Source organism: Streptomyces sp. NPDC013157, assembly GCF_042899865.1.
Taxonomy (GTDB): domain Bacteria; phylum Actinomycetota; class Actinomycetes; order Streptomycetales; family Streptomycetaceae; genus Streptomyces.
The window spans coordinates 1-57,671 of record NZ_JBIBAK010000001.1; the positions used below are offsets into that span (position 1 = coordinate 1).

General features: G+C 68.5%; 48 protein-coding genes (1 of these 48 running past the window's edge). 17 read left to right on the forward strand and 31 right to left on the reverse strand.

Annotation, left to right across the window (positions count from 1 at the left end):
• Together ACFY6U_RS00005 and ACFY6U_RS00010 are read right to left on the reverse strand one after the other, a co-directional pair.
• A partial coding sequence (locus tag ACFY6U_RS00005) for an FAD-dependent monooxygenase (protein WP_390034268.1) occupies nt 1–833 on the reverse strand: 833 nt, incomplete at its 3' end.
• A 203-nt stretch (nt 834–1,036) separates the two neighbouring features.
• The gene (locus ACFY6U_RS00010; RefSeq protein ID WP_390034269.1) at nt 1,037–1,198 is read right to left on the reverse strand and encodes an FAD-dependent monooxygenase; all 162 of its coding nucleotides are present in this window, start codon (nt 1,196–1,198) and stop codon (nt 1,037–1,039) included.
• A gap of 111 nt (nt 1,199–1,309) precedes the next feature.
• Here ACFY6U_RS00010 and ACFY6U_RS00015 point away from each other — a divergent pair, with 111 nt between their 5' ends.
• The gene (locus ACFY6U_RS00015) at nt 1,310–1,585 is read left to right on the forward strand and encodes a hypothetical protein (protein WP_390034270.1); all 276 of its coding nucleotides are present in this window, start codon (nt 1,310–1,312) and stop codon (nt 1,583–1,585) included.
• A gap of 41 nt (nt 1,586–1,626) precedes the next feature.
• A complete protein-coding gene (locus ACFY6U_RS00020) occupies nt 1,627–2,544 on the forward strand; it encodes an LLM class flavin-dependent oxidoreductase (protein WP_390034271.1) in 918 nt (305 codons plus the stop codon).
• 31 nt (nt 2,545–2,575) lie between these two features.
• Here the strand turns inward: ACFY6U_RS00020 and ACFY6U_RS00025 are convergent, their stop codons facing one another.
• The 6 genes from ACFY6U_RS00025 to ACFY6U_RS00050 all read right to left on the reverse strand — a co-directional run bounded on the left by ACFY6U_RS00025 (nt 2,576) and on the right by ACFY6U_RS00050 (nt 8,652).
• Nucleotides 2,576–3,208, reverse strand: coding sequence for a CoA transferase subunit B (locus ACFY6U_RS00025; protein WP_390034272.1), 633 nt, complete (start codon nt 3,206–3,208; stop codon nt 2,576–2,578).
• Between the two features lie 132 nt (nt 3,209–3,340).
• A complete protein-coding gene (locus ACFY6U_RS00030) occupies nt 3,341–4,111 on the reverse strand; it encodes a CoA transferase subunit A (protein WP_390035163.1) in 771 nt (256 codons plus the stop codon).
• 158 nt (nt 4,112–4,269) lie between these two features.
• Nucleotides 4,270–5,034 carry an enoyl-CoA hydratase/isomerase family protein gene (locus tag ACFY6U_RS00035; protein WP_390034273.1) on the reverse strand — a complete coding sequence of 255 codons (765 nt, stop codon included), beginning with the start codon at nt 5,032–5,034 and terminating at the stop codon, nt 4,270–4,272.
• 56 nt (nt 5,035–5,090) lie between these two features.
• A complete protein-coding gene (locus tag ACFY6U_RS00040) occupies nt 5,091–6,377 on the reverse strand; it encodes a DUF3500 domain-containing protein (RefSeq protein ID WP_390034274.1) in 1,287 nt (428 codons plus the stop codon).
• A 29-nt stretch (nt 6,378–6,406) separates the two neighbouring features.
• Entirely contained in the window at nt 6,407–7,693 is a 1,287-nt protein-coding gene (locus tag ACFY6U_RS00045) for an aldolase/citrate lyase family protein (RefSeq protein WP_390034275.1), read from the reverse strand.
• A complete protein-coding gene (locus tag ACFY6U_RS00050; protein ID WP_390034276.1) occupies nt 7,690–8,652 on the reverse strand; it encodes a hypothetical protein in 963 nt (320 codons plus the stop codon). Before ACFY6U_RS00050 ends, ACFY6U_RS00045 begins: the two co-directional genes overlap by 4 nt.
• 395 nt (nt 8,653–9,047) lie before the next feature.
• On the opposite strand from ACFY6U_RS00050, the gene ACFY6U_RS00055 reads away from it, so the two are divergent.
• Entirely contained in the window at nt 9,048–10,997 is a 1,950-nt protein-coding gene (locus ACFY6U_RS00055; protein WP_390034277.1) for a CocE/NonD family hydrolase, read from the forward strand.
• 197 nt (nt 10,998–11,194) lie between these two features.
• Complete coding sequence (locus ACFY6U_RS00060; RefSeq protein ID WP_390034278.1) at nt 11,195–11,737, forward strand: cupin domain-containing protein; 543 nt, start codon at nt 11,195–11,197, stop codon at nt 11,735–11,737.
• A 193-nt stretch (nt 11,738–11,930) separates the two neighbouring features.
• Here the strand turns inward: ACFY6U_RS00060 and ACFY6U_RS00065 are convergent, their stop codons facing one another.
• The gene (locus tag ACFY6U_RS00065; RefSeq protein ID WP_390034279.1) at nt 11,931–12,680 is read right to left on the reverse strand and encodes a helix-turn-helix transcriptional regulator; all 750 of its coding nucleotides are present in this window, start codon (nt 12,678–12,680) and stop codon (nt 11,931–11,933) included.
• A gap of 627 nt (nt 12,681–13,307) precedes the next feature.
• Nucleotides 13,308–14,222, reverse strand: a complete 915-nt coding sequence (locus ACFY6U_RS00070) for a LysR substrate-binding domain-containing protein (RefSeq protein WP_390034280.1) — start codon at nt 14,220–14,222, stop codon at nt 13,308–13,310.
• 151 nt (nt 14,223–14,373) lie between these two features.
• Here ACFY6U_RS00070 and ACFY6U_RS00075 point away from each other — a divergent pair, with 151 nt between their 5' ends.
• From ACFY6U_RS00075 to ACFY6U_RS00085, 3 genes are all read left to right on the forward strand, one after another.
• Nucleotides 14,374–15,315, forward strand: coding sequence for a VOC family protein (locus ACFY6U_RS00075; protein WP_390034281.1), 942 nt, complete (start codon nt 14,374–14,376; stop codon nt 15,313–15,315).
• Between the two features lie 203 nt (nt 15,316–15,518).
• The gene (locus tag ACFY6U_RS00080) at nt 15,519–16,667 is read left to right on the forward strand and encodes an alpha/beta hydrolase family protein (RefSeq protein ID WP_390034282.1); all 1,149 of its coding nucleotides are present in this window, start codon (nt 15,519–15,521) and stop codon (nt 16,665–16,667) included.
• A gap of 174 nt (nt 16,668–16,841) precedes the next feature.
• Nucleotides 16,842–18,146 (forward strand): FAD-dependent oxidoreductase, encoded by a 1,305-nt coding sequence (locus tag ACFY6U_RS00085; RefSeq protein WP_390034283.1) that lies wholly within the window; start codon nt 16,842–16,844, stop codon nt 18,144–18,146.
• Between the two features lie 324 nt (nt 18,147–18,470).
• Here the strand turns inward: ACFY6U_RS00085 and ACFY6U_RS00090 are convergent, their stop codons facing one another.
• Nucleotides 18,471–19,100 carry a PadR family transcriptional regulator gene (locus tag ACFY6U_RS00090; protein WP_390034284.1) on the reverse strand — a complete coding sequence of 210 codons (630 nt, stop codon included), beginning with the start codon at nt 19,098–19,100 and terminating at the stop codon, nt 18,471–18,473.
• Between the two features lie 687 nt (nt 19,101–19,787).
• Between ACFY6U_RS00090 and ACFY6U_RS00095 the strand changes: the two genes are divergently transcribed.
• Nucleotides 19,788–22,157, forward strand: coding sequence for an Ig domain-containing protein (locus ACFY6U_RS00095; protein ID WP_390034285.1), 2,370 nt, complete (start codon nt 19,788–19,790; stop codon nt 22,155–22,157).
• Between the two features lie 382 nt (nt 22,158–22,539).
• Here the strand turns inward: ACFY6U_RS00095 and ACFY6U_RS00100 are convergent, their stop codons facing one another.
• The 5 genes from ACFY6U_RS00100 to ACFY6U_RS00120 form a co-directional block, all read right to left on the reverse strand.
• Entirely contained in the window at nt 22,540–23,562 is a 1,023-nt protein-coding gene (locus ACFY6U_RS00100) for a branched-chain amino acid ABC transporter permease (RefSeq protein ID WP_390034286.1), read from the reverse strand.
• On the reverse strand, nt 23,559–24,422 hold the full coding sequence (locus ACFY6U_RS00105; protein WP_390034287.1) for a branched-chain amino acid ABC transporter permease: 864 nt from the start codon (nt 24,420–24,422) through the stop codon (nt 23,559–23,561). The genes ACFY6U_RS00100 and ACFY6U_RS00105 overlap by 4 nt, the downstream gene beginning before the upstream one ends.
• Nucleotides 24,423–24,477: 55 nt before the next feature.
• Nucleotides 24,478–25,680, reverse strand: coding sequence for an ABC transporter substrate-binding protein (locus ACFY6U_RS00110; RefSeq protein ID WP_390034288.1), 1,203 nt, complete (start codon nt 25,678–25,680; stop codon nt 24,478–24,480).
• Nucleotides 25,677–27,224 (reverse strand): ATP-binding cassette domain-containing protein, encoded by a 1,548-nt coding sequence (locus ACFY6U_RS00115; protein WP_390034289.1) that lies wholly within the window; start codon nt 27,222–27,224, stop codon nt 25,677–25,679. The genes ACFY6U_RS00110 and ACFY6U_RS00115 overlap by 4 nt, the downstream gene beginning before the upstream one ends.
• A 600-nt stretch (nt 27,225–27,824) precedes the next feature.
• Nucleotides 27,825–28,325, reverse strand: coding sequence for a MarR family winged helix-turn-helix transcriptional regulator (locus tag ACFY6U_RS00120; RefSeq protein WP_390034290.1), 501 nt, complete (start codon nt 28,323–28,325; stop codon nt 27,825–27,827).
• Nucleotides 28,326–28,470: 145 nt separating this feature from the next.
• Between ACFY6U_RS00120 and ACFY6U_RS00125 the strand changes: the two genes are divergently transcribed.
• The gene (locus ACFY6U_RS00125) at nt 28,471–29,379 is read left to right on the forward strand and encodes an ester cyclase (protein ID WP_390034291.1); all 909 of its coding nucleotides are present in this window, start codon (nt 28,471–28,473) and stop codon (nt 29,377–29,379) included.
• 54 nt (nt 29,380–29,433) lie between these two features.
• Here the strand turns inward: ACFY6U_RS00125 and ACFY6U_RS00130 are convergent, their stop codons facing one another.
• Nucleotides 29,434–30,303, reverse strand: a complete 870-nt coding sequence (locus ACFY6U_RS00130) for a MarR family winged helix-turn-helix transcriptional regulator (protein ID WP_390034292.1) — start codon at nt 30,301–30,303, stop codon at nt 29,434–29,436.
• Between the two features lie 183 nt (nt 30,304–30,486).
• Between ACFY6U_RS00130 and ACFY6U_RS00135 the strand changes: the two genes are divergently transcribed.
• On the forward strand, nt 30,487–31,644 hold the full coding sequence (locus ACFY6U_RS00135; RefSeq protein ID WP_390034293.1) for an ABC transporter substrate-binding protein: 1,158 nt from the start codon (nt 30,487–30,489) through the stop codon (nt 31,642–31,644).
• Between the two features lie 315 nt (nt 31,645–31,959).
• Here ACFY6U_RS00135 and ACFY6U_RS00140 read toward each other — a convergent pair whose 3' ends face one another.
• The 6 genes from ACFY6U_RS00140 to ACFY6U_RS00165 all read right to left on the reverse strand — a co-directional run bounded on the left by ACFY6U_RS00140 (nt 31,960) and on the right by ACFY6U_RS00165 (nt 38,985).
• On the reverse strand, nt 31,960–32,457 hold the full coding sequence (locus ACFY6U_RS00140) for a VOC family protein (RefSeq protein ID WP_390034294.1): 498 nt from the start codon (nt 32,455–32,457) through the stop codon (nt 31,960–31,962).
• A gap of 70 nt (nt 32,458–32,527) precedes the next feature.
• A complete protein-coding gene (locus ACFY6U_RS00145; protein WP_390034295.1) occupies nt 32,528–34,210 on the reverse strand; it encodes a thiamine pyrophosphate-binding protein in 1,683 nt (560 codons plus the stop codon).
• A gap of 38 nt (nt 34,211–34,248) precedes the next feature.
• Nucleotides 34,249–35,013, reverse strand: coding sequence for an SDR family NAD(P)-dependent oxidoreductase (locus ACFY6U_RS00150; protein WP_390034296.1), 765 nt, complete (start codon nt 35,011–35,013; stop codon nt 34,249–34,251).
• On the reverse strand, nt 35,010–35,891 hold the full coding sequence (locus ACFY6U_RS00155; protein ID WP_390034297.1) for an SDR family oxidoreductase: 882 nt from the start codon (nt 35,889–35,891) through the stop codon (nt 35,010–35,012). The genes ACFY6U_RS00150 and ACFY6U_RS00155 overlap by 4 nt, the downstream gene beginning before the upstream one ends.
• A gap of 55 nt (nt 35,892–35,946) precedes the next feature.
• Entirely contained in the window at nt 35,947–37,452 is a 1,506-nt protein-coding gene (locus ACFY6U_RS00160) for a carotenoid oxygenase family protein (protein ID WP_390034298.1), read from the reverse strand.
• Nucleotides 37,453–37,515: 63 nt separating this feature from the next.
• Nucleotides 37,516–38,985 (reverse strand): benzaldehyde dehydrogenase, encoded by a 1,470-nt coding sequence (locus ACFY6U_RS00165; RefSeq protein ID WP_390034299.1) that lies wholly within the window; start codon nt 38,983–38,985, stop codon nt 37,516–37,518.
• A 560-nt stretch (nt 38,986–39,545) separates the two neighbouring features.
• On the opposite strand from ACFY6U_RS00165, the gene ACFY6U_RS00170 reads away from it, so the two are divergent.
• The 4 genes from ACFY6U_RS00170 (at nt 39,546) to ACFY6U_RS00185 (ending at nt 43,466) form a co-directional block, all read left to right on the forward strand.
• Nucleotides 39,546–40,040 (forward strand): VOC family protein, encoded by a 495-nt coding sequence (locus ACFY6U_RS00170; RefSeq protein WP_390034300.1) that lies wholly within the window; start codon nt 39,546–39,548, stop codon nt 40,038–40,040.
• 50 nt (nt 40,041–40,090) lie between these two features.
• The gene (locus ACFY6U_RS00175) at nt 40,091–41,779 is read left to right on the forward strand and encodes a bifunctional 3-(3-hydroxy-phenyl)propionate/3-hydroxycinnamic acid hydroxylase (protein ID WP_390034301.1); all 1,689 of its coding nucleotides are present in this window, start codon (nt 40,091–40,093) and stop codon (nt 41,777–41,779) included.
• Complete coding sequence (locus tag ACFY6U_RS00180; RefSeq protein ID WP_390034302.1) at nt 41,776–42,615, forward strand: fumarylacetoacetate hydrolase family protein; 840 nt, start codon at nt 41,776–41,778, stop codon at nt 42,613–42,615. The genes ACFY6U_RS00175 and ACFY6U_RS00180 overlap by 4 nt, the downstream gene beginning before the upstream one ends.
• 65 nt (nt 42,616–42,680) lie before the next feature.
• The gene (locus ACFY6U_RS00185; protein ID WP_390034303.1) at nt 42,681–43,466 is read left to right on the forward strand and encodes an IclR family transcriptional regulator; all 786 of its coding nucleotides are present in this window, start codon (nt 42,681–42,683) and stop codon (nt 43,464–43,466) included.
• 706 nt (nt 43,467–44,172) lie between these two features.
• Here ACFY6U_RS00185 and ACFY6U_RS00190 read toward each other — a convergent pair.
• The gene (locus tag ACFY6U_RS00190; protein ID WP_390034304.1) at nt 44,173–44,622 is read right to left on the reverse strand and encodes a DUF6069 family protein; all 450 of its coding nucleotides are present in this window, start codon (nt 44,620–44,622) and stop codon (nt 44,173–44,175) included.
• Nucleotides 44,623–44,927: 305 nt separating this feature from the next.
• Between ACFY6U_RS00190 and ACFY6U_RS00195 the strand changes: the two genes are divergently transcribed.
• The 3 genes from ACFY6U_RS00195 (at nt 44,928) to ACFY6U_RS00205 (ending at nt 50,164) form a co-directional block, all read left to right on the forward strand.
• On the forward strand, nt 44,928–46,145 hold the full coding sequence (locus ACFY6U_RS00195) for a sensor histidine kinase (protein WP_390034305.1): 1,218 nt from the start codon (nt 44,928–44,930) through the stop codon (nt 46,143–46,145).
• Nucleotides 46,142–46,816 (forward strand): response regulator, encoded by a 675-nt coding sequence (locus ACFY6U_RS00200; RefSeq protein WP_390034306.1) that lies wholly within the window; start codon nt 46,142–46,144, stop codon nt 46,814–46,816. The genes ACFY6U_RS00195 and ACFY6U_RS00200 overlap by 4 nt, the downstream gene beginning before the upstream one ends.
• Before the next feature lie 144 nt (nt 46,817–46,960).
• Nucleotides 46,961–50,164, forward strand: coding sequence for an efflux RND transporter permease subunit (locus ACFY6U_RS00205; RefSeq protein WP_390034307.1), 3,204 nt, complete (start codon nt 46,961–46,963; stop codon nt 50,162–50,164).
• Between the two features lie 360 nt (nt 50,165–50,524).
• On the opposite strand, the gene ACFY6U_RS00210 is transcribed toward ACFY6U_RS00205, so the two are convergent.
• The 7 genes from ACFY6U_RS00210 to ACFY6U_RS00240 all read right to left on the reverse strand — a co-directional run.
• Nucleotides 50,525–51,301, reverse strand: a complete 777-nt coding sequence (locus ACFY6U_RS00210) for an HAD-IA family hydrolase (protein ID WP_390034308.1) — start codon at nt 51,299–51,301, stop codon at nt 50,525–50,527.
• Complete coding sequence (locus ACFY6U_RS00215; RefSeq protein ID WP_390034309.1) at nt 51,298–52,176, reverse strand: ketose-bisphosphate aldolase; 879 nt, start codon at nt 52,174–52,176, stop codon at nt 51,298–51,300. Before ACFY6U_RS00215 ends, ACFY6U_RS00210 begins: the two co-directional genes overlap by 4 nt.
• A 49-nt stretch (nt 52,177–52,225) precedes the next feature.
• The gene (locus ACFY6U_RS00220; protein ID WP_390034310.1) at nt 52,226–54,112 is read right to left on the reverse strand and encodes a propionyl-CoA synthetase; all 1,887 of its coding nucleotides are present in this window, start codon (nt 54,110–54,112) and stop codon (nt 52,226–52,228) included.
• Nucleotides 54,113–54,160: 48 nt separating this feature from the next.
• Complete coding sequence (locus ACFY6U_RS00225; RefSeq protein ID WP_390034311.1) at nt 54,161–54,535, reverse strand: DUF779 domain-containing protein; 375 nt, start codon at nt 54,533–54,535, stop codon at nt 54,161–54,163.
• 2 nt (nt 54,536–54,537) lie between these two features.
• Nucleotides 54,538–56,061, reverse strand: coding sequence for an aldehyde dehydrogenase family protein (locus tag ACFY6U_RS00230; protein ID WP_390034312.1), 1,524 nt, complete (start codon nt 56,059–56,061; stop codon nt 54,538–54,540).
• An 87-nt stretch (nt 56,062–56,148) separates the two neighbouring features.
• Complete coding sequence (locus tag ACFY6U_RS00235) at nt 56,149–57,237, reverse strand: hypothetical protein (RefSeq protein ID WP_390034313.1); 1,089 nt, start codon at nt 57,235–57,237, stop codon at nt 56,149–56,151.
• Nucleotides 57,238–57,286: 49 nt separating this feature from the next.
• Nucleotides 57,287–57,671, reverse strand: the end of a protein-coding gene (locus tag ACFY6U_RS00240; protein WP_390034314.1) for an FGGY-family carbohydrate kinase. Its footprint extends 1,178 nt past the window's final position; 385 of the gene's 1,563 nt are visible here — the last part of the coding sequence; its start codon lies off the right edge, out of view — the gene reads right to left on this strand; its stop codon occupies nt 57,287–57,289.

Below are 57,671 nucleotides of genomic sequence, written 5' to 3' on the forward strand. Positions count from 1 at the left end.
GGCCCGTCGACGAGCAGGCCCAGCACCGGTCGGCGGACAATCGCGTCCGGGTCCTCGACGGCGTCGCGGGCACCTGCCATCCATCCCTCGAGCGGTGCCAGGACCTCCCTGAACTCGGCCACCAGGGCCTCCCCGCTCAGATGCGAAACCTGGGCGACGTTCTGCGTGGAGAAGATGTAGGCGTGCTCGGGCGAGATCGGCGTGAGGCCCGAGGCGTGCCTGGGCGCGTTGAACGTGTGGGTACAGGTCGCCCAGTCAGGGCGCTCGACCATCGTCCGCCACACGTACTGACCCAGGAACGAGGGTTTGCCGTCGATCCCCATGAGACTTCGCGTCCGAGACCCGACGCCGTCGGCGCCGACCACCAGATCGACGATCCGTTCGCTCCCGTCGCCGAGCACGGCTCGGACGTCGTCGGCTCTGAAGGTGAGGTCGACCAGCTCGGCGCCGGTGGACAGCAACGCCCCAGCCGACTCGGCCGCGGTCCGCAGAACACGGGACAACGCCGGCCTGCCCAGGCCCACTATGACCGGCTGCCCCGGCCCGAGCAGCGAAGGGGGCTCGATCTCGTGCAGGACCTTGCCGGCGGTATCGCAGTTGCGAATACCCCGCATGGGATAGCCGGCGTCTATGCATGGCTGCGCCAGGCCGATCGTGTCCAGCGCCCGCAGCGCCGGACCCGTCAGGCTCAGCCCCCAGCCGACGGCTGGCCAGCCATGCTGCTGTTCGACGACCTCGACCGCATGCCCTCGCCGACACAGCGCGACAGCCGCGGTGAGCCCACCGATACCACCGCCGACGATCAGGACGCTGCGCCGTTGCTGCTTCATCATCTGCTTCCTCGGTAGGTCAGAGGGCCTGAAGCTGCTCGCCGACGTGAGAAGCCCATTCCCCTAGCAGCCGGAACGCGCCGTCCCCCCGGGCGCTTTCCCGTGTTTCGGTGACGAGTTCCTCGGTCGGCCGGGGTGCTTCTGGCGCAAGGCCGGCAGATCCACGGATCGTCGAGGTCGTAGTCCAGCGGCGTGTTCGCACGTGTCTACGGACCGATCCGGGCGTCGAAGTGCACCGCTCGCGGCAGCGGACAGACGTCCGTCGCGTTCTCCACGACGAGCGTTCGCACCCCGACCCGGCCCGCGGTGTTCACGACCATCGCACCGACCGGTCCCAAGCCGACAACAAGAACGTCGTGGGTCTGCATGACTCGAAGAATGCTCCTGCTGAACCACAGACGTCAAGGTTGACATGTTATTTATGACACCATAGGTTCGGCCCTACGCCGCCATCCATGTGCGGCCGAGGGAGCCTGAGCGTGAAGCTCGCCAGTCACATCCGCGACGACGGGGCCACTGTCGCGGTCGTGACCGATTCCGGCCTCGTCCCCCTGACGGATCTGAGCGCCGACGCGCCGACACCCCTGGCCGAGGTCGAATTTCTTCCGGTCGTCCCGGGTCCCCACGCGATCTGGTGCGCGGCGCTGACCTACCCGGTCCGGGTGTCTCTCGCGACTCTCGGGCGTGCGAGCACCGGCCCATTCGGCCCCACCTTCACTGAAACCACCTGCGCGGGAGTACCTCCACTGACATGAACACACGGATATCGCGTCCCACAGAGCCCAGGCTGGTCGTCATGCTCAGCGAGTCGTGGACCTTGGCGCAACCGCGCGACCTACGTTCCCTGGTCGACCTGAGTGTCGTGATCGAGCGGGCAGGAGCTCACGGGGTACTTGTCGGCGAGCACGTGGTCATGGGTCCCGATGCCGGACGCAACGGTGTGCCGGCCAACCCTCGAGACTTCTTTCGCAACGGCAACCAGCGCCCCGCCGATGCACACCCGAGCAGCCTTGAGCTGCTCAGCGCCATGGCCGCTGTGACGACCCACCTGGTTCTGCATGCGGTTGCCCTGCTCAGCCCACTGCGCCATCCGCTCGTCCTCGGCAAGCAGTTGGCCACGCTCGACTTGATCTCCCAAGGGCGTCTCGTCTTCATGCCCTCAACGAGCTGGCAGCAGGAGGAGTACGCGGCGCTGGCCGTCGACTTCGACAAGCGCGGTGAGATCCTCGACGAGCAGCTTGAGGTCTGGCGCGGTGCCTGGCGCGACGACGTCCTCAGTCACCGCGGCACCCACTACGAATTCCGCGACGTCTACTTCGAACCCAAGCCCTGGCGACCTGACGGCCCACTGCTCTGGATCGGAGGGTCGCGACTGCACCGGCGAGCGATACGGCGAGCCGTCCGCTACGCCGACGGCGTCTTCCCCGGCAAAGTTCCCACAGACGAAGAACTCGACCTCCTCTCGTGGGCGCTTGCCCAAGAGGGGCGACGTCTCGAGGACACTGATCTGTGCATGTGGTTGGGAGCGGAAACGCCGTTCCCCGACGACCGCGGCCCGAAACCGTTGGGCCCCGCGCTTGATGCGGCCGCTCCGCATTTCAGCCGGGGCATAGCCACGTTCGTGATGAAGGCATCTCAGTACATAGATCACGTCGATCAGCTCGGGGACCTGGTGGCCGAGGCCCAGACAGGGTTGCGTGAACGTCTCCGGTGACCGACACCGTGCCCGCCGCTGGTGAAGCGGGTCAGCGGCGGAGCAGGTCGGGCTCAGTCTTCTTCCGGAGCTCGTCCTCGGTGACGTCCGGCGCCAGCTCGACGAGTTCCAGGCCGTCCGGGGTGACATCGAGGACGCAGAGGTCCGTGATGACGCGCTGCACGACGCGGCGGCCGGTGTACGGCAACGAGCATTGACGGACGATCTTCTGGGAGCCGTCCTTGGCAAGGTGTGTCATCAGCACGACGACTCGGTCGGCACCATGTACCAGGTCCATCGCCCCACCCATGCCCTTGATCATCTTCCCGGGAATCATCCAGTTCGCGATGTCACCGGACGCCGAGACCTGCATCGCACCCAGGATCGCGACGTCAACCTTGCCTCCGCGGATCATCGCGAACGACGTCGCGGAGTCGAAGAACGACGCTCCGCGGCGTACGGTCACCGTCTCCTTGCTCGCGTTGATCAGGTCGGGGTCCTCGTCGCCCTCGAACGGGTACGTACCGAACCCGAGGATTCCGTTCTCCGACTGCAGCACCACCTCGACGTCATCCGGAATGTGGTTCGGTACCAGCGTCGGCAGGCCGACGCCCAGGTTCACATACGATCCGTCGCGTAGCTCCGCGGCTGCCCGCGCTGCCATCTGTTCATGCGTCCACGCCACCCGTACAGCTCCTCGTAGTAGTCAGGTTCGGGGCCCAGCCTCGCTCCACGCGCCCACAGGGTGAGGCCGCGCTGCAGGACACCGGCAGATGAAAGGCCGGCAGGGAGGTCCCGTCCCACCTCGGTGAGTCCGTCAACGAACCAGTACGGTCCTCTTCTCGATCCGCTTGTCGGCGGCCTGCTCCGGCGTCAGCGGCACCACCCGCTGCACGAAAATCCCGGGGGTGTGCACGTGGTCGGGGTCGATCTCGCCGGGCTCCACGAGCTCCTCGACCTCAGCGATGGTGACGTGTCCGCACATCGCGGCGGGCGGGTTGAAATTCCGTGCGGAGCTTCGGTAGACGAGGTTGCCATGCCGGTCGCCTTTCCAGGCCCGTACCAGCGCGAAGTCCGCGACAATGGCCTTCTCCAGAACGAACTCGACGTCTCCGTCGCGGGTCTCGAAGACGCTCACCGCCTTCCTCGGCGACTGCTTGACCACGTTGCCGCTCGCGTCATAGCGCCATGGCAAACCGCCGTCCGCGACCTGCGTCCCCACGCCCGTGCGCGTGTAGAACGCAGCGATGCCCGACCCTCCCGCACGCATGCGCTCCGCCAGCGTGCCCTGCGGAGTCAGTTCGACCTCGAGCTCCCCGGCGAGATACTGCCGGGCGAACTCCTTGTTCTCGCCGATGTAGGAGGCGATCACCCGGCGCACCCGGCGCGCCGACAGCAGCCTGCCCAGGCCCCAGTCGTCGACGCCGCCGTTGTTCGACACCAACTCAAGGCCCCTGGTACCCGCATCCAGCACCGCCTGGATCAGCACCGAGGGGATCCCGCACAGTCCGAACCCGCCCACGGCCAGTGTCGCCCCGTCCGGGATGTCCGCCACGGCATCGTCAGCCGACCCCACAACCTTGTTCATCATCTCCTCCTCTTGACTTCGCTCTTCACGCCGGCTCCGCGGTCCGGCCGCGCCACGCTCCGCACAAGCGGACCAGGTGGGCCTGATCCCGAAGGCGGAGAATCCCGTCCCACAGGTTCATCTCGAGGCCGATCCAGGCTGCACAGGCACGCGAGTCGTCACGTCGGCCGCCGGCTCAAGAGGAAGTCGCGAATCGCCTCGACGAAGTCGTTGTAGGCCACCGTGGGTCCGGCAGTCGTCGCCGCATCAGCTCCAGCGGCCACACGTGCCGGCTCGACCTGACTCAGCGCGCTCTTCGCCGCCGAGATCGCACCCGCTGGTGCGGCGGCGATCTGGGTGGCGATCGCCGTCGCCGTCGCGAACGCCGTCCCGGCCGGCACGACACGCGTCACGAGCCCAACGTTGACCGCCTCTTCGGCGGTCAGCAGACGGCCGGTCAGGTAGAGGTCCGCCGCCATCGCCTTCCCTGCCCGACGAGAGACCCTTGCGACGAATGCCTCCGACGCTTGAATCCCGAACCGGGCCACAGGCATTCCGATACGCGCCGCCTCGGACAGGACGACGAGGTCGCACGCCAGCGCCAGCTGACATCCCGCCCCCGCCGCGATGTCCTCGACGGCCGCGATCACGGGCACCGAGGACCGCTCGATCGCCTGGAAACAGGTCTCCATGTCTCTGAAGGTCTGCTCGACCTCTTCGAAACTCGCGTCCACCCAGTCGTTCATGTCCGAACCGGCGCTGAAGGTGTCACCTCGGCCTCGCACGACGATCGCAGCAACGCCCGGTTCGGTCGGCAACCATGCGACGAGACCCGCCAGAACGTGCCAGTCCCGCGCGCCCAACGCGTTGCGCCGGGTCCCGTCACCGATCTCGATGACCGCGACCTTCCCGTGAAGACCATGGCTGACGCGCTCGGTCGCCACCCTCTCGTTTCCTTTCCGTACGCTTCTACTTGCCGGGTAGTCCCCGCCCGTGCTGGTCAGCGCTCGTGGTGCGCCATGCGGCCACCGTGGTGATGCTCGTAGTGCTGGGCCAGCAGGTTCATGGCGTAGTCGTTGCCGTTCGGCTCCCGGACGATGGTGTGCACGTGGAACCGGGCAGCTTCTTCGTTGGCCAGGAAGACACCGGGGTGGTTGTCGTACTCCACCAGGAGAACAGGCGAGTGCACGCGGTAGTAGAACGGCGCGACATCGTCGTGTCCCCCACGCCAGACGAAATGAGTTTCGTCGAGGTGCCCAACGACCTGGTCCAGCTTGGCGGCGGCGTGCACCTGCGGCATCCGGTCGAGGTAGACGCGCAGCAGGTCGACGAGCAGATCCTTCTGGTCCTTCGTCAAGCGGCTGACCTTGATGCCCTCCGGCGGTAGCACGAGGTTGTCGCACCCCGCACCACCGACGTGCCGGCCGTTCCACGGCCCGGCGAGCTCGGCAGGCAGGTCCTCCGGCAACAGGGTGGCGCTGAGCAGGAACTCCTGCTCCTGGTCGGCCGTGAGCGCTCGCCGGAACTCCAGTCCTCGCTGCGTCTCGTCATCCAGGGCTCGCACACCCTTGTGCGGGCCCGCGACGGCGACCGTGGGCTCGGCGCCGATGAAAACCGGTGCGAAGACAACTTGACTGTCGACGAAGACGCAGTGCAGGTCGAGATGGTGACCCATCAGCTGCCAGCCCCACGGCGCACCCGAGTCCGGCTCCCCGAACACCGTGAACCAGTAGTTGAACTCCGTCAGGGTGTCGCGATAGTCGTCGACAAGCTCACCGAGTGCCGCGTTCAGTTTCATGGCCGCCCGCACGGACGAGTAGCCCTCGGGGCTCAGGCTCGCCTCGATGACACGAAGCGCGAGGGCGCGCCGCTCGTCGTTGAACCTTTCCAACCGCATGCCCTTCGGTGTCCAGGTCGGCACCGCGTTGGTCCACAGCCTCCACTCCGGCGAGTCCATCGGCAGCTGTCCGATCAGACGCTCGTGCGGCTGCAACGCGTTGAGGTAGGTCATCGCGGCAGCGACAGCAAGGGTGGGGCGCAGGCCGGTGTCGGTGAGCGTGTAGAAGCCTTGTCTCGGCGTGCCGCTCTCGGTGATCCCGACGAATGGCTCGCGGTAGTGCCGTTCACCCGCCGACAGCTCGAACGCCGGCACGGCCGGCAGCAGATCGGCGTAGAGGATCGAGTCCACGATGGGCAGCTCGCCCTTTCGCGTACGCAGCGGGAAGCTCGCTGGGGTCGGGTCCGTCCGGACAGAGTCCGCGAGTTCCTCGACTTGGTGTTCGCTCATGGCGGTTCCTCCGGTGTTCCCGTTCGCGGCTACTCGGTCGGCACCGCAAGCGCGGCGTCCTCGGGCATGAACTGCGGTTGGATGTGGCGGGCTTGGATCAGCCAGCGGCCGTCGACGCGGACAAAGGTGTCTTCGACGTCGGCGACAAGAGCCGGGCTTGTACGCCGTCGCGGCGCCCGGCCGTCTTCCGCGAACAGCAGCAGCGAGGACAGCGCGCGAGCGGAGTTGCCGTCGAAATCGAGCAGATGCAGATTGGTGACGCAGTGCCGCGAGACCCGCGGGCCGCGTGCACTGCGGTTGGCATAGAGATTGTCGATCTCCGTCGTTCCCGTCACGGTCGCGCGGGAGATCGTCAGGGTCGCGTCGCCGGTGAAGTACCTCGACACGCCAGAACCATCGGTGGCGTCGATTTCGTACCACACCGCAGTCACCAACGCCATCAACTCGTCGCGGACCACGCGCATCGAGACCGCCGGCGCGGCCGCGCCGCTGGTGCGAGCGTCGCCGGCTGCTGGATACGGCACGTGCGTCTCGTGTTTGTCCTGAGCCGCGGCAGGTGTCTCGGTTGAGTGCCCGGTGCCGCGCACGGCCGCGGCCGCGGCTGTGGCGCCGGCGCGCAGGAAACTGAGATCGGTGCTGATCGTGATCAGGCTGTATCCGCGGGTGAGGCGGTCCGCTGCGTCGGCGCCGCTGTATGCGGCTCCGCCGAGCGCGATCCCCTTGTCACGGCAGATGGCTTCGGCGCTCTCGATCCCGCGGCGCAGGCCGGGATCGTCGAGACCGCCGCCACTGGACACGGCGAGATCCACTTCACCTATGAAGATCATGTCGATGCCGGGCACCGCCGCGATGGAATCGATGGCTGCGAGCGCGGCGCCGCTCTCGACCTGAGCGATGAGTGTGATCTGGTCGCCGCCTCGGAGGTAATCAGCCAGCCCGGCGGTCCCCCACGAGCCGGCCCGCCCGGACGGGCTCGCCCCACGACGCCCCACTGGCGGGAACCTGACGGCCTGGACGGCAGCCTGCGCGCCTGCGACGTCCTCGACGCGGGGCACGACGACGCCGGCTGCTCCCGCGTCCAACACCGGTTGGACGTGGGCGGCGGTCGCTTCAGGGACACGCACGAACGGTCGCAGCCCAGATGCTCGGGCCGACCCGACCATCTGGGAAACGGTCTCGATGTTGAGCGTCGCATGTTCGAGGTCGATGATCACGAAGTCCAGGCCGGCCGTGGCCAGGAGCTCGACGACCTCGACGGCGGGCAGTTTCACCCAGGTACCGATGAGGGGTGTGGTCCTGTTGCGGGCAGTGTTCATGCCGGTGGCCGCTTCTGGGTGTCGTCCGCGGGCACGTCGTCGGCAGCGGCGTAGTCCGCCGCGTTGAGGACCCAGCCCTGGTCGAGGAAGTCACGGCGCGGTGGCGCGAAGATGTCGAGCAGCTGGTGCAGCCCGTCCCCGACGGCCTGGGTCGTGTGGATGAGCGGCGGGGGAATGACGGTGATCGATGGGCTTTCCACTTGGATGTGTTCATCTGGCCGCCAGTCGGCCAATCGCGACGTCCATGTGGTGCGCAGGTGGTGCACGTACGTTCCGGCGAGGGTGACCGAGCACTGTTCGAAGTCATCGTGCCAGTGGGGTGAGAGACGGTCGGGGTCGCGGGGCTGATGCTCGTCCGGGAACCAGTTGATCATCAGCGACGAGGACCGCAGTATTCGCCCGAGACGACCCGGCTCAGGTTCGACGTCGTTCAATCTGTGGACGCGCATGCGCTCGGACAGAGGTCTGCCCGGTGTGCCCGGGAGCGCCACCAATGGATCCGCGGCTCGGTAGTCGTCGGCGTTGCGTGCCGCGGCAGCCAGTCCTGCGCGGCCGGCCGCAAAAATCCGGACCACCCTCCCGTCGGTGTGGGCCGTCAGGGTGCTGTCGCCCGGCGGGACGATGACGACCGTTGAGGCTGCGGCGTGGACGGTCTCGTCGTCGGTGTCGTGACCGGCGTGACTGACCGAGACGGTTCCGGCGCACACCACGACGATGTGTTCGTCATCGCCTCCTTCCACCGCGAGCCGTTCACCCGCCCGCACATCGGTGAGGGCGACAACGAAGTTCTGGCCGCGCACGACCCAGGTCCGGCCGCCCAGCGGCAGCTCTGCGTCCGGTTTCTCGGCGACGAGATCAAGCACAGTGGCGGCCCGAGCCCTCGACCGCGGTGCTGCCGGGACCGCCTGAGCGCTGGTCAGCGCGGCGCGGGGATCGCCGGCCGGGTACATCGAGCTCACGGTTGGCCTTTCTGCTGGTCTTCGAACGTTCCGCTTCGAACGTTCCGCCGGGACTTCACGGAATGTGCCGATGGGGTCGGGCGTGGCGGACGACCTGGGTCAGGACGTGGCACTGCGCCAACCGCCACGGGGTCCGGCCTTCGACGACATCTCCGACGTTGGCGGGCGGGTCGTGATGTCGCCGGGTTATGCCGACAGCGCGCCGCAGTAAGGAAATACCTGCGGACAGAGGCCCGGCATGCCGCGCTCGCGCTCCCTCTCCGTTCATCGCATCAACACACGGATGCGTGGGGCAGTGGAACGCTACGACGCCGCTGCCATCATGTCAATGCTTTAGTGTCATAACATACATGTCCGCTCCTTAGGTCTGCGCGCCTGCCATGAGACCACGAACCTTGCGTACGGCATTGACATGTAAATATTGCCATGATTGCCTTGACGTCCGCCCCGCCCCGCCACCAGCACTCATGGATCCGCCACGGCTTGGAGACGCCACGAGCCGAGATGCCCACAAGGAGAGCAAGTCGATGAGCGAACTCGTCCCGAGTCCGGAGCTTCCCGGCAGCCATCGTCGAGAGGCGACGCACTCAGGCCTGGTCAGCGAAACCGATGTTTACGTAACCATGCGTGACGGCGTTCGGCTGTGCGTCGACGTGTTCCGGCCTGAGACCGACGAGCCGCTACCGGCCCTGCTGGCGTTCTCCATCTACAACAAGGAGCTCGCCACACCGGAAGCGACCAGCCTTCCGCCCCAGCCCGCCTGGTCCCCGCTCTGGATGGGGCCGACCGAAGCCGGCGACACCCGCTTTCTCACCTCGCGCGGGTACGTCCACGTGGTCGGGATGCCGCGCGGCGTCGGAAAATCCGGGGGTGGCGGCTCGCGTGAGTTCGACTCCTACGATCTGATCGAGTGGATCGCCGCCCAACCCTGGTGCGACGGAAACGTCGGCATGGTCGGTATCTCCGGTTTCGGCGCCGAACAGATGCACGTCGCTCGGCAGAACCCGCCCAGCCTCAAAGCAATCTTTCCCTACGACCCCCGCGGCGCCTACGGAACGCTGGGCGGTTTCCGCGAGGAGCACCCCGGTGGCGTGCTCAGCCTGTTCCGTTACCTGGTCGGGCACTTCGGCGTCTTCCACCAGAACAAGGGCGCGCCCACGCAGCTTCCGCCGGCCCGGGACGCCCTGTGGCGGACGGCGATGGCAAATCCGGACTACCGGATGTACGGCCACATCCTCAACGTGCTGAGCATGAAGGGCCAGCACATGCCGGCCATCTTCGAAACCCTGATCGACCCCTTCGAGGAGCCCGGCACCGTCGAACGCAGCGAGGCGGAGTTCGACACCATCAAGATTCCCGTCTACACCGGCGCCGGCTGGTACGGCTACACCTACAAGACGCACCTGCAAGGCGCCCAGAGCTACTGGCGGCACCTGAAGGACATCCCGAAGAAGCTCCTCTTCCTCGGACACGCGCACCTTGAGCGTCCCTTCCACGGCCTGCACCACGAGATCGTGCGGTGGTACGACCACTGGCTCAAGGGCATCGATACCGGCATCCTGGACGAACCGCCGGTCAGGTACTGGGTCAGCGGCGCCAACGAATGGCGCACCGGCACCGACTGGCCACTGCCCGAGACCGAGTGGACCAAGCTGTACCTCACCAGCTGGGAACGGTTGCGCAGCCAGGAGTTCACCCCGGGCTCGGCCGACGACCTGATCCCCCCTGACTCGTTCGTTCAGATGCCGCTGACCCACACGCGCGACGTGGCGAAGCTTCGCTTCATGACCGACCCACTCCCCCACGACGTGCTGATCGCCGGCCCGTCAAAGCTCAAGCTGTGGGCGGCGATCGATCAGGAGGACACCAACTGGATCATCGTCCTCAAGGACGTGGGGCCGGACCCGTCGGTGCGCACGGCTCGAGAGGGCGAGTTCGACATTCCCCAGGGCCTGCCCGAGCGGGAGCTGACCCGCGGGTGGCTGAAGGCGACGAACCGGGCGCTGGACGCCGAGCGGAGCACACCCTGGAAGCCGTTTCACAAGCTCACTCGGGACGCGGCCCAGCCGGTGGTCCCCGGTGAGGTCGTCGAGTACGACATCGAGATCCTCGCGACCGCGAACCTCTTCCGAGCCGGTCACCGCATCTGCGTCGAAATCACGAGCATGGACCGCCCGACCGGGGTCGCGGGTGCCACCGATGTGGAGTACGTGCCGTATCACATCTGCAGCTCGAAGACGACCTTGCACCACGTCTTCCACAACACCCAGTACCCCTCCCACCTGCTCTTGCCGGTCGTCCCCACGGTGCCCGGCCCTCAGGAGTCCAGCTCGGGGCCGGCCTGAGCCGAGCAGCCGGCAGACCCCGGGAACCGAAGACATGAGCCGGCCTACGAGGTGCTCCTGAGCCGCGATGCCTGCTCGCACAAGCGAGATGCCGCTGAGCAATACGGTGCAGGGGGCCCGCGCCGGCACCGCCAGACCCCTCCCAGGGCATCCCGTCATATCCATCACAACACCGATCACCCCGAACAGGAGAGCTCATGGCAGAGAATCTCGTCGCCTCTCTGGACCTCACGCCGGCCTCGACCACCCGCAAGATCAGGCGGGTCGTGACCGGGACCAACGGCGCAGGAGAGTCTGTGGTGGTGATCGACGGCATCAGTCCGCACACCAGTTGCCAGGCCGGCAGCGACCAGTTCGTCGTCACCCAACTCTGGCGCACGACCGAGACTCCGGCCGACAACAGCCAGCCGGCGGTCGACCTTCCGTCCGAACCCCTGCCGGTAACACCCCCGCAGCACGGTTCGGTGTTCCGTACCGTGGAGTTCCCGCCTGACTCCCTCTGGCGCGCGCCGGGCCCCGAGGGGGAGGAAATGGCTCGCCGGCAGATCCATGCCACGGACTCCATCGACTACTGCATCGTTCTCAGCGGCGAGATCTGGGCGATGCTCGACGCCCAGGAGACGAAGCTGTCCGCCGGTGACGTTCTCGTCCAACGAGGAACCAACCACGCGTGGTCCAACCGCTCCAACGAGCCATGCCTCGTCGCGTTCGTGCTGATCGGCGGCAACGCCGTCGGATGACCGCGTTCGCACACCTGGGTCTCGCCCGTCCGCCGAAGCATGTGCCGAAGACCGAAAACGACCGGCCAAGACCGTGCGTCAAGTGCGACCCCTCCAGTGCCCAAGGAACCAGCGGTGACCTCGGCAGGCGCCTGATGCGGGGTGACGGATGCAGCCGACCCTGAACCCGCCTGCCTATCTTGCTCAGGCGGGGTCAGGCTCGTGCAACCCGTGCGGATGCCGCATCCATTGCCGGCTCGACGTCGTCTCCGTACCGTCGCTCGTACTCGTCGAGAGCCCTGAGGGCGCGTTGAGCCCAAGCGATCTCGAGCTCGGCCCGCTCGACATCGCCGTCGTAGGCAAACTCCCGAAGAAGGATGGTCAGCTCCTGCTGGCGCGGCGACCTGCCTTCGAGCCTCTTCTGTACCCGCTCGTGGGAACCAGCCGAAATCGCCTCCCGAACCGCCCGAACACGGTCCCGGAGCTGCACATAGTGGTCGAGATGCGCCCGCAGGTGGCGTTTGACCACCGCTACCGACGCCAGGTCGGAGAAGATCAACTGGATGCGCTCGGGATCGCGGTTCGGGCGGTAGTCCGGCCCGCCGGTCACCCATGAGACCAAAGCCTTGAGCCCCTCATCAGTGATCGAATAGATCCGCTTCTCGAGCTTCTCGCCGACGGTGGTCAGCGAGCCGGCGATCAAGCCGGCCTCCTCTAGGCGCTTCAGCTCCGGGTAGATCTGACTGTGCGACGCCGACCAGAACCAGCCCAGTCCCAGGCCGAACTGGCGGGCGAGGTCATAGCCCGACGAGGGGGCGGTTGAGAGCGAGCCGAGTATCGTGTATCGGAGAGACACATGTTCGACGTTACACGATTCGAAGCCCTTCACTCCAGACGCAAGACGCTGGACGCGCACCGGAGAAACCACCGCGGCGGTCAGTCGACGCCAGAGCAAGCCGCGCACACGGTATCCGCAGGACGGCGCACGAAGGTGGGGCTCGATGATTGGCCTGATGATCCGGACTCGTACAGGTGCCGTGCTGTGCGAGAGTGCCGGTTGACGTGCACGAATTCCCTATGGTCGAGGGCCAGGCCGGCACAGGGCGCAAACGCTTGCGCGGCGTCCGCCGTCGCCGGCCCGCTCCTCCGGCCAGGCGCAGCCCGAAACATGCCTTGGCCGCCCGTCCTGCGGCCCCCGGATCAGGCGGAGCTGCGAAGAACCCGCCAACGGCCGACGCTCCAACGATCCTGTCTTGCTCAACATGCATATCTCGACATGTAACTAATGCGGTGAAACCGGCGAGGTGATCCGTGTCTGTACCGTGGCCGACGAGCCTATGCGGGACGTGCCGACACCGATGCCGCCAGATGCAGGTGTCGCTGCGGCGGCGAGGCCCTGGTAGACCTCGTCCGGCCCGCCGGCAGCACTCGCATCTCCCGGCATCCTCGTCGACCACCGCGGACGACAGCTGGCCAAAGGCCGTCGAGAACGCGCTGCAATCACACAACTGGCCCTCCTTCCAGCCGTGTGCGACTGCCCGTCCCCTGACTGATCGGCGCGGGGGGCAGACGGGCGCCGATCCCGGGAAGCTCAGGACGAGGTTTCGGGGGCGAGGTCAAGCAGGCACTGCCGGAGCCAGCGGTGCCCAGAGTCCTGTTCGGTGCGTTTCGTCCAAGCCATGATCTGGGTGATCGGTTGCATCTGGGGCGGTGGCGGCTCGAGGAGGCGGATGCCGGCCGGTTCGGCGACCTGTCGCCCCAAAGACTCGACCACGAGTGTGACGAGGCGGGTTCCCTTGAGGAGGAAGGGCGCCAGCAAGGATCCGGCTGTGATCGTCACGTTGTGCGGGATGCCCAGGAAGTCGAGCTGACTCTCGGCCAGCGACCGAGCGTTCGCCGAGGAGGTGGCAAGATAGGGCAGCACGCTGAACTGCTCCCGAGTGATGCTGTCAGCGACGTCTGGGTGATCACGATCGACCGCGAGCACGAGCCTGTCTTTGAACAACACCTGGGTCAGGAAGTCACGGCTTTGGTGCTGAAGGACCTCTCGCGGGATCAGTAGCAGGTCGACGTTCTCGCGGCGGAGCTGATCGGCGGGATCGTCACTGGTCGGACGCAAGAGCAACCGAACCCCCGGTGCCTCGTGAGCGAGCCGACTGACGAGCGGCCGCAGGAAAGTCACGGTGATGTAGTCGTCGGCCATGACGGTGAAGGTCCGCTTGGCCGTTCCGGGGTTGAAGGTCTCGCGCAACGAGAGCACGTCGTTGATCTCGACGAGGATGTCGCGTACGCGGGGCGCGAGCACTTCCGCGAACGGCGTCGGCACCAGGCCGCGACCATCCCGCACCATCACCGGGTCGTTCAGGGCCTTCCGGAGTCGCGCGAGTGTTGAACTCATCGCCGATTGCCCGATCGAGAGTCGCTCAGCGGCCCGGGTCACACTGCGTTCAGTCATCAGCGTGTCGAACGCCACCAGCAGGTTGAGGTCGATGCGGCGCAGATCCATGCCGGGACGATACATCACTGAGATCAATCCCAACTATCGGTGGAGATTGATTGTGAATGTTCAAATAGTGACATATCTTTCTGGACATGGTTGCGGCGCCCGGGACAGGCGACGTCGAGACTCGGGCGCGCTGGATTCAAAGGAGAATCACGTGGTCAAACCGCTCATCACTCATCTGCGGCATGTGGGGATCGCGATGCCCGATCTCGACCGCCAGCTCGCCTTCTACCGGGACACGTGGGGCTTGACCCACGTCGAGTCCGACACCGGTGTGCACTTCCTCGCCGCCGAGGGCTCTCCTGAGAATTACATCGTGCGGCTGCGCAAGGACGACCAGAAGCGCATGGATCTGGTCGCCTTCGGTGCGGCGAACGCGGCCGACGTGGACACGCTCTGCAACCAGCTTCGTGCGGACGGCGTCCAGATCATCCACGAGCCGACCCGTGTGGACACTCCCGGCGGGGGCTACGGCTTCCGGTTCTTCGACTGCGACGGCCGGGTCGTCGAGGTGTCCGCCGACGTCGCCACGCGGGAGTTCCGCAGCATCGAGGAGCGTGAGCTGGTTCCGGTCCGGCTTTCGCACTTCGTGATCAACTCGAACAATCCCGAAGCCACGGTCGACTGGTACATCAAGCACCTCGGCTTCAAGCTGTCCGACACACTCTGCCTCGGCGCGCGCGGCGGCTTCATGTGGTTCATGCGGTGCAACGACTGGCACCACTCCCTGGCCATCGCACGCGGGCCGCACACGGCGATCAACCACATCTCCTTCGAGCTCCGCGGCCTTGACGAGTTCATGCGGGGCACTGGGCGCCTGCTGCGCCAGGGCACCCAGATGATCTGGGGGCCCGGCCGCCACAAAGCGGGGGACAACACCTTTTCCTACTTCTTCGACCGAGTGGGCAACTGCGTCGAGATCACCACCGAGCTCGAGGAGGTCGACTGGGACAAGTGGCACCCCTCCGTCTACGACATCACCACCAATGCCGACTACAGCGATCAGTGGGGCACGGCGAACCCGATGAACGAGTTCGTCTCCAAGCAGCAGTTCAACGATCCGGACCGTGGCGTCTTTGTCGCGCCCCCGCTCTGACGACGAGATGGGCGATGACGTCCTGTGAGTACAAGACGCGGACGTTCGCTGCGCCCAGCGACGTTCTGCTTCGACGAGTTCGAGAAGAGCACGCAGAACGAGCTCATCCCGGTCGGGATCGTCAACAGCGATGCCCGGTCGGGCGATCGTGGCCGGCCAAGGCCCGTTCAACCGACACGTGATCAAGGCGCCGGAGGTCTGAAATGTTCCGCTACTTTCCCACCAATTACGTGTGGAGCCTGTCGGTCAGCATCGCCATGAACTGTGGCGGTCAGATCGGCGAGGTCGACCAGATCAGCGCGCCCCTGGCCGACATCGCCAAAGAGGGAGACGACGCCGGCACCGAGAAGCTCTTCTGGTCCTGGGTGAACTTCGCCGACTCCCTCGCAGAACGCGCTGAGAAGGAAGTCGCCGCACAGCACCCGCTTTCCGCCGGCCCGCTCTACCACCGCGCCTCGGTCTACTACTTCGTCGCGGAGCGGATGCAGAGCCGTGACTTCGGCCCCCGCAAGGAGGCGTACCGGAAGTCCGTTGAGGCGATGAAGGCAGCGATCGAGCACAACCGGTACCGGGCCGAGTACGTCGAGATTCCCTACGAGGACGCCTCCTTCCCCGCGATCTTCACCTGGCCCGAAGGGAATCCCCCCGAGGGTGGCTGGCCGGTGATGGTCTACTGCAACGGCCTGGACTCCATGAAGGAGTTGCTCTTCACCAGCGGCCTGCCGACCGAGTTGTCACGCCGTGGGGTGGCGACGCTCTGCGTCGATCAGCCCGGTACGGGAGCCGCGCTCCGCGAGCGCGACATGCACGCCATCCACGACTCGGAGCGGTGGGCGGGAGCCGCGATCGACTACCTGGAGACCCGGCCCGATGTGAACGCGGAGCGCATCGGCATGAGCGGTGTCTCGCTCGGCGGTTACTACGCACCGCGTGCGGCCGCCTTCGAGAAGCGTTTCAAGCTCTGTGCGGTCTGGGGCGCCAACTACAACTGGGGCGAACTGCAGAAACGTCGTCTCCAGCGTGAGGGCGAGAACCCGGTGCCGCACTACTGGGACCACGTCCAGTGGGTGTTCGGCAAGGAGAGCCTGGACGAGTTCATGGCCTTCGCCCCGAGCATGACCCTGGAGGGCGTGGTCGAGGAGATCACGGTCCCCTTCCTGGTCACCCACGGCGAGGACGACCGACAGATCCCGATGGAGTTCGCGACACCGGAGTACGAGAACGCCGTGAACAGTCCCGACCGCCACTGGAAGTTGTTCAGCACGGTCGAGGGCGGCTCATCGCACGCCGGCTCTGACAACGAGTCCGTTCCGGCGAACTACATCGCCGACTGGGTCAGCGACCGCCTTTGACTCGGCATGCCCGAGCACTGACGTGAGCACGAGCACCCACCGAGTGGCCGTCGTGACCGGCGCTGCCAAGGGCATCGGAGAGCCGAGACATGGTCCATGCCCAGTCCGCGGACGCGGCTCGCCACCTCCTTCGGCCGTATCCGCCGCTAGAAAGAGAGTCTGAGATCCCCTGACATGAACGCCAAGACAACCGGGACGACACGAGCCGAGGAAGCAAAGGTGGGCAAGCGGGTCGCCATCATCGGGGCGGGGCCCGGTGGCCTCTCCGCTGCAATCGCCTTCCAGCAGGCAGGTTTCCATGTGCGGATCTTCGAGCGCCACTCCAAGGTCAAGGGCCTGGGCGGAGCGATCATCCTCAATGCCATCGCCCTCAACATCATGCGCTCCTACGCCGCCGACATCAGCGACACCTTCACCGGCCACAACCAGAAGTTCCGGAGCCACGACGGGCGCTACAAGCGTGTCGTCTTCCCCGAGGACCACGATCTGCTCAGGCAGGCCGGGGCGACCGGGTGGGCCTCCGGGATGATCCGGTCGGAGCTCTACGACAGGCTCGTCGGAGCGGTCAAGGAGGGGTCGATCGTCCCGAACCACGAGCTCACCGCATTCGAGGACCGTGGCAAGGACGTGCTGCTTCACTTCGCCAACGGGCAGGACTATGTCGCGGACATTCTCGTCGGCGCCGACGGCATCGACTCGTTGGTCCGGCAGAAGTTGTTCGGAGAGGGGCCCGCCAAGCACCTCGGCATCGCGGTCTGGCTCGGCTGGACCGACGGCGCCGAGATCGACCGCGACATGCAGTACATGCGCCACTCGGACAAGCACCAGTTCGGGTATGCGCCCCTCAAGTTCCAGGGGGCGGACTGTGTCGAGTGGTGGTTCGTCGAGCCCTGCACCGAGACACAGCCCATGCCGGACGATGTCCGCTCCTACATCGGTGAGCGCATCGCCGACTTCGAGAGTCCCGTCGACAAGATCTTCGCAGCGACCGAGCTCGATGAAGCCCACATCTTCCGCTGGGTGGTCAAGTGGCGAGACCCGTTGAAGACGTGGACCCGCGGCCGAGTGACCTTGCTGGGTGATGCCGGCCACCCCACCTCGCCTTACGCCAGTTACGGAGCGGGCATGGCGCTCGAGGACGGCTTCTTCCTCGGCAGGTACTTCAACGGCGTCGACCTCTCCGACTCCGCGCAGGTCGCCGACGCGTTTGCGAAGTACGAGGACCAGCGCCTGAAGTACACCAACAAGGTCACTGCCAACGCGCGCCGGACCGGTTGGATCTTCCACAATGCCCCTTGGCTCGTGCGCCGAATCCGTGACTTCCTGCTCAACCACACGCCGATTCCCAACAAGGTGATCGGGGACCAGTACACCAAGGAGGGCTACGCCCTCTGGCATGCCCTCATCGAGACCGGAGCGATCTCCGCTCACGACTCGCAGCCGACCGGGGAGAAGTCCGAGAACGACCACGTCGCCTGACGGGTCGCCCAGTACGCGGACACCGAGCTCGACAGTGGCGTAGAAGCCGGCTTTGACCCGGGCCGCGGGTACGGGGCGGCGATGGCGACCTGCGGCCCTCGCCCGCGCCGCCATCGCAGGCCCGGTGGAAGACCGGGATGCCGCCGTCGCGGTGACGGCCACGGCGTGGGATGCCTCAGATCGACCCCGGTCCTTGGGATGACCGCATCTGACGTGTGCCGCCTCACGCTCCGCCGAGGAGTCCAAGCACACCTGCTCGAACTCCTCGGCATCGAAACCCGGCACGGCCCCGCCGGCGAGAGACCTCATACGCCATGCGCGAAGTCACCGGCCAGAGGTCGTATCCACCGTGCTCTCCGCGTCGTCTCCGTAACGTCGCTCGTACTCATCGAGTGCTCGGAGGGCACGTTGAGCCCAGGCGATCTCCAGCTCGGCGCGTTCGACATCGCCGTCGTAAGCGAACTCCCGAAGGAGGATGGTGAGCTCTCTTTGACGTGGTGACTTGCCTTGCAGCCGCTTCTGCACCCGCTCGTGCTCACCCTCGGTGATGGCCTCCCGAACCGGTCGCACGCGGTCACGGCGCTGGACGAAGTGGTCGCGGTGCGCCCTCAAGTGGCGTCTGATCGCCTCCACGGAGGCCAGGTCGGAGAAAATCAGCTGTAGCCGTTCGGGGTCACGGTTGGGACGGTAGTGGGGTCGGTCCGTGACCCATGAAAGGAGTTCGTCGAGTCCCTTCTCGGTGATCGAGTAGACCCGCTTCTCCAACTTCTCCCCCACTGTGGTGAGCGATCCGTCAATCAGGCCGGCCTCCTCCAGGCGCTTGAGCTCTGGATAGATCTGGCTGTGTGAGGCCGACCAGAACCAGCCCAGCCCCAAGCTGAATTGGCGGGCGAGATCGTACCCGGACGAGGGTGCCGAGGTGAGGGACCCGAGGATCGCATAGCGAAGAGACACATGTACAAGGTTACACATGTCATCCTTGCACCGATCGCCATGCAGGTCCGCTCTCGACCCGAAGATTTCCCGTGATGACCGTCGACCAGCCGCCGTCGACGACGAGATTTCACGCCGGTGATGCGGAACGCCTCGTTCGATGCGAGGAAACGGCCGCGTCGACCACCTCGTCGGTCAGGCCGACCCCGCCGCGAGGGATGTGGCGGGCGATCACGCCTCCTCCGTGACGTCCAGCGGGCCGGGGGCCAGGACCGTTCCGTCCGCCTCGGCGACCAGCCGCCGAGTCCTTTCTGGCCAGATCCGGACAGCTCCCAGCGAATTCCCAGCTTCCTTCCCGCGTTGATGCGGCTCTCTGAATGTCCGCACCCCGCGGGCGTGATGATCCCCGGCCGTCCTCTCGAAGCGTGGGGACAACCGCGTCGCGTGGATTCCGGCTCACCGAGTGCATTCGGACCGACCGTCGAAGTCAACGTAGGACAAAGGACGCTGAGAGCCTGTCAGGCCACGGAACCAGTGCCTCCAATCATGTACGAACCGTGATGGAGATCGCCTTGTGCGGACAGCCGGGTGGCCGTATTGTCCCAAATCGGATTGCTGTGCGAGGCCGCCGACGCATCGTGCCCGTGCCCAGCCCGCACGGCTCGAACTGTTCTCGTGGGGGGACCAGTCGTGAGTGGTGCACATCGTTTGTGGGAGAGATCCGTTTCGCCGAGACGCCGGGCCGCCCGGCCGTTCGCCAGGGCGGCCGCCGTCGTCACCGCCGTGCTGGCGGTTCTGCTCGCGCTGTGCGGTTCAGCCACGGCCGCTCCGGCCGCGGCAGCCGGGGACAGCATCGGCAGCGCCGGCCTGCTGACCGGGACCGTCACCGGGAACCTGGTGAACGGTTCCAATGACTGGTGGGTGATCTACGCCGCCTCGCCGGGGGCCGCGGTGACCGCCACGGTGCGCAGCACCGCCGCCTCGAACGCCTCCTGCGCGGGCCTCCAGGCCGTGCTCTACAACGCGGACGGCACCCGGAGCGGCCAGCTCAACTCCACGGGCGGGATCAGCGCCGGCACCTCCGCCCAGCTCGCCGGACGGCAACTGGGCGCGGACCGCTACTACGTGGCGGTCACCACCTGGGGCTGCACCTCGGTGGCCCCCTACAGCCTGGAACTCACCGCCGGCGGGGGCCCGGCGCTCGACCCGCCCGCCCTGCACGTCCAGGCGGGGCGCTCGATCGGCTCCGCCTGGCCCCCGCTGCAGGGCGGCAACTCCTACAGCGGCACCTTGAGCGGCAACGGCAGCCAGGACTGGTACGTCCTCTACAAGAAGGCCGACAGCAACCTGGCGACACTGCGGGTGCAGAACACCACCGCCGACACCACCATCGCCTGCGGCGGCATCACCGCGAACGTCTACGGATCGACGGGCACCGGCAACCCGGTGCAGTCGGCGTCCATGCCCGCCGACGGAGCGGTCACCTTCACCCTGCCCGCGACCGAGGCCGGCGACGCCCAGGGACGATACTTCGTGGACCTGGTGCCGTGGGGCTGCAACACCGGCGGCCAGACCTACACGGTGGAGCCCGAGTCCGCCGCCGAGTGGGCCGCCCCGGCCGCGGTGCCGGGCGGCACGGCCGTGGCGGGCACCACGATCGGCTCCGCCTGGCCCCCGCTGCACGGCGGCACGCTCTACGGCGGCACGGTCGACGGCGGCGGCACCGAGGACTGGCTGGTGCTGTACAAGAAGCAGGACTCCGCCACCGCGACCGTCCGGGTGCAGAACACCACGGTGGACGGCTCCGCCGCCTGCGGGGGCCTCACCGCCACGCTGTACGGGTCCGCGGGCACCGTTAACTCCGTGCAGTCGGCGTCGCTGCCCGCCAACGCCACCACCACGTTCACCGTCCCCGGCAACGAGGCCGGTGACGCCCAGGGGCGGTACTTCGTGGACCTGGTGCCGTGGGGCTGCAACACCGGCGGCCAGACCTACACGGTGGAGGCCGAGTCCGCCGCCGAGTGGGCCGTCCCGGCACGGACACCGACCGCCGAGGCCCGTGCCGCCGGCAGCGCAGCCGCCGCCTGGCCGCCGCTGCCGGGCGGTGTCGCCTCCACGCAGCACCTGGCCTCCGGCAGCGGCCAGGACTGGTACGTCCTCTACAAGAAGTCCGACGCGGTCACCGCGACGGTCCGGGTACAGAACACCACCGTGAAGGGCTCGCTGCCCTGCGACGGACTGACGGCCACCCTGTGGGGGGCGACCGGCACCCAGCAGATCAGCTCGGCCTCCCTGCCCGCCAACAGCACCCACGGCTTCGTCCTGCCCGGGCAGGAGACCGGCAGCAGCGCCGGCCGCTACTACGTCGAGATCACCCCGTGGGGCTGCAACAGCCTCGGCCAGGGCTACACCATCGAGCCGGAAGCGGCGGGCGAGTTCAACGCGGCCTCCCACACCCTGCCCGTCGGCCCGAACCGCACGGCCGCGGCGGGCCCGCTGGCGGGCAGCACCAACTACACCACCTCGCTGACCTCGGCGACGGCCCAGCAGTGGGCCTACTTCCACGCCAACAGCGCGGGTTCGCTGCTGGTCCAGAACACCACCACCGGCACCGGCGGCTGCCGGACCCTGCACGTCGCGCTCGCCCATACCGGTTCCACCACGCTGACCGCCACCCCGGCACCCGGCGCCGTGGCCGAGCTCTCCGTCCACGCCGCCGGCGACTACGCCGTCGAGCTGACCACCGGCGGCTGCACGGCCTCACCCGCCATCGGGGCGCTGCTGGAGCTGTCCGGCAGCTTCCGCGGCCCGGTGCTCAGCCTCTCCCCGACCACCCTCAAGACGGCGGCGGTCAACAAGAGCTACAGCACCACGGTCAAGGCGTCCGGCGGCAAGGCCCCGTACACCTACACCGCCGCCACCGCCCTGCCGGCCGGCCTCACCCTGAAGCGCACGACCGGTGCCATCACCGGCACGCCGACCAAGTCCGGCAGCTACACCTTCATGCTCGCTGTCGCCGACGCCACCACACCCACCCATGCCACGCTCACGGTGAAGATCTCCCTCAAGGTCGCCTGACCCCCACCACGTCCGCCGCTCGCCCCGCGAGCGGCGGACGACGGCCGTCCACCACCGAGCGATACCGGCCGACACCGCACGACACTCATCGCACCTCCCCATCCCTTGAACACAGGACCGAGTGGGGGCGACGAGTCGCCCTGGTCGTTGTAAAGAGCAGGCCGGTGGCCCGCCCGGCCCCGGCACCCGCCCCTCGGCGCCGGGGAACCGGCGGAGTGCAGTCGAGCGCAGCCACCGTTGTGGTCAGCCGTCCCCCGCGATCCGGTGGGGTGTCGTCGTCACGACGCCGACGCCGTCGCGACGAGCACTTCGACAGTGGCGAAGCCGAGGCCGCCGCCACGGTGACCAGGAGAAAGTCCGTCTCCGTATGCCTCGGACGCTGTCATGCGTGCTCCAGAGTCCGGGTGTCGGTATCGGAGCCGGTGTCCGCTGCGGCCGGCGGGACCCGGCGGCGGGCGGCCGGAAGCCGCACCGCCCGGCAGATCAGCGGCCAGGCTCCCTGGGGGGCGAAGCGCACGATGAGGATCAGCAGGATGCCCTCGATGACCAGGGAGAGCGTCTGCTGGTCCTGGAGCAGGCGGGTCAGCCCGTAGTAGACGACGCCCACGCCGACTACCGGTCCGAGTACCGTGCCCGCGCCGCCGACCACGGACATGAGGACGGCGTTCAGGCTCCAGTTGACACTGGCCACGCCGTCCGGGGAGATGACGACGAACTGGAACGCGATCACTGCTCCGGCCAGGCCGGTGAGTGCGCTGGTGGGCACCAACGCGGCAAGCCGGTGCCGGTAGACGGGGACGCCGAGCCCGGCGGCGGCCGGTTCGTTGTCGCGTACGGCGGCGAGGCGCAGGCCGAAGGCGCTGTGGCGGACGTAGAGGGTGAGGGCCATGGACAGGGCGGCGACGACGACCGCGATCTGGTACAGGTTGCCGCCGCTGGGGATCCTCTCCGTGGGCAGGGTCAGGCCGCTGGCGCCGCCGGCCCAGTTCCAGTTGCTGAGGAGGGCCTGGACGGCGATGGAGATGGCCAGTGTGCCCACGGCGAAGTAGTCGCCGCGCAGGCGCAGGAGCGGTACGGCGAGCAGGAGGGCGAGCAGCATCGCGCCGACGCCCGCGCCGAGCAGGGCCACCGGCCAGGGCAGATCCGTGTGGACGAGGAGGAGAGCGGTGGTGTAGCCGCCGGTCGCCATGAAGGCGGCGGCGCCGAGGGAGATCTGGCCGCTGAAGCCGGCGAGCACGTTCCAGGCCTGGGCGATCGCGAGATACGTCAGCAGGGTGACGCCCAGGTCCAGTTGCCCGAGGCCGAGCATCGGGGCGAGGGCGAAGGCGATGACCGTGAGCAGGGCGAGGGTGGCCGCGGGCCACAGGCCCGCCGGTTTCCCTCGTGGTATCGGCCGGGTTTTCATCCGGTGGCCGCCTTTCGGAACAGGCCTTGGGGGCGTACGGCGAGGACGAGGAAGAAGGCGAGGTAGACGACGACGTCGCGCATGCCGCCGCCGAACAGTCCCACGCTGACCGACTGCAGGACGCCGAGGGCGATGCCGGCGAGGAAGACGCCGCCGACGCGGCCGATGCCTGCCAGTGCCATCACGGCCATTCCGGTCAGCAGCAACGGCATCCCGCTGGTGGGAGTGAAACTCTGGGCGACGCCGGTCAGGACTCCGCCGGCCGCGGCCAGGGCAGCGGCGCCGGCGAAGGTCATGGCGTAGACCGTCGGCACGTTGATGCCGAGCACGGCGGCCGTGGCCGGGTCAGCCGAAGCCGCTCTGACCGCGCTGCCGGCGCGCGTGCGGGTCAGGACCAGGTGGGTGGCAGCGCACAGGAGGCTGGTCAGCGCGAAGGCGATCAGATAGATCGTCTGGATGCGTACGCCGAGGATCGAGATGCCGGAGTCGGCGTAGGGGGCGGAAAGGCTCTTGGGGTGGGTGCCGAAAGCGCCCTGGAAAAGTGCCTGGGCGAGCAGGGACAACCCGAAGGTACCCACCAGCGGTGCGGTGTTGCTCCCCTTGAGGAGCGGTGTGAGCAGGTACCGCTGGAGCGGGTAGGCGATCAGGGCGACGCCCGCCATGGCGAGCGGCAGGGCCAGCAGCGGGTCCCAGCCGGCTCCGGCCACGAGCAGGGAGGCAAGATAGGCGCCGCCGATGACGAGTTCGCCGTGCGCCAGGTTCATCAGACCGAGGACGCCGAAGACCAGGGAGATACCCAGTCCGATCAGGGCGTACAGGCCGCCGGCGAGGATACCGGCGGCCAGGACGTCGAGGCTCACGATGTGCTCCGTTCGCTCACGCTCGCAGGGTGTCGTATCGAGTCCATGCCGGGCCTCAGTTGAGTCCGGACAGCGGGCCGAGCGGCTTCGCGCCCTTGGCCGGCCAGACCTGCTTGATGGCCCCGTCGTTCCACTGGCCGATGAAGGTCGGCGTGGCGCTCTTGTTGTCCACGAACTTCACCGGGCCCTGGGCTGAGACAGTGGTGCTCTTGGCCAGTGCCTTGTTGACAGCCTCGTGGTCGGTGCTTCCGGCGGTCTTGATGGCGTCGAGAAGGATGGTCGCCTCGTGCAGGCCGAGGGCGACCGAGCCGAGGTCGGTGAGGTTGGTGTACTTCTTGCCGTACTTGCTGACGATGAGGCCGGTGTCCGGAAGCCCGGCCGAGTTGGACCAGTTCAGCTGGACGAGGGTGCCGTTGCCCAGCTTGCCGAGAGAGCCCCAGCCGGGCGTCTGGGCGCAGTTCAGGCCGATGGCGACCTTCGGCTTGTAGGCGAGCGCCTTCATCTGCTTCCACATGGCGAAGCAGTCCTGCGGGGCCATGGAAGCGATCAGCACCTGCGAGCCCGAGGACTTCCCGGAGTTGATGACGTCGGAGAAGTCCGTGGTGCCGGCGGGCACGGCTTTGGTGGCGGAGATGGTGAAGCCGGCCTTCTTGCCGGCCGTCCCCCACATCTTCCCGGCCGAGATGCCCTGGGCGTCGTTGCTGGTGACGATCAACGTCTTCTTGTTGGTCTTCGCTCCGGCGGCGACCGTGTAGAAGCCCTTGGCGCCGTCGGCGAGCGACTGGAAGGAGTCCCAGGTGTAGCCCTTGCCCTTGGGCAGCAGTTCGATGGGCAGGGCACCCATCACCAGCGGCACCTTCAGCGCGTCGGCCTGGCCCTGCATGTCGATGTTCTGCTGGCAGCACGATCCCAGCAGCCCCACGGCCTTGTCGCTGAGCACCAGGGAACGGACCTGCTGGACCATGGTGTTGGTGTCGCTGCGGTTGTCGAGGATTTTCAGCTCGACCTTGCGCTTCTTCCCGCCCACCTCGAGCCCGCCCTTGGCGTTCACCTGCTGCACCGCCAGGAGGTAGCCGTCGCGGATCTGCTTGTTCACGAAGGCGCCGGACAGCTGGATGCTGGTCCCGATGACGATGGGGCCATCACCGTTGTCGGAGCCGCCGCTGCTCGTCGAGGCGTTGCCCGCACAGCCCGCCGTGAGGGCGAGGACCGCTGTGGTGCTGATCGCGAGGGTGCGGCGGGAGCTGGGTCTGGTCACGAGGACTCTCCTTCGGTGGTGCTGAGCGGAGTGGGAGTGGGAGGAGAAGAAGGGGACAGGGGTACGGCGTTCGCGGCGTTGTCGTCGGCGGTGCCGAAGTAGGCGGCGTCCAGGGCCTCGTCGCTGAGCAGGCCGGCCGGGTCACCGCTGTAGGAGATGCGGCCGCGGGACAGCACGACCGCGTGGTCGGCGATGCCCAGCGCTCGTTTGACGTTCTGTTCGACCAGTACGATGGCGACGCCCTGGGAGTTGATCTCGTCCAGTGCCCCGTAGAGGGCGTCGATGGCCACGGGCGCGAGGCCGAGTGAGATCTCGTCGCAGATCAGCACCTGTGGGTCGGCCATCAGGGCGCGTCCCACGGCCAGCATCTGCTGCTGGCCGCCGGACATGGTCGTGGCCTGCTGCGTGGCACGCTCGGCCAGCACCGGGAAGATGGCATGGACCCGCTCCATACGGGCCCGCACCTCGTCCTTGCCCAGCGCGAGCGGAGCACCGAGCATCAGATTCTCGGCAACGGTGAGACCGGGGAAGATGCGGCGGCCTTCCTGGCAGTACGCGATCCCCAGGCGCGCCCGGTCGTGGGTGGGCATACCCGTGATGTCCTTGCCGAAGGCGTGCACCGAACCCGATCTCGCCTCGACAGTGCCCATGATCGTGGCACACAGCGTCGACTTGCCGGCACCGTTGGCACCCAGGACGGTCACGATCTGCCCCGCATCGACGCGCATCGTGAAGTCCCGCAGGGCGACCATGTCGCCGTAGGCCGCACTGACCGTGTCCAACGCGAGCACGGCACCGGTGTCGGAGGTCGAGACGGCGGCCGGGGTGCGGGTGGGCGGCGCCTGGGTCTTGTCGCCGTCGCCGAGGTAGACGGCCCGCACCTCCTCGTTGGCGGCGATCTCGGCCGGTGTGCCCTCGGCCAGGGGCCGGCCCCAGTTGAGCACCAGCACGCGGTCGACGAGCTCCCGTACGACCCGCTCGATGTGCTCGACCAGGAGCATGGTGATTCCCCGGTCGTGAACCTGGCGGATCAGGTCAATGGCCTCGTCCAGTTCGCGGCCGACGAGCCCGGCCGCGACCTCGTCGAACATCAGCACCCGGGGACGGGTGGCGAGGGCCCGGGCCACCTCCAGCCGCTTGAGGTCCAGGACCCGCAGCGAGTCGGCCGGACGGGACGCCTTGGTGTCCAGCCGGCACAGAGCGAGGATCTCGTCGATCTCACCGGAATGCAGGTGCGGCCGGCCCGCCATGGCTCCGATGCGCACGTTCTCCTGGACAGTGAGGCCGTGGAAGGGCCGCGGGACCTGATGCGCCAACGCGACACCACTGCGGGTGATGCGGTGCGCCGGCATCCGGTCCAGCCGCCGCTCCCCCAGCCAGATCTCTCCCTCGGTGGGGCGGTGCACGCCGGCGATCAGCTTCAGCAGTGTGCTCTTGCCCGCGCCGTTGGGCCCGATGACGGCGACCGCCTCTCCGGACGCCACCGAGAGGTCGACGCCGTCGAGAGCCGTTACGCCGCCGAAACGCTTGGCGAGTCCTCGCACCTGGAGAGGGGCTCCGGGCAAGGCACCCGGCCGGGCTGCGGGCGAAGCCGCGCCTTGAGGTTCTGCCCGTGGTGGGGGCGACGCACCGGCATCACCGCCCCCCATGTGGGGGGTCGTTTCAGCATCCAGTCTGTTCACGCCGTGACTCCTCACCGCCGCGCCGGGAATGCCCGGTGATGTCACGCGGCGAGTGGTTGACCGTAACTGGCCGGAAGCGTACGGTCCTCCTTCTCGAAACGCTAGTCCTAAAACGTGGGACATTCCGAGACGGCTCATGACGCTCACGGGACCGCGGGACGGATGACGCCGAATGCGAACACCAACAGCGAGGCCGGGCACGCAACGCACGCCGATCGGCAGCCGGAGGCCGACGGGCTACTCGCACCCCACCTACCGCCACACGAGGCCTGACCCTGGTCGTGGGCACAGCAACGACTATCCGCGACGGCGCGCGCGCCGCTCGCCATACCGCCGCCGGGCCCCTGGGCGGTGCGGCGACCACACCACATCCCTATGAGCCCCTAGGGCGCGAACGGCCGCGCGGACACCCGGCGTCATCCGGCTGATGAGTCCGGATTATCAGGATCAAGGTCCGGAATATCAGAGAGTAGGCGTCCCACCCTCGTGATCGCGCAGCTCCTTCATACCGACGGCCACCTGTTCGAGCCGCTCGGCCCCCAGCGGTTCGAGGACGTACCGGCGGAGACTGTCGAGGTGCACCCTGAGCGCACGGTCCAGCACACGCGCGCCCTGCGGGGTGAGCCCGGCCAGTGTGACTCGGCGATCAGTGGGGCTCGGCCGCCGCTCGATCAGGCCCCTGGCAACCAGCCGGTCGGTCATCTTGGTGAACCCACCGCTGGAGAAGGCGACCTCCTTGGCGAGGCGGGTGAGCGGGAGCTCACGGCCGGGCGTCCGTGAGAGCCTCAGCAGGACTTCGAACCACGGTCCGGGCAGATCCGCGACCTCGCGCAGGTCCGCATCGATACGCCCATGGGCGCGGCTGAAACCCTCCAGGATGAGCCCCCACCAGGTCACCAGCGTCTCGTCGCCGACGGACACCGTCCGTCCACGACCCTCCAGGTGGCGACCTGACGTGCCCACGCCTCACTCCCTCCGTCAGCGTGGCGTACGCCGAGCATGCCGGGGTAGCGCCACCCGGCGCACTTTACCTTGCGCGAGAAAATCTTGCGAGCAAGGCGATTCCTGCATATCTTTCTAGCGAGATATTTTCTTGAGAGAGGAACTCATGAGACCACTCACAAGGACACTGGCCGGCGCTCTCGCGCTGTCCACCGTCCTGCTCGTCGGCGAACCCGCCATGGCGGCGTCCCGACCGGCCGTAACGGCAGCCCGGGCAGAGGCGTCACAGATCTCCCGCAGCAAGGCGCTGGTCACGGACTTCACGCAGCGGCTGTACAACCGGCATGACCTGTCCGCCATCGACGCCTACCTCGATGCGGACTTCACCCAGCACGATCCCCGCATCGCCGACGGGCCGACAGGACTGCGCGCCTACCTGACCGCGCAGAACGCGGCCCACCCCGACGCGTACCTCTCGGTCAAGCGCGTCATCGCGGAGGGCAACCTCGTCGCTGTCCACAGCAACCTGGTCCTCGACCCGGGGACCAGGGGCTACTCCGTCCTCGACCTGTACCGCCTGTCCGGCGGCAAGATCGTCGAGCACTGGGACACGACCCAGGAAGTGCCGGCGACGACGGTCAGCGGCAACGACATGTTCTCGACCCTCAGCTCCCCCCAGGTGAGCCGACCGGACCCGAGCGCGCCCACCGCGCTCAACAAGCAACTCGTCACGGACATGTACAAGCAGGTGTTCGTGGACAAGGACGTCACCGCGTTCGACCGCTATGTCGTCGACCCCTATTACCAGCACAACCCCGGCTTCGCCAACGGCATCCAGGCGGCCAAGGACGGGATCTCCGGGATGTTCTCGGCTTTCCCCGGCTTCCACTCCGACACCTACCGGGTCATAGCCGAAGGCGACCTGGTCGTGCTCCAGTCCCGCGGCACCTTCACGTCGGACATGGCCCAGGGCGTCTTCGACATCTACCGGGTGCGGAACGGCAAGGTCGTGGAGCACTGGGACATCGTCCAGAACGTGCCCTCCACCTCCTCCAACGACAACTCCATGTTCTGACCCCGACGCCGCCCACTTCGGGTTCGCCCACACGCGTGACCGGGACCGTGGGGATCATCCGCGGGGGTCGGGTTCGGGCGGGGGCCAGCGTTCGCGCAGGCGGCGGTAGCGGGTCTGCGCTTGGCGGCGGTCGGGCATGTCGAGCGCGGCGGCGATCTGTTCCCAGGTCTGGCCTCCGGCGCGGGCACGGTCGATGAGTTCGAGCTCGGCGAGGTCGATCTCACGGCGGGCTTCGGACAGCAGGGAGAGACCGTCGGTGGGGTCCGGCGGGCCGGCGGCCGGAGTGGCGTGGTGGGGCGGCCGTCTGTCGGCGCGGTCGGTCGCACACGCGAGCAGCCGGGTGAGCGCGACCGTCGGGGTGGGCTCGCGCCGTGCCGTGCTGTGGCGGTCGGGCCCGTCGGCCGACATCACGTCATCAATTTGAGGACGTTCGGCAGCGTCGCCACCCTGCCGACCGAGTATCCGCTCGCGCTCGCGGAGCGCGGAGGGCAGCAGCGCCGCGCAGATGCCTTCCAGCTCGTCCAGCTGCCGGGGGCTGAGCGCGTCGATGACCGCCCTGCGCACGGTCCCCACGTGCCCAGGGGCCAGGGCGGCGAGTTTCGCGTAGCCCGCCTCGGTCAGGACGGCGAGGTTGCCGCGCCCGTCCTCGGCGGCGCGCTCGCGGCGCACCCACCCCCGGCGCTCCAGGCCGACCATCATGTGCGAGAGTCGCGACTGCGAGCCGCGCGCCATATGCGCCAGCTCACTCATGCGCATGCGGCGTCCCGGCGCCTCGGAGAGCACAGCCAGTACCCCGTAGCCGAACTGCGTGAGCCCACCGTCGCGTTGCAGCTGCGCCTCCACGGCGTCGGGCAGCACGACCAGCACGGCCGCCAGCAGCCGCCACACCTGCAACTCGTGCCTGCTCAATCCCACCTCTGTCACACGCCGACAATACGAGACCCGCGCTCCCGCTCCGGTCCATGCCGATTGACTCTTCAAACAGATGGGCATAGCGTAGCGACCACAGCTTGAACCCTCAAGCAGATTCGCATTTCTGCCGCACGCCAACGCCGACTTGAGCCGGCGGGCCTGCGGCTGACGTTCCCACGGAGAGGATCCGCCCCCATGACTTCACTGAGCAGGCGACGGCTGATTGGAAGGGGCGCCGCACTCGGCGCGGCGGCACTGGCCGCCCCCATCGCCGCCGGTCCCGCGGCGGCGGCCACCGGGAGCGCAGACACGGTCAAGCCGTTCCCCGGCACTCCCGTGGAGGAGGAGACCAAGTCGCTCGACCAGCTGTACGCGGACGCCAGGCGCGAGGGTGGCAAACTGGTCATCTACGCCGGCGGCGACACCTCCGACCAGCAGGACGGCACCAAGCAGGCGTTCCTGGCGCAGTTCCCTGACATCGACCTGACCACGGTGGTCGACTACAGCAAGTACCACGACGTGCGCATCGACAACCAACTGGCCACCGACACCCTCGTCCCGGACGTGGTGCAGCTGCAGACCCTGCAGGACTTCACCCGCTGGAAGAAGCAGGGCGCGCTGCTGCCCTACAAGCCGGCCGGGTTCTCGAAGCTCTATGACGGCTTCCGTGACCCGGACGGGGCCTGGCTGGCCATCGCGGTCGGCGCCTTCAGCTACATGTACGACGCCTCCCTGGGCGCCCAGGGTCCCGCCACGCCCTACGAGCTGGCCGACACGCGCTGGCAGGGTGCGATCTCCTCCTCCTACCCGAACGACGATGACGCGATCCTGTTCCTGTACACGCTGTATGCCCAGGCCTACGGGTTTGACTGGTTGAGCCGGCTGGCCGCCCAGAAGATCGCGTTCGGCCGCGGCACCCCCACCCCCATCACCGCGGTCGTGAGCAAGCAGAAACAGGTCGGCATCGGAGGCTTCGGCTCACTGGCCCGTCAGCTCGCCCCCGGCGTCACGTGGGTCGTCGCGGACGGGCACCCGTTCATGTCCTGGGGCCAGCGCGCCGCGATCCTGCGCGGCGCCAAGCATCCCGCCGCCGCCAAGCTCTACCTGAACTGGTCCATTTCATCCGCTGTGCAGCAGACCTCCGTCAACGGCTGGTCCGTACGCACCGACGTCACCCCCACCGGCGGGCTCAAGCCGATCTGGCAGTACCGCAACGCCCACCTCGACGAATTCCCGCGCTTCATGGCCGACCGCGCCGAAGCCGAACGCTGGCGGCAGACCTTCACCCTCTACTTCGGCGAGGTCCAGGGCGCTCCCACCCCCGGCTGGCTGGGGCTGCACCCCGGCCAGTAGACGGCCCCGTTCCCGAAAACGCGTCCCCGGCCGGGGCCACCGCGGCCCGGCCGGGCACGGCGCCCGTTTTGACCAGGCTCTCGCGACAGGCTGGCTCGCGCCGGAGCCGTTCTCCAGCTCCGAGCCGTGCGCTTCAACGGCGACTTCGACGCCTATGGGGCTGACGCGAACAGCTGAACACGCCCGCAACCACCAAGCAGCTCCGTCGCGGGAGACCGGTCCACGCAGAGGGACGGTAGCTTCACCGGGGCCGGCTGACCGGGCGGAAGCACAGGCCGCGACCCGGGCGCGCACCCCGAACGCCCGCCCGTCGTCTCACAGGGATGCCTTGTACATGGCGGTGAAGGTCGCGTTGAGACCCGGGCTCGACTCGATGAGTTCGGTCATGCCGGGCAGGACGTCGCGGGTGTCGAAATAGGCGACGCGCGAGTCGGGTCCGACGGACGCGCTGAACAGCGTTTCATAACCCTTCCGGTGCATTGCCTCCACTGCTTCGTCGAATGCGGTGGAGGCATAACCGAAGTGGTGGAAGCCGTACCCGCGCTGGCTGATCACGTCGCGATGTACCGACGGCAGCTCGTCTGCGGGCTGGATGAGCTCGTATTGCATGTGCCCGCCGAAGCCGAGCGCCACGTGTGCGCGTGCCTGCGACGGTGCGCCCCGGTAGCGGGGGTTCTCGCCGGCGAAGTCGCGCAGGACCGTCCAAGGTCCGACCCGGAAGCTGTCGCTGAACCGGGCCATCGCCGCGTCGAGGTCCTCGACGACGAAGGCCATCTGGATGAGGCCGTCGGTCGGTTGGCCGAAGTCGAACAACATGGGCGTTCCCTCACAGTCGCTGAACAGTTGGATTGCCGACACGGCGTGATCTGCCTCGGCAGTGCACTCAGAACGGGCTGCCGCCCATGATCACCCGTTCCTCCGGCGGGATCGGGTCGAGACTCACATGCACCTCGACGCACGACGGCCGCCCGCTCTGGAGAGCCTTGGCGAGGGCAGGCGCGAGTTCATCAAGGGCGCGCACCTGGTAGCCGTCCGCACCGAGCGCGATCGCGGCGGCGGCGTAGGAGCCGTTCTCCAGGCGGTTGTTGACGATCCGGTCCTTGCCGAGCAGGATCTCCTGCGCGTGCAGAGTGGCGCCCCAGGCCCGGTTGTTGAGTACGACGACGACCGTCCCGAGCCCCGCGCGCACCATCGAGTCGAACTCGCCGAGGCTGTAGCCGACCGACCCGTCACCGGTCACGAGAACGACGTTCGTGCCGGGTTCGACAGCTGCCTGGGCTCCCAGCGCGATGCCCATGCCGACTCCCATGGAGCCGAGATAGCCGTGGCAGAGGAACGCGGACACCGGTGCCTCGGAGATCGTCTCCGACAGCCAGAGGTAGGTGAGCGCGCCGTCGGCGACGACCACCGATGCATCGGGCACCGCCGCGGCGATGGCGCGTACGGCGTCGTAGGGATGAACGCGCTCGTCGTGGACGACCTGAGCGGCCACGGCTTCGCGCCGCCGCTGCAGGTGCGCCCGCAGGGTGTTGCGCCAGCCGGCCAGATCCGCCCCGGCGGCCCGCCTCGTGACGGGTTCCCGGTTGAGGTCCTGGAGTACCGGGAGCGGGTCGGCGGCGACCGACAGCGTGACCGGCTGCAGGTGTCCCAGTTCCGCGCCGGAAGGGTCGACCTGCACCACACGCGCGTCACGCGGTATCAGCGCGCCCGAGCCGTGCGCTGTGGTGAGACCGAACCGGAGTCCCGCCATGATCACCAGGTCGGGTTCGTCTCCGGGTGGCAGGCCGTACAACCCCTGCACCAGGCCGAAGTTCATGGGGCTGCGCGAGATCGCGCCGAGGCCCTCGTAGTCCGACATCAGGGGTACGCCGAGTCGCTCGGCGAAAGTCCGGAGCTCGCCGCCGGCGCCGGATCTCGGTACCTCGGACCCCGCGACGATCACCGGCCGCCGGGACTCCGCCAGCAGCCGGAGGATCTGATCCACCCCGGCCTGTGCGAGCCCCGGTCCGTGGTCGGCGCCGTGCAGGAGTTCCGTGGTCAGGTCGGGCATCTCGTCGAGCTGTTCGGTCAGCACGTCCCAGGGGATGTCCACCAGTACGGGTCCGCGTGGCGCGGACAGCGCGGCGCGGATGGCGCGAGCCAGGATGCGGGGAATCAGCGACGCGCGCGTCACCCGGTGCGCCCACTTGGTGACGGGTGTCGCGATCGCCACCTGGTCCAGCCCCGCCTGCAGAGTGTTGGTCTGGTCGCCCGCCAGCGGGCCGGACGCGGCGAGGTAGAGCACAGGAGTGCGATCGAGGTGTGCGTTGGCCATCGACGTGACGGCGTTGGTGAACCCGCCACCGGCCGTCAGCAACGCGACACCGAGAGCGTTGCGTACGCGTGCGTAGCCTTCCGCCGCGTGGCCCGCGTTCATCTCGTGCCGCGTGTCCACGATGGGCAGCCGGTGGTCGAGCGCGGCCTGGTAGACGGAGTCGATGTGCGCGCCGTTGATGCCGAACATCCGGTCGACACCGGCCTGTTGGAGGAGACGGACGACGATGTCGCCGCCGGACACACGAGTCATGGAATGCTGCTTCCTCTCCAGACGCCGGAATCCCGACGTCAGACGCAGGTTTCGCCGCCGTCGACGGCCAGGACATGACCGGTCACGAAACTCGCCCGCGGGGAAGCGAGCCAGTACGCGGCTTCGGCGACCTCCCGAGGCCTCGCCACACGGCCGAGCGGAGTCCCGGCCGACACGGCGGCGGCGTCGAGGTTCGCGTGTTCCTCCAGGTGCCGCAGCATTCCGGTGCCGGTCAGGCCCGGCGCTATCGCGTTGACGCGGATCCCGTGGCGACCGTGCTCGGCGGCCGCGGACTTGGTCAGCCCGACGACGCCGTGCTTGAACGCGGAATACGCGGCGCCGCCACCGGGGTTGCCGACCAGGCCGGCGACCGACGAGGTGTTCACGATCGCGCCGTGCCCATGGGGCACCATGACGGCAAGTTCGTGTTTCATGCACAGCCACACGCCGCGCAGGTTCACCGACTCCGACAGCTCCCAGCTCTCACTGCTGAGCTGTTCGACCGGGCCCACGGGGGGCGCGATTCCGGCGTTGTTGAAGGCGGCGTCCAGCGTGCCGTAGGTGTCGATCGCCGCGGCGACCATGTTCTCGACCTCTTTCTCGACCGAGACATCCACCTGGACGAAGGTCGCCTTGCCGCCCGCCGCGGTGATGGCGGCGACGGTGTCGGCGCCGGACTCGGAACGGTCCGCCGCGACAACCGCCGCACCACGCTCGGCGAACAATTCCGCGGCCGCCCGCCCGATGCCCGAACCGGCACCGGTCACCAGCACGACCGACCCGTGCATGTCGTGCGCCGTCACCGCCCGGCCTCCGTCGCGGTCAGGATCTCGTCGTAGACCGGGTTGGCGAGGACCGTCCTCTCCACCGCGGCTCGGCGCGGGTCCACCGGGTCGGTGGGTAGCGACGCGAGGATCGCGTCGAACCGCCGGGCGAGCAGTTCCCGATGCTCGGCATGCGTCAGCACGTAGAGCCTTTCCTCATGAATCGCCTGCAGGACCCGCTCGCCGACTTCCCGCGGCTGCATCGCCGTCTCGTGCAGGTCGGCCTCCGCGGCGGCGCCCGGCGCGTGCTGCCGTGGCTCGCCCGGGGGCGGCGGTCCCTTGTGGATGTTGGTCCGGACGATTCCCGGCGTCAGGACGGAGACGTTCACCGGGGTGTCCCTCAGTTCGGCCGCCAGCGCCTCCATCAGCCCCACCACACCGAATTTCGCGGCCACGTACAGCGCCCCCGGGGTGCCGAGCAGACCTCCGATCGACGCGGTCGAGACGATGTGCCCCGGACGGCCGGAGGCCAGCATGCGCGGCAGGAAGGTGCGGATGCCGTTGAAGACGCCGGTGAGGTTGATGTCGAGCACCCAGTCCCACTGTTCGAAGGTCGCCTCGGCCAGCGGTGCGAGGAATCCGACCCCCGCGTTGTTGACCAGCACGTCCACGCCGCCGTAGTCGCGGTCGAGACGGTCCGCGACGGCGTCGAACGCCGCACGGTCCCGTACGTCGAGCTGAATGGCCTCGGCCTTGCCGATGCTCGCGAGTTCACGCTGTGCGCTCGCGACCGTCTCCGCGACGACTCCGCAGATGACCACGTTCATTCCGGCCTGGCACAGGACCTGCGCGACGCCGAGGCCGATGCCGCTGTCCCCGCCGGTGATGAAGGCGGTCTTGCCCGCCAGATCTCGCATGATGGGTTTTCCTTTCCCCGTGGCAGGCCGCGGGTGTCTGCGCCGGCTCAGGCCGTCAGTCGTCGCCGCGGTGGGCGGCGATGGCCTGGTCCAGAGTGGCGTGGTCGGCCCAGCTGCCGTGGAAGCCGAAGGGCACCCGGCTGGGGAGCTTGACCCGGGCCAGCGGGGTGCGGCGCAGGTCGGCCGCGTCGTGGATGAGCAGTTCGGTGAGGTTGGTGGTGCGGTTCCACCACAGGGAGAGCAGGTAGCCGTCGTCCTCGCCGCGGGCGTTCTCTCGGGGGACGAAGATCGGTTCGCCGGGGCTGGTCAGGCCGTCGGGGCCTTCCACGACGGTGGTGTGGTCGAGCAGGTAGTCGTGGCGGGCCAGGCCGTCGGACATGATGTCGTCGGCCAGGCCACGCGTGGTGACGAAGTAGCCGTAGCGGGTCGGCCGGCCCGTGTAGGCGTCGTTGATCTTCGGGAACTCGCCGAAGATGCCGCTGACCATCTCCTCCGTGGCCCGGCCGGTCGCCAGGTCCACGCACCACCGGTAGGGCTGGGCCGGGGGGAACCACTCGTGGGAGGTCACCGGCGTCCCGATGCGGTCGACGGGGGTGCCGAGCCGGCTGATGCGGTGGCCGTCGATGACCAGCCGGCCGTCCTGCTCGTAGGCGTTGAAGAAGTGGGTGTTGGCCCAGTGGCCGCCGAGCTCGTGCCAGGTGACCTCGCGGGTCTGACGGTTCATCAGGACGATCTGCACGCCGTGTTCGAGGGAGTTCTCGTCCCAGACCACGCCGGGCCTGCTCTGGGCCACCAGGTCGAACCGGAACTGGGCGGGCGTGACGAAGAAGATGGCGTAGGTGTCGCTGACGGCGAAGTCGTGCATGAGGACCGGGACGCCGATGTCGAAGGAGTGCGAGTCGATGATCCGGCCCGTCTTCACGTCGGCGCGGTACCAGGTGATGGTCGGTCCGACGGCGGCGAAGAACAGCATGTCGCCGGTGTCCGGGTCGGTCTTGTAGTGGCCGGTGCACAGGACGTCGATGCCGCCGTGGAAGTCGTACGTGTCCAGGGTGCGCAGGGTCTCGGGGTCCAGCGCGTGCGGCAGTCCGCCCTCGAAGTAGACGATCAGCTGGTCGTCGAAGAGGCCGGCGTTGATGTTGGCCACGTTCTTGGCGCGCGGGGCGCCCTCGGGCAGCCGGCCCGGGGTGCCGCCGTTGACGAAGCCGCTGTAGATCGCCTCCCCGGCCTCCACCTCGACCTTCATCGAGTCGGTCTCGACCCAGCGGGTCCGGTAGGCGGCCCTGCCCTCGCGCAGGTAGATGCCGCATACCATGCCGTCACCCTCCCACCAGTGGTAGCGGTCGGTGTTGCGTGGCTCGAAGCGGGGGTTGGAGGAGACGCGGAACAGCGCGCCCGCGAGGTCGGACGGTATCGCGCCGTCCACCTCCAGGTCGTACCCCTCGCTCTCCTCCGTCCAGGGGGCGAAGGGGCCGTTGAGGAACTTGTTGTCCGTGGACCATCCCGCTTCCGCGTGCGAGGACGCGGCGGCCTGTTCGGTCCGGCGGGGGACGACGGTCATGGGAGCAGGGGACATGGAGTTCGGGGCCATGGGGGTCTCCGTGTGGTTCTGTGAGGCGGGCCGTCAGAAGGGGTAGTGCGGGAGCTCGCCCCGGACGGTGACCCACTGCTGCTCGGTGAAGGCTTCGAGGTTGGCGGCGGCGCCGCCGTGCCGGGATCCGGTGCCGGAGTCGCCGACTCCGCCGAAGGGGATGACCGCCTCGTCGTTGACGGTCTGGTCGTTGATGTGGACCAGGCCGCTGGGGACGCGTTCCGCAAGGGCCAGGCCCTTCATGACGTCCCGGGTGAGGATGCCGAGGGACAGCCCGTACTCGGTCCCGGCGGCCAGGTGGGCCGCCTCGTCGAGGTCCTGGAAGGGGACGACGGGTGCCACGGGCCCGAAGATCTCCTGTGCGTAGGCGGGCGCGGTGAGCGGTACGTCGGTGAGCACGGTCGGCCGGTAGAAGAGGTCTTGGTAGGTGCCGCCCGCGGCCAGCCGGGCACCGGCCTCGACCGTCTCGGTGACGATGCGGTGGATGTTGTCGCGCTGCCCGGCGTCGATGACCGGGCCGAGGGCGACCTTCTCGGTGGTCGGGTCGCCGACGGTGAGCGCGTCGGCGTGCTGGGCGAGCAGGGCCGTGTACTCGTCGGCGACCGAGGCGTGGACGAGGTGGCGGCTGCTGGCCATGCAGATCTGGCCGGCGTGGACGAAGGATCCCCAGGCACCCACCGAGGCGGCCTTCTCGAGGTCGACGTCGTCCATGATGACGAGAGCGGAGTTCCCGCCAAGCTCCAGGTGGACCCGCTTGAGGTGCTGTGCGGCGGCGATACCGATGGCGCGCCCGGCCCGCGTGGAGCCGGTGAACGCGATCACGGGGATCCGCGGATGCTCCACCACAGCCGCGCCCACGTCCGCGCCGCCGGGCAGGACATGCAGTAGACCAGAAGGCAGGCCCGCCTCCTCGAAGACGCGGGCGAAGACGATCCCGCCGCTGATCGCGGTGCGCGGGTCCGGCTTGAGGACGACCGCGTTGCCGAGGGCGAGAGCCGGGGCGACCGCCCGCATGGCCAGGATGACCGGCACGTTGAACGGGGCGATGACGCCGACCACCCCGACGGGATTGCGACGGGCGAACGACAGCCGCTGCTGCCCGGAACGCAGCAGCTCACCGTAGGGGGCCCCGGCGAGGGCGGCGGCCTCGTGGCATTCCTCGGCACCACCGCTGGAGACCTGCAGCGCGGCGAACGGCCGTATCGCGCCGGATTCCCGCATCAACCAGGTCTCGATCTCCTGCTGGTGTTCCTCGAAGAGGCGCGCGGCGCGGCGCAGCACGGCGGCGCGGTCAGAGTACGGCCGGGCGGCCCATTCGCGCTGAGCCCGCACCGCCTTCTCCACCGCCTTGTCCACGTCGGCCGGGGAGGCGGAGCCGACGCTGCCCAGCGTCTTGCCGGTCGCGGGCTCGAAGGCCTGGTACGGCTCGCCCGAACCGCTGATCCACTCACCCGAGCCGGAGAAGATGCGGCCCTCCCAGGTGCTGCTGTCCAAAAGCGTCATGGTGTCCCGTTCCACTCAGTGCGTTGTGTCGCGAAGGTTATGTGTCGTGTCTCAAAGATGGCGAGGCAGGGCGATTTCTGGCCTCGGTCCCGTTTCATCCGCGGACCACCCGGCGCAGATCCCGGACCTGTCGCTGCCCGTTGACGATCGCTCGAGGCCGAGCACGGCATCGGTCGCCGGCACACCCGGAGCGGCGGCGAAGAGCAGAACAGACCGCGAGGAAGATGAAGTCGGCCTCGGCCTTCGGGGCGGCGGTGTCCGTGTCCTCTTGCGGCGCGGATGCAGACCCCCCGCACCGGCCGGTGCAGCTCGGCCTGCATCCGAACGAGCCATGGGCCCCCCAGTAGCGGTGTGAGCGGTTCTGGCGAGCTCTCCGAACAGCACATACGTCCCGCATATCCGGACTCGCCTAGTGTGATACAGGACGCTGCACTGAGAGAACGCACGACGTCAAGAGGCTTGACGCAGCAATTTCCGCTTTCTCGTTGGTTGACGCAAGCACCTACATCGACCTACTGTCCCATAATACAAGACTTGCGTCCTACACAAGGAGACACCTCGTGGCGATCACCGGGTTGGGTCACACCGGCTTCTGGGTCGACGACCTGGAGAAGATGCGCGACTTCTACGAACGGGTGCTGGGGCTGACCGTCACGGACGAGGACGAGGAGAAGGGCATCGTGTTCTTCTCCGCGCGGCCGGCGGAGGAGCACCATGAGTTCGTCCTGCAGCGGGGCCGCACCGCCCTTGCCGGCGCCATGCTCACGCACCAGGTGTCATGGCGCGTGGACACCCTGGAGACGATCATCGACTTCCACAGGCGCTTCCGCGCCGAGGGCATCCAGGTCCAGCAAGAGGTGACGCACGGCAACGCGATCGGGATCTACTTCTTCGACCCCGAGGGCAACCGCAACGAGGTCTACCTGCGCGTCGAGCGTGACGTCCGCCAGCCGTTCCGCAAGACACTCAACCTGGACCTCCCCCCGCAGGAGATCTTCGCCGAGGTCGAGCGGCTGCTCACCGAGGGCGGCCCGGCCTACCAGCCGGTGCAGTAGTCCGCACGACCGCAGGAAGGAACGTGCGGAGGAACCACGGAAGGCCCCTCATGACAGAACTCTCTGTACGGCAGCCCGCCGTGCTGATCGTCGGTGCCGGCCCGACCGGCCTGACAGCCGCCCATTTGCTGGGCTCCCGCGGCGTACGGGTGCTGCTGGTGGAACGCAACGCCACCACGAGCAACGACGCCAAGGCGATCAGTCTCGACGACGAGTCGCTGCGCACCTTGCAGTCGGCCGATGGCCTCGACGAGGCGGTCTACCCGATCCTCGTGCCGGGCACGGGAACCAGGTACTTCGGCGCCGACGGGCAGCCGCTCGTCCACGCTCGCGGCACCGGCGACCAGCGTCTCGGACATCCGTTCAAGAATCCCTTCGCCCAGCCGGACCTGGAACGCGTGCTGCGCGAGCAGCTGCGTCGCCTCCCCAACGTGGACGTCCGCTTCGACACCCGGCTGACAGACCTCACCGGGCACCCCGACCACGTGGACGTGTCGCTTCGCACGGGCGGGGGGGACGGGCCGGTCGAGGAGCTGGAGGTCTCCTACGTCCTCGGCTGCGACGGCGGCCGCAGCACCGTACGCGACCTGCTGTCCATCCGCATGCAGGGGCGCAGCTTCCCCGACGAGGTATGGCTGGTGGTCGACACCCTGGACGACACGCACGACCAGCGCTACGGCATGCACCACGGCAACCCGGAACGGCCTGTCGTCATCGTCCCCGGGCGGGAGGGACGCTGCCGCTACGAGTTCCGCATGAAGGCGGGCGAGTGCGAGGCGGGAACGCCACCTCCGTTCCCTCTGGTGCGCCGACTCCTCGAGCCCTACCGGCAGATCACCCAAGAGCAGGTCGAGCGCGCCGTCGCCTACAGCTTCCACGCGCTGCTGGCCGAGCGGCTGCGCGACGGGCGCTGCTTCCTGCTCGGCGACGCTGCGCACATGATGCCGCCGTTCGCCGGGCAGGGTCTCAACTCGGGTGTGCGGGACGCGGCCAACCTCTGCTGGAAGGTCGCCGAAGTCCTGGCGGGCCGGGCCGACGATGCGCTGCTGGACACGTACGACACCGAGCGGCGCCCGCACGCCCGGGCGGTGATCGACCTGTCCGTACGGCTCGGCCGGATCGTCATGACCACCAGCCGCCCCCGCGCACTGCTGCGTGACCTGATGGTGCGCACAGCCATGCGCACACGGCCGGGACACCGCTACCTCACCGAGATGCGCTACCGCCCCGACACCCGGGTCAGATCGGGTGCCGTCATCCCTCTGGACGGTCCGGGCCGGGGACTCGTCGGCACGATGCTGCCGCAGCCGCGGGTGCTGCACGGACCGCATCACCGCGTCACCCGGCTCGACGACATCCTCGGGCAGGGCTGGAGCCTTCTCGGGATCGGCCTGACGGACGCCGACTGGGCGGCCGTCACCCGCGCCGGCCTCCCGGACGCCGCCGCGGTGGACGTCTTCCTGGACGACCGGGCACCGCGTGACCGAGCGGGCCGGGAGGGCATCGCCGACGCCGACGGCCGCCTCGAAGCCCTCTTCACCGGACTGGACGGGCGCGTCGCACTCGTACGCCCCGACCGCCTGGTGGCTGCTGTCTTCACCCCCGAGCGGGCCAAGCTCGTCGCCGCGGAGCTGCGGCGCTTCACCGCCCACCCCATCACGGCCACCGTCCCTCCCGCGGCGACCGACCCCGCCCCCCATCCCCATGGTCAGCACGACCCCACAGGAGTATCCCGATGAGGCTCAGCACCGTCCGCGTCGCCGACGACCAGACCGCCGCCGCACGGCTGGAAGGCGAGGAACTCGTCCTGCTGCCCTTCTCCGACGTCGGCGCGCTGCTCGCCGCCGGCGACGACTGGCCCGAGCGGGCGGTTGCCGCAGGCGGCAAGCGCGTCCCCCTGGCCGAGGCGTCGCTCGCCCCACTCGTTCCCCACCCCAACAAGATCATCTGCCTGGGGCTCAACTACGCCACCCACATCAAGGAGATGGGCCGCCCGACCCCCGCCCACCCCACCCTCTTCGCAAAGTACGACGGCTCCCTGATCGGCGCCCACGACGACATCCACATGCCACCGGTCAGCAACGACCTCGACTGGGAGGCGGAGTTGGCAGTCGTCATCGGACGCGCGGGCCGCCATATACCGCGCGAGAAGGCCCTGCAGTACGTCGCCGGCTACACCGTCGCCAACGACGTCACCGTCCGCGACTGGCAGCACCGCACCCGCGAGTTCCTGTCCGGCAAGACCTTCGAGGCCACCACGCCGGTCGGGCCGGCGCTCGTCACCGCCGACGAAGTCCCGCCCGGCGCCTCGGGGTTGACCATCTCCTGCAGCGTCGACGGCCACACCATGCAGAAGTCCAACACCGCCGACCTGCTCTTCGACGTCGCCGACACCATCGCCTACGTCAGCACCATCATCACCCTGCTGCCCGGCGACCTGATCCTCACCGGAACCCCGGGCGGCGTGGGCGCCGGCCGCGACCCGAAGGTGTTCCTGCACCCCGGCCAGGAACTGGTGACGACCGTGGAGGGCCTCGGGGAACTGCGCAACACCGTCACCAAGGACCAGCTGTAGACCGGGCAAGCGGGCAGCCGGGCGCGACTTCCTCCTGCCCGCGCCCACCCGCTACAGTGTCTCGCATGTCAGGAAACGCGTCCCCCAGCTATCGCGACCGCAACTCCACCGCCGACCGGGCGCTGGACATCCTGACCATGTTCGATGACGTCAATCTGGTCGTCTCAGGGTCGGCCGTAGCGGAGCGGCTCGGCGTCGCGCGCTCCACCGCGTACCGCTACCTGCAGAGCCTGGTCGCCGGGCGCTTCCTCGAAGAGGCCCCCGGCGGTGGCTTCCGGCTCGGTCTGCGGGTGCTGGAGATCGCCCGGCTGGCCCGCCGCAGCTACGGTCTCTCCGAGATCGCCATGGCGTCGATGGAGGCGCTCGCCGAGGAGACGCACGAATCCGTACTGCTGACCCGCCGCACCGGCGACCTGGTGGTGTGCGTGGACCGCGCGGAAAGCACCCGCGCCGTACGGATCTCGTACGAACGCGGCAGCGCCCTGCCCATCAACGCCGGCGCCTCCGCCCTCGTCCTGCTGGCCTGGAGCCCCGACGACGAGGCCCGCCACCTGCCGGAGGCCACCGAGCTACGCCGGTTCACCTCGGCCACCCTCACCGACGTCGACGCGCTGATGGAACGCCTCAGCCGGATCCGCCGCCTCGGCTACTCGATCACCCGGGGCGAACTGGACCCCGACGTAGTGGGCATCGCCGCGCCCATCCGGGACGAGAACAAGCAGGTGGTGGCGGCGGTGAGCGTTGCCGCCCTCGCCTCCCGGGTCTACCCGGAGGCCGAGGCGGAGATCGCCCAGAAGGTCCTCGCCACGGCGGGCGAGATCAGCGAACGGATGGTCGTCGTCGCAGGCTGACACCGCCTGTGCGAGTAAGCATGGCCCTGGCGGGTGCCTGACGGTGCTGCGGGTGTCGCTGCCTTTTGGCCGTCGCCAGGACAAACGACAAGAACCGTCTGCCGAAATGCCAGGTGACGCGCGATGCTCTTTCTCACCGGCCCCCACGAACTCGCCGACGCCGTCGCCGCATTCGTGGGGGCACCCGTTTCCTCGGCCGAGAGACGTCAGGGGATGTCACCAACCGCGTACTCATCTGTCACGCCCAGTTGCGGATGGCGATGGCCCCGAGGGTGAGGCCGGTTGCCGTCTCGATGAGCGCGCGCCGCCCAGGGTGACATCAAGGACGCCGAGGTCGGTGATGATTCGGTGGACGCAGCGCTCGCCGGTGATGGGTGGGTTCATGCGGTGAGGATCTTGAGGCTGCCGCCCTTGCGTCATGTCATCAAAATGATGACAGACCGGCATCGTGGACGAGGTTTCATGGCGCCGAGCGGACCCTTGATCATCTTGCTGACCGCAGCAAAAGACGGCGGGACTTTACCCGGCATGGCGCCTCCATATGGCGGTATGCGGAAGCAGGCATGTCGGTCACGGGCTGGAAAGATCACTGACGGCGTGAAGCCGCTCTGGTCATACACAGACGGCGGTGTCCCGGAACCTGGCCGGATCAGGCTGCGGGACACCGCTCACGGCAGCTCACGGGCCTCGGTGGCCCGCTGAGGCGTCAGCGGACCGGTAGCGGCAGGACGCGCCGATAGCCGAAAACGGCCACTGCACCCACCACAACGTGCATCACCATCAGCGCCACGATGGCCAGCGGACCGCTGCCGGCCATGCCCCCGCCGAGCAGAGCCAGGTCGGGAATGAACGAGACGACCACGACAACGGGCGCCAGCCAGCGCAGCAGGCCCGTCGGATTCTTGGCCGCACGACGGATGATCGCCCAGCCGACGGCACCGAGGAGGACGCCGATCACGGTCAGCGGCACATAGGCGGACGGAGTCAGCGGGGCGAAGTCGTGCGACGCGCCGCCCGCATGCGCAACGAGGGCGACCACCGCGTTCCCCAGGGAGGCGGCGGCAGCAGCCGCGAGCAGCCCGCCGACCACGGTCAGGGCGCTCGGGCGCTGGGCAGGTGCGGTGGACTCGACGGCATCGGAGACGGAACCAGGCACGGGGACCTCCTAGATGGGTTCGAGAAGCGAGCGCCGCCCTCTGGGGACGCTTGACGCTTCAAACACTCAGACAATACGGCGGACTGTTTGAAAGGGCAAACAGACGATCCAGGCCGGCCCCCATGACTTCCACCTGCCGGCTCACTCCCGAAAAGATGGGAGCCTGGATGAACTTGAGACTTCGTAACCGGGAGGGCCCACTACCTCAGGGACGTCCATACGGCCGGGCATACCGCGTCCGCAGTACATGGGCGCTGCCGCACACGGGTGACGTGTTCGGTCGAGCTCGTCCTTACGCTTGGGGCATGAGAGCCCTCGGTGCCCGCGGCGAGGTCCGCCTGCGTTCCTGGTGGCAGGAGTGCGTACTCGTCGTGCTGGTCTGTGTGGTCGCGGCGATGTCGATGAACCCGCCCGTCTCCGGCGACGCCGCGACACGCTTCACCCTGGCGGGCTTCATCCTGCCCGCCGCCGGCGGCGTATCACTGCTGTGCCGGAGGCGAGCACCGTGGTGGACGCTTGCTGCGCTCACCCTGGTGACCGTGGGCTCCCAGGCGGCCGGTCACGCCGCGCTCCCGTTCATACCCGCGCTCATCGTGGCCATGTACCACGTCGCGCGGTGTTTCGACCGCAAGCCCGCCTGGACCGCCGCTCTGGTCGTCATGGTCAGCCTGCTGACCGCATCGATGGCCTGGGGCAGCGGACCGCTGTTCGGGCCCCAACGGGTGGTTCCCCTGACCTGGGTAGGGTTGGCCACGGCCATCGGATACGCGGCGCGCATCCGGCACGCCTATGTGATCGCGCTGGAGGAGCGCGCGCTGCGGGCCGAGCGCACCCGGGAGGAGGAAGCGGAGCGACGGGTCGCGGAGGAACGTCTGCGCATCGCCCGTGAGCTGCACGACGTGGTCGCGCATGAGCTGACCCTGATCACCACCCAGGCCGGTGTCGCCCTCCACCTGGGCGAGCGAACCCCCACCCTGGCGACCGAGTCGCTGCGCAGTATCCGGGACGGTTCCAAGCAGGCGCTCGACGAGTTGCGCACCATGGTCGGCCTGCTGAGCAGGCCCGGGGACGACGCCGATCCGCTTCGCGACCCGGTGCCCGGGCTCGACCGCGTGGGCGAACTGGTCCAGTCGTTCGCCCACGCGGGGCTGAAGGTCGAGGTCGAGCGGGAGGGCGAGAGACAGCCCGTGCCCATGGCTGTGGACGTGGCCGCCTACCGCATCGTCCAGGAGGCGCTCACCAATGTCTGCAAGCACGCCGGAGCCGGAACAGCCCGCGTACGGCTGGGCTTCGGCCACGACAGCCTCCGCGTCACCGTGGAGAACGGCCCTCCCGCCGTGGTGTCGCCGGTTCTCCGCGGCCTGGACGCCGGCGGCACCGGGCGCGGTCTCATCAGCATCCGGGAGCGCAGCGCAGCGGTCGGCGGCCGGGCCACGATCGGCCCCGACTCGTCCGGGGGGTTCGTCGTGGAGGTCAGGCTGCCGTTGGGCCGCGCCCGTGACACCGGTCGGGAGGCGGAATGACGATCCGCGTCGTCCTCGCCGACGACCAGGCCCTGCTGCGCGGCACGCTGCGGCTCCTGGTGGACAACACGCCCGGCATGGAGGTGGTGGGCGAGGCCGCCAACGGCGCCGAGGCCGTCGAACTGGCACGTGAGCAGCGGGCCGACGTGGTGCTGATGGACATTCGGATGCCGGTGGTCGACGGCCTGGAGGCCACTCGGATACTCGCCTCGGACGAGCGGACCGTCGACGCCAAGGTGCTGATCCTGACCACTTTCGAGGTGGACGAGTACGTGGCGGAGGCGATCCGGGCCGGCGCCAGCGGATTCATCGGCAAGGGCACCGACCCGCAGGAGCTGGTGGACGCCATCGAGACGATCGCCAGAGGCGAAGCCCTGTTGTCCGCTACGGCGACCAGGGCGCTGATGGCCCGCTTCCAGCGGCACGTCGAGCCGGTCTGGAAACAGCAGACCGAGCGCCTGCACGTCCTCACACCTCGCGAGCAGGAGATCCTCACCCTGGTCGGCCGTGGGCTGACCAACGACGACATCTCCGGGCGGCTCCATCTGAGCCCGCACACGGTGAAGACACACATCAACCGGGCGATGACCAAACTCAAGGTCAGCGAGCGGGCGCAGCTCGTGGTCATCGCGTACGAGAGCGGACTGATCCGGCCGGGCGATGGGCCCTGAGGATGACGGGCTACCGCGTTCGCGGTAGCCGCGATGCACCGCAGTGCTCCGACGACAGGCGGCGCGGCGGACCGAAAGGCTGGGCCCGACGCGGCACGTGCACACCGACCGCGCCGCTCTAGCTCATCCCCGGAGGACCCTCGCATGTCTTGGCTGTCCAGGATCAGCCTCGCCAACAGAAAACTGGTGGCACTGATCACGATCATCGTCATCGGCGTGGGCGCGTACGGCGCCTCTGCGCTGAAACAGCAGTTGCTGCCCGACCTGTCGATCCCCACGGTCGCCGTGACCGCGACATATCAGGGTGCCTCGCCCGAGGTGGTGGAGAGCCAGGTCGTCAAGCCGATCGAAAGTGCCGTGCAGGGCGTCTCCTCGGTCAAGTCGGTGACCTCCACCTCGCAGCAGGGCTCGGCCCAGGTGTCCGTCGAGTTCAACTACGGTGCCGACCTCACCAGCAAGGCGAACGACGTACAGACGGCCCTCTCCAGAATCTCGTCCCAGCTGCCCAGCGGCGTCTCGCCCCAGGTGCAGACGGGCAGCACCGACGCCATGCCGACGATGACGCTGGCGGCGAGTTCCGACCAGAGTTCGCAGCAGCTGGCGAAGGCTCTCCAGGACACGGTCGAGCCGAAGCTGAAGCAGGTCTCCGGGGTCAACAAGGTCACTCTCTCCGGGGAGACCGACCGGCAGGTCGTCATCACCCCCGACGCCGGCAAGCTGAAGAAGCACGGCCTGACCACCCAGTCGATCAGCTCCGCGCTGAGTGCCGACAACTCCACCTCGGCCGCCGGATCGGTGACCTCGAACCACAAGACCGTCAGTGTCCAGGTCGGCGATTCGATCTCCGCCCTGCAGCAGATCGAGGGCCTGTGGCTCAGCCCGTCCAGCTCGTCCACCGGTTCCTCGTCCATGGGCTCCGCACAGAGCGGGTTCGCGGGTTCGGCGAGCGGCAGCGGGACCACCACCTCCTCGTCCGCGGCACCCGTGCAGCTGAAGGACGTGGCGTCGGTGTCGCTGCAGAGCGCCACCGTCACCTCCGTCACCCGCACCGACGGCCGGTCCAGCCTGGGCCTGTCCATCACGCTCAGCCAGGACGGCAGCTCCTCCTCCGTCTCCACGGGCGTCCGTGACAAGCTCTCCGACCTGGAGAAGACCCTCGGCCATCAGACGAAGCTGACCGTCATCTCGGACAACGGACCGCAGGTGCACAAGTCCGTGGTCGGCCTTCTCGAAGAGGGCGTGCTCGGCCTCTTCATGGCCATGATCGTGATCCTGATCTTCCTCCGGTCGGCCCGCTCCACGCTGGTCACGTCCGTGTCCATCCCGCTGTCGCTGCTGATCGCGATGATCGGGCTCTGGTGGCAGAGCTACTCGCTGAACATCCTCACCCTCGGGGCGCTCACGATGGCCGTCGGACGCGTCGTGGACGACTCGATCGTGGTGCTGGAGAACATCAAGCGCCACCTCGGCTACGGGGAGGAGAAGAAGCAGGCCGTCCTCACCGCGGTGCGCGAGGTCGCCACCGCGGTCACCGCCTCGACCATCACCACCGTCTCCGTCTTCATTCCCATCGGCCTGGTCAGCGGCCTGGTGGGACAGCTCTTCCGGCCGTTCTGCTTCACGGTGGTCGTCGCCATGCTGGCCTCGCTGCTGGTCTCGCTGACCATCGTGCCGGCGCTGGCCTACTGGTTCCTCAGGCCTCCCAAGGAGGCCGCGGGAACGAACCCGGAGGAGTTCCGCCGCCGGGCCGAAGCGGAGGAGCGCGACAGCCTGCTCTCCCGGCGCTACGTTCCCGTCGTCAACTGGGCCGTGAAGCACCGCAAGTCCGTGATCGCCATGGCCGTCGTCGTGTTCGTCGTCACCGTCAGCCTGCTCGGCACCCTGAAGACCAGCTTCCTCGGCAACGACAGCTCAAGCTCCCTGAGTCTGACCCAGACCCTGTCGGCGAACACCGACCTCGAGACCACCGACGCGGCGGCCAAGAAGGTCGAGAAGATCCTCGCGCACGAGGACGGCGTGTCCGCGTACCAGGTCACCATCGGTTCGCAGGGCGACTCCGCCATGTCGTTCGGCGGCGGTTCGAGCGGCAGCAACAGCGCCTCCTACACGCTGGCCCTCAAGAGCGGCACCGACTCCTCCGCCGTCGAGGACGATCTGAAGTCGAAATTCGACAAGCTCAGCGGCATCGGCGACATGTCGTTCACCCAGGCCGGTGTGGGCGGCTCCAGCAGCGACATCGAACTCACCCTCAAGGGCCAGGACGAAGCTGCCCTGAGCACCGCGAGTCAGCGCGTCGTGAAGGCGCTCGACAAGGTCGACCAGGTGACCGGGGTGACGAGCGACCTGGCCAAGGAGGCGCCCGAGATCTCGGTCAAGGCCAGGGGCGAGGCGGCCGCCGAGTACGGGGTCAGCGACTCCACACTGGCCTCGACCGTCAGCCAGGCTCTGCAGGGCACCACCGCCACCCAGGTGACCTTCGACGACACCCAGCACGACGTCGTCATCAAGAACGCCGACAACACCCCCGACACCGTCAGCGCCCTGAAGGCACTACAGGTCAGCACCTCGCAGGGTGAGGTCCGCCTGGGCAAGGTCGCCACCGTCACCCAGGTCGAGGCCCCCGTCAAGCGCACCCGCGTCGATGACAGCCAGGCCGTCACCATCTCGGCCACGCCCGTCGGCGACAACACGGGCGCGGCCAGCACCGCGGTCGAGAACGCCGTGAAGAAGGTCGACCTGCCCTCGGGCGTCACCTACTCCATGGGCGGGGTCACCTCCAGCCAGAGCGGCGCCTTCTCCTCGCTCATCCTGGCCATGGTGGCGGCGATCGCGCTCGTCTTCCTGGTGCTCGTGGCGGTCTTCCGCAGCATCCGGCAGACGCTCGTGCTGCTCGTGTCCGTCCCGTTCGCCTTCACCGGCGCCTTCCTCCTGCTCGCCGTGACCGGTACGCCGCTCGGGGTCGCCGCGCTGATCGGCCTGCTGATGCTCATCGGCATCGTGGTCACCAACGCGGTAGTGCTCGTGGACCTCGTCAACCAGTACCGCGAGCAGGGCATGCCCGTCATCGAAGCCGTCCAGGAAGGCGGCCGGCGCAGGCTGCGGCCCATCCTCATGACCGCGCTGGCGACCATCTTCGCCCTCACCCCGATGGCCCTCGGCATCACCGACTCCGGCGGGTTCATCTCCCAGCCGCTCGCTGTGGTCGTCATCGGTGGGCTGGTCAGCTCCACGGCACTGACCCTCCTCCTGATCCCGACCCTCTACACCATGGTCGAGACCCGCCGCGAACGCCGCAAAGCCCGGCGCGCGGCTCCTGAACCGGCTCAGTCTCCAACCCTCGTGTCCTGATCCGACGTCTCCGGATCCCCCCTTTCGCCCACCGGCACCCGCGGGCGAAAGGGGGGACCTTGCGCTGTCGTGCCGTACCGGCTGGACAACGCCGAGTGGCGGGCTCGTTGCAGGGAAAGCCGGTTCGCCACCAGGGCGGACGGACACCCGCCTTCGATCTGGCTGCGGCTCCGCGACAGCCGGCGATCACCTTGCGGGTGCTCCCCATGGCACGTCGCCCGGCCGATTCGCCGGTGGCAGTACGTGGGCCGAGCCTGCCGGGGCCATCAGGTGTGGGGAGGTCCGGGCCGACGCCCGGACGTCCTGAAGCAGGCGAGCCGTGTGCGCCTTCGGGCCCGCCCGGGCGCCTGCGCCGATTGCCTAGTCCTCGGCCAGGATCCTGTGGAGTGAGCGAACGTTGACCACGCCCTGGTCGTTGCGTACGTCTTTGCCCGCCAGGAAACGGGCCGGCGCTGCCGGTTCGCCGAGGTCGGAGAGGACCGTCCGGGCATCGGGGAAGGGGTCGTCGCCTGTGAAGTGGCTGGTGGTGACGAGGTGCGGGAGGCCCGCCCGGGCGGCGGCGAGCGCGCCGGACTGGGAGTCCTCGACGACGACTGCCTCCTCGGCCGAGCGGCCCAGTTCGCGCAGGGCCAGCAGGTAGATGTCCGGAGCGGGCTTCTTGGCGGGCACGATGTCCCCTGCGTAGACGCCGCTCATCCGGGCCCTGATGTCGGCGCCGACCACCGAGCGCAGCACCGCCTCGACGCTGTGCTGAGCCGAGGTGGAGGCCACGGCGACCTGCCAGCCGGCGTCGAGCGCCTCGGCGATCAGGCGCCGCACGCCCGGTCGGCCGGGCAGCGCGCCGTCGTCGACGAGCTGGATGTAGATCTGACTCTTGCGCCGGTGGATGGCGGCGACCTTGTCGGCCAACTCCTCACCAGGAGCGGCGAGTTCGATCTCGGGGTGATCGGCCAGGTACGCCATGAGGCGCTCCTTGCCTCCGCCGGTCTTCAGCAGCGCGGCGTACTCCCGCGCGGTCCACCGGAAGGGGGCACCGAACTCCGCGAACGCCTGGTTGAAGGCGACGAGATGCCCGTCGAGCTCGGTGTCGGCCAGCACTCCGTCGCAGTCGAGGATCAGGGCGCGGTCGGCACTCATGCGGACACCGCTTTCGCGGTCGCCGCGCCCCTGCTGCCGAACAGGTCGATGTGTTCCAGCGTCACCGCCGTGACCGCCGCGGAGATCTGGTCGAACATCTTGACCGGCTCCCACTTGCCGGTGGCCTCCGCGGTGGCGAGATGGGTCCGGGCCGCCTTCATGTAGGCGATCTTGAGGGCGGTGGAGATATTGATCTTTGATATGCCGGCGCCGATGAACCGGCGGAAGTCCGACGCGGCCAGCCCGGTGCCGCCGTGCAGCACGACCGGGAGATCGGTGAGCGCGCGCAGGCTCTCGACGCGGTGGAACTGCAGGACCGGTGCCGCGCTGTACAGGCCGTGCGCGGTGCCGAGTTGGGGGGCGATCATGTCGGTGCCGGTCTCGTGCGCAACCTCGACGAGTTGTCCGACCGAGTAGGAGTGCTTCGCCTCGTCGGACCCGACCCCGTCCTCGACACCGATGATGTTCTCGATCTCGGACTCGACGCCGACGCCCGCCTCATGAGCCTCGGCCACCACCTCGGCGGTCTCCTTCCGAGCCTGTTCCAGGGAACGGTCCGACGCGTCGAAGAGGACCGATGTCCAACCGGCCCCGATCACCTGGGTGATCACTTCCCGGTCGGGGCAGTGGTCGAGATGGAGCGCGACGGGCACGCGCACGCTCTGCGCAGCCGACCGGGCGATCGCCGCCAGCAGGGTGAGGCCCACGCTCCTCACTGTCTTGACCGAGGTTTGCAGGATGATCGGCGACTGCGCCGCCTCGGCCGCCCGGACGACGGCCCGTGCGGAGAGATCGTCAACGATGTTGACGGCGGGGACCGCGTATCCGCCGTTCTGTGCCGCGGTCACCAGATCCACCGTGTTGGCCATCGCCATGGTGTGTCTTCCTTCTGCTGGGGTGCTTCGCTGATGGAGGTGCAAGTCGTCAGTTCGTGGGCGGCGGCGCCAGGACCCGCCTGAGGACATCCAGTACGCCGGGATCCTCGATGGTGGACGGTGTCGGTTCCACCCGGCCGTCGGCGATGGCCCGCAGCGACTTACGCAGGATCTTTCCGGAGCGGGTCTTCGGCAGGGCGTCCACGATCGACACCTCCTTGAACGCGGCCACGGGTCCGATGTCCCGTCGAACGGCCGCGATCAGTTCGGCGCGGAGCGTGTCGGCCTCGACGTCCGCGTCGGCCTTGAGGACCACCAGGCCGCGGGGCACCTGGCCCTTCAGGGCGTCGTGCACACCGATCACCGCGCACTCGGCGACCGCCGGGTGTTCCGCGAGGACCGCTTCCATGGAACCGGTGGACAGGCGGTGGCCGGCCACGTTGATCACGTCGTCGGTGCGGCCCATGACGAACAGGTAGCCGTCCTCGTCGGTGTATCCGCCGTCTCCGGTGCTGTAGTGGCCGGGGAAGCGGGACAGGTACGACTCGACGTAGCGGTCGTCGTCTCCCCAGAGAGTCAGCAGGGTGCCCGGGGGCAGGGGGAGCCTGATGCAGATGGCGCCCTCGGTGCGCGGCGGCAGGACCTCGCCGGAGGGGCTGAGGATCTCGACGTCGTATCCCGGCATCGGCACCGTCGGTGACCCGGGCTTGATCGGGAGTTCCTGAAGTCCTCGCGGGTTGGCCGCCACCGCCCACCCGGTCTCGGTCTGCCACCAGTGGTCAACCACCGGCACACCCAGGATCGACGACGCCCAGCGGTAGGTCTCCGGGTCGAGCCGCTCCCCCGCGAGGAACAGCGCCGTGAAACCGGAGAGGTCGTACTTGGCGACTTCGCCTCCCTGTGGGTCGAGCCTCTTGATCGCCCTGATACCCGTGGGGGCCGTGAAGAGTGCCTTGACGCCGTACTGGGAGATCACGCGCCAGAAGGCTCCGGCATCCGGTGTGCCGACCGGCTTGCCCTCGTAGAGGACGGTGGTGGCACCGACCAGCAGGGGTCCGTAGACGATGTACGAGTGGCCGACGACCCAGCCGACGTCGGAGGCGCTCCACCACACGTCGCCGGGGCCGATGTCGTAGATGTTCTTCATCGACCAGGTCAGGGCCACGGCGTGGCCGCCGTTGTCGCGGACCACGCCCTTGGGCCGGCCGGTGGTGCCGGAGGTGTACAGCACGTACAGCGGGTCGGTGGCCGCTACGTCGACGCACGGGGCGGGACGGGCATTCGCCATCAGCGCGTCCCAGTCGTGGTCCCGCGGACCCAGGTCCGCGCGCAGGCGCTCACGCTGCAGCACCACGACGGAGGTGGGCGGGTGGTCCGAGGCGGCGATCGCCTCGTCCACGATCGGCTTGTAGGCGATCACCCGCCCGGGCTCGATCCCGCAGGAGGCGGTGACCAGGATCTTGGGAGCGGCGTCGGTGATGCGCGCGGCGAGTTCCCTGGGCGCGAACCCGCCGAAGACGACCGAGTGCACCGCGCCCAGCCGGGCGCAGGCGAGCATCGCGACGACCGCCTGCGGGATCATCGGCATGTAGACGACCACCCGGTCGCCCTTGCCGACACCTTGGTCGCGCAGGACTCCGGCGAACCGTGCGACCTCGTCCCGCAGTTCGGCGTAGGTGTATGCCGCGGTGGCGCCGGTGACGGGGGAATCGTAGAGGAGGGCCGGCCGTTCGCCGTGCCCGGCCTCGACGTGCCGGTCCAGCGCGTTGTAACAGGTGTTCAGCTCCCCGTCGGGAAACCAGCGGTGGAACGGCGGGCGGCCGTCGTCCAGCGCCCTTCGCGGTGTACGTGACCAGGTGACGGCGTGTGCGGCATCGAGCCAGAACCGCTGCGGGTCTTTGAGGCTTGCTGCGTAGCTGTCGGCATACGCGTCCATGAATGACTCCCTGTGCTGTCCGTGCTGCCCGTGCTGCCCGTGCTGTCCTCAGTCCGGTGGGGCGAGCTCGTCGTCGGTGAGTACGCGCGAGCGGATCAGGAAGCGGACTCCCTTGGGGGCTTCCAGCGAGAATCCGCCGCCCCGGCCGGGGACCACGTCGATGGTCAGGTGCGTGTGCTTCCAGTATTCGAACTGCGCGGCCGACATCCACACCGGGATCGGGGTGTCGAGCCCGTCCACGTCGAGGTCGCCCAGGTGCACGTCCGAGAGACCGGTGCGGAACTCCCCGGCCGGGTAGCACATGGGTGCGCTCCCGTCGCAGCAGCCGCCGGACTGGTGGAACATCAACGGCCCGTGCTCGCCGGCCAGCTCCCGCAGGAGCCGGCCGGCGGCAGCGGTGAGATCGACTCTCCGGATCGGCATGATCAGAAGAAGCCCAGCGCGTTCGGCGAGTAGGAGGCGAGGACGTTCTTGGTCTGCTGGTAGTGCTCCAGCATCATCTTGTGCGTCTCGCGGCCGATGCCCGACTGCTTGTAGCCGCCGAAGGCGGCGTGCGCGGGGTAGGCGTGGTAACAGTTCGTCCACACCCGGCCGGCCTGGATCTCCCGGGCCGCGCGGTGGGCGGTGTTGTTGTCGCGCGTCCACACCCCCGCCCCGAGGCCGTACAGCGTGTCGTTGGCGGTCTTGACGGCGTCGGCGTAGTCGTCGAACCGGGTCACCGCGACGACCGGGCCGAAGATCTCCTCTTGGAAGACCCGCATCTTGTTGTCGCCCTCGAACACGGTCGGCTGGATGTAGTACCCCCCGGAGAGCTCTCCGCCGAGGTCGGCCTGCTCGCCGCCGGTGAGGACCTTGGCGCCCTCCTTCCGGCCGATGTCGATGTAGGAGAGGATCTTCTCGAACTGGTCGTTGGACGCCTGTGCGCCGATCATCGTCTCGGTGTCCAGGGGGTGGCCCTGCTGGATACGGCCGACCCGCTCGATCCCGTCGGCGAGGAACTGCTCGTACATCGAGGACTGGATCAGCGCTCGCGACGGGCAGGTGCACACCTCTCCCTGGTTCAGCGCGAACATCGCGAAGCCCTCGAGGGCCTTGTCGTAGAAGTCGTCCCGGGCGGCGGCCACGTCCGCGAAGAAGACGTTGGGGCTCTTGCCGCCGAGTTCCAGGGTGACCGGGATGATGTTCTCGCTGGCGTACTGCATGATGAGCCGGCCGGTGGTGGTCTCGCCCGTGAAGGCCACCTTGCGGATCCCCCTGTGCTGCGCGAGGGGCTTTCCGGCCTCGACGCCGAAGCCGGTGACCACGTTGAGCACGCCGGGCGGGAGCAGGTCGGCGATGAGGTCGAGCAGCACATGGATGGAGGCGGGGGTCTGCTCGGCCGGCTTCAGGACGACTGTGTTGCCGGCGGCCAGCGCGGGGGCGACCTTCCAGGTGGCCATGAGGATCGGGAAGTTCCAGGGGATGATCTGCGCCACCGGGCCCAGGGGCTCGTGGAAGTGGTAGGCCACCGTGTCGGCGTCGATCTGGGAGATCCCGCCCTCCTGCGCCCGGATCGCCGCGGCGAAGTACCGGAAGTGGTCGATGGCCAGCGGGATGTCGGCGGCGAGGGTCTCACGGACCGGCTTGCCGTTGTCCCAGGACTCGGCGACGGCCAGGGCTTCCAGGTGCTGCTCCATCCGGTCGGCGATCCGGTGGAGGATCAGCGCCCGTTCGGCCGGCGACGTGCGGCCCCAGGAGGCCGCGGCGCCCTCGGCCGCCGCGACCGCGCGGTCGACGTCGTCGGCGGTGCCGCGGGCGACCTCGGTGAAGACCGCGCCGGTGACCGGGGTGGGGTTCTCGAAGTACTCGCCCTTCGCCGGCGCGACGTACTCGCCGCCGATGAAGTGGTCGTAGCGCGGCTTGAACGCCACCACGCTCTGGGGTGCGCCGGGCGCTGCGTACTGGGGCATGGCACGGCCCTCCTGTCATGACTCTGGCACTCTGCGCGGGGCAGAGGGAAACGGGGGAATGGGTGGTGGTGCCCGGGGATCGGCCGGTCAGCCGACCGCGGGGACCTCGTCCGGGACGTCGCCGCCGCGCACGCTCTGCGCCTCGCCCGCGGCCGGTGCGAGCTTGCGGCTGATGTAGAGGGAATAGGCGACGGCGGCGGCGATGACGACCGCCGGCAGGACGAAGCGGTCGTGGAACAGGCCCAGGTCCTTCATCGGGATGTTCACGACCACCGACGCGACGAAGATGACCGCGGCGGGTGCGTCGACGTAGCCGTGTCCGAAGTTGTTGATGGTGCGGGAGATGAACTCTCCGCCGAAGGCTCCGAGGATGCCGAAGGCGATGCCCCACAGGATGCTGATGCTGCTGTGGGTGACCGCGTAGCTCTGGACCACGGCCAGGCCGGCCACCATGCCCACGTGGTGGGTGACCGGGATCTGCAGTCCCGAGGCGAAGAAGAAGAAGGTGACGACGCCGATGGCCCAGGCGGGGATGATGGCCAGGCCGGCGGTGGCCGGGTTCTGCAGCATCATCCAGGCGATCCAGCCGGCCAGTCCCCCGGTGAAGATCCCCACCATGGTCAGGACGGGCGGCGTGCACTGCCAGGACAGCCAGACCGCCGGGCTGCGCACGCTGTAGCGGCCGCCGGCCGCCTTGACCTCGTCGGGCGTCCTGGCGAAGATCTCGCCGAAGCCGCGGCGGCCGAAGAGCTTGCCCATGATGCAGATCAGTGTCACCGTCAGGGCGATGCTGTCGACGCGGGAGCCGAAGGCGTCGGCGAACAGGCGCTGCAGGAAGTAGCCCAGGGTGCCGAACAGGCCGCCCACGACCATGGGCGAGACCCGACCGGTGCTGATGAGAGGGGTGAGGACGTTCTTGCCGGTCTCCTCCAGGTAACCGCGCCGGCCCGCGTAGGCGGCGGCCGCGACGGCGGGGCCGAAGGACACGTGCGGTCCGAGGTAGAGCCCGAACGCGTACACCCCGAGGAAGTCGACATGCCCTGCCTGGCCGGGGGCCACGAGCAGCGCGACGAACGCGGCGAGTCCGGTGAGGGTGACGGCCCCCACGGCGCCCAGAGCGGCGGCGAAAGCGCCGGCGCAGAACGAGACCACGACACCGATGATCACTGTTTCCATGGATTCATCGCCCTTCAGGTGCGCTTCCTGATTCCGAGCGCGCTCGGAATCAGAACCCCTGCGCCGCGGCGACGGCCGGGTAGACCCGGTCGCTCAGGGCGTGGTAGGTGCCGTCGAAGATCTGGTACATGTCGTCGTAGACCTTGACGTTGGCCTCGACGGGCTCCCAGCGGCCGACCACGTGGACCATCTCGTCGACGGCTTGCTTCAGACTGCCGAAGACGCCGGCTCCGACCGCGCCGATCATCGCGGCGCCCAGGGCGGTGGCCTCCTTCGCCTTGACGGTCTCCACGGGCTTGCCGTACACGTCGGCGGAGATCTGGTTCCACAGCGGCGAGCGTGCGGCGCCGCCGGATATGCGGAAGAACTCGAAGTCGGGAAGACCGGCCTGGTTGATGGCGTCGATCATCGCGCGCATCTCGTAGCAGACGCCC

Excerpts from the sequence above, each read along its gene's own strand:
- ACFY6U_RS00215 (WP_390034309.1), bottom strand. The coding sequence starts at position 52,176 with ATGGCGATGGCCAACACGGTGGATCTGGTGACCGCGGCACAGAACGGC.
- ACFY6U_RS00080 (WP_390034282.1), top strand. The coding sequence starts at position 15,519 with ATGTTCCGCTACTTTCCCACCAATTACGTGTGGAGCCTGTCGGTCAGC.
- ACFY6U_RS00165 (WP_390034299.1), bottom strand. The coding sequence starts at position 38,985 with ATGACGCTTTTGGACAGCAGCACCTGGGAGGGCCGCATCTTCTCCGGC.
- ACFY6U_RS00200 (WP_390034306.1), top strand. The coding sequence starts at position 46,142 with ATGACGATCCGCGTCGTCCTCGCCGACGACCAGGCCCTGCTGCGCGGC.
- ACFY6U_RS00125 (WP_390034291.1), top strand. The coding sequence starts at position 28,471 with ATGAGACCACTCACAAGGACACTGGCCGGCGCTCTCGCGCTGTCCACC.
- ACFY6U_RS00060 (WP_390034278.1), top strand. The coding sequence starts at position 11,195 with ATGGCAGAGAATCTCGTCGCCTCTCTGGACCTCACGCCGGCCTCGACC.
- ACFY6U_RS00020 (WP_390034271.1), top strand. The coding sequence starts at position 1,627 with ATGCTCAGCGAGTCGTGGACCTTGGCGCAACCGCGCGACCTACGTTCC.
- ACFY6U_RS00010 (WP_390034269.1), bottom strand. The coding sequence starts at position 1,198 with ATGCAGACCCACGACGTTCTTGTTGTCGGCTTGGGACCGGTCGGTGCG.
- ACFY6U_RS00220 (WP_390034310.1), bottom strand. The coding sequence starts at position 54,112 with ATGGACGCGTATGCCGACAGCTACGCAGCAAGCCTCAAAGACCCGCAG.
- ACFY6U_RS00180 (WP_390034302.1), top strand. The coding sequence starts at position 41,776 with ATGAGGCTCAGCACCGTCCGCGTCGCCGACGACCAGACCGCCGCCGCA.
- ACFY6U_RS00195 (WP_390034305.1), top strand. The coding sequence starts at position 44,928 with ATGAGAGCCCTCGGTGCCCGCGGCGAGGTCCGCCTGCGTTCCTGGTGG.
- ACFY6U_RS00175 (WP_390034301.1), top strand. The coding sequence starts at position 40,091 with ATGACAGAACTCTCTGTACGGCAGCCCGCCGTGCTGATCGTCGGTGCC.
- ACFY6U_RS00040 (WP_390034274.1), bottom strand. The coding sequence starts at position 6,377 with ATGAGCGAACACCAAGTCGAGGAACTCGCGGACTCTGTCCGGACGGAC.
- ACFY6U_RS00210 (WP_390034308.1), bottom strand. The coding sequence starts at position 51,301 with ATGAGTGCCGACCGCGCCCTGATCCTCGACTGCGACGGAGTGCTGGCC.
- ACFY6U_RS00160 (WP_390034298.1), bottom strand. The coding sequence starts at position 37,452 with ATGACCGTCGTCCCCCGCCGGACCGAACAGGCCGCCGCGTCCTCGCAC.
- ACFY6U_RS00235 (WP_390034313.1), bottom strand. The coding sequence starts at position 57,237 with ATGGAAACAGTGATCATCGGTGTCGTGGTCTCGTTCTGCGCCGGCGCT.
- ACFY6U_RS00070 (WP_390034280.1), bottom strand. The coding sequence starts at position 14,222 with ATGGATCTGCGCCGCATCGACCTCAACCTGCTGGTGGCGTTCGACACG.
- ACFY6U_RS00145 (WP_390034295.1), bottom strand. The coding sequence starts at position 34,210 with ATGACTCGTGTGTCCGGCGGCGACATCGTCGTCCGTCTCCTCCAACAG.
- ACFY6U_RS00225 (WP_390034311.1), bottom strand. The coding sequence starts at position 54,535 with ATGCCGATCCGGAGAGTCGATCTCACCGCTGCCGCCGGCCGGCTCCTG.
- ACFY6U_RS00205 (WP_390034307.1), top strand. The coding sequence starts at position 46,961 with ATGTCTTGGCTGTCCAGGATCAGCCTCGCCAACAGAAAACTGGTGGCA.
- ACFY6U_RS00155 (WP_390034297.1), bottom strand. The coding sequence starts at position 35,891 with ATGCGAGATCTGGCGGGCAAGACCGCCTTCATCACCGGCGGGGACAGC.
- ACFY6U_RS00135 (WP_390034293.1), top strand. The coding sequence starts at position 30,487 with ATGACTTCACTGAGCAGGCGACGGCTGATTGGAAGGGGCGCCGCACTC.
- ACFY6U_RS00185 (WP_390034303.1), top strand. The coding sequence starts at position 42,681 with ATGTCAGGAAACGCGTCCCCCAGCTATCGCGACCGCAACTCCACCGCC.
- ACFY6U_RS00230 (WP_390034312.1), bottom strand. The coding sequence starts at position 56,061 with ATGCCCCAGTACGCAGCGCCCGGCGCACCCCAGAGCGTGGTGGCGTTC.
- ACFY6U_RS00030 (WP_390035163.1), bottom strand. The coding sequence starts at position 4,111 with ATGAACAAGGTTGTGGGGTCGGCTGACGATGCCGTGGCGGACATCCCG.
- ACFY6U_RS00045 (WP_390034275.1), bottom strand. The coding sequence starts at position 7,693 with ATGAACACTGCCCGCAACAGGACCACACCCCTCATCGGTACCTGGGTG.
- ACFY6U_RS00085 (WP_390034283.1), top strand. The coding sequence starts at position 16,842 with ATGAACGCCAAGACAACCGGGACGACACGAGCCGAGGAAGCAAAGGTG.
- ACFY6U_RS00100 (WP_390034286.1), bottom strand. The coding sequence starts at position 23,562 with ATGAAAACCCGGCCGATACCACGAGGGAAACCGGCGGGCCTGTGGCCC.